Source organism: Geomonas agri, from assembly GCF_020179605.1.
Lineage (GTDB): Bacteria > Desulfobacterota > Desulfuromonadia > Geobacterales > Geobacteraceae > Geomonas > Geomonas agri.
Genome location: NZ_JAINZO010000005.1, coordinates 1 through 45,812 on the forward strand (window position 1 = coordinate 1; position 45,812 = coordinate 45,812).

Sequence of the window (45,812 nt, forward strand, 5' to 3'; positions counted from 1 at the left end):
TTAGAGAGGGGGGTGGACCTCCACCCCCCGATCATACACTGCCAAAAAATCCTACAGACACGAAATGCGATTGTGAGAAACATATTGCGCGGGCGACAGCCCAAGCTACGAGTTTCTCTGTGGCTATGCCGAGAGGGTCACACCCGTTCCCATCCCGAACACGGAAGTTAAGCCTCTCAGGGCCGATGGTACTGCACTGGTAACGGTGTGGGAGAGTAGGTCGCCGCAGGGAATTTAATTTAAAAAGCCCCGTCTGATTCCAGACGGGGCTTTTTCGCGTCCTAGACCTGATTCTGTCATCCCATTACACGGTTGCATCTCTCTCCACCACATCTTCTTCTGCCAGCCTTCGTTTCACCTCTACCATCACGTTGCAAATGCCAGTATGCTGGCTAAAATTGGCATGTGCTAATTTTATATTAAGGAGGTTCCTCTTGAAACTCTTCTTACTTACCGCTTCTGCTGTCGCCTTCACGTTGTCCGTGTCCGGTTGTGTCACCAAGGGTTACGTCAGCAAGCAAGTTGACCCGATCTCCTGCAGAGTTGATGTCCTGGAAACCAAGAACGCCTCCCTCAATCAACGGATCAACGCTTTTGAGAGTAGGGTTGCGACCCTGGAGAGTCAAGTCTCTCAGGCACAGCTTGCCAACAAGGCTATGCTCGATGATGCTACTGCCAGGGCCGCTGATAGCGCCCAAAGAGCCGAGGCTGCCGCGGCAGCTGCAACACAGGCCGCGGCGCGAACGGAAAAGCTGTTCGAACTTGGACAGAAAAAGTAACGACGGCCGTCGCCATGCCCAAGCACCGCCTAGTCCTTTTTTCTGTTGCGATAGGGCTTTTCTTGCCGTCCCTTTTTGCACGAAAAACTCAGTCGGCGGACTCTATACCACCGAACTTTGTTGGCGGTTATGTTGGTGAACTGCGTCAATACACGGTGCACCAGGGGGAATCCCTCATTGAAATCGCGAGGAGATTCCATTTGGGGTACAACGAGATCCGAGACGCTAATCGTGGTGTCGACCCGATCCTGCCGAAAGCTGGAATCGTTGTTACCATACCTTCCGCGTGGATACCACCGCCAGCTACGGAGCGCCCTTGCATTGTCGTGAACCTGGCTGAGTTACGCTTGTACTTTTTCCCGGAGAGTGACATCACCCCAATTACTTCCTTTCCAATAGGCATTGGAGATGAAGGTGTGGATACTCCGCTTGGACGCTTCTTTATTGTAGATAAGATAATGGATCCTTACTGGCATGTTCCGAAGTCCATTCGTCGGCAGCGCCCGCAGCTTCCTGCTGCAGTTGCTCCTGGTGCGCGCAACCCTTTGGGGCGTCATGCGCTGCGCCTGTCACGCCAGGACATCCTTATTCATGGTACTAACCGTCCCTATGGCATTGGCCGACGATCGAGCCATGGTTGCCTGCGCCTTTATCCAGGCGACATGGCGTCCTTGTTCGTGAAAGCTCAGGAAGGGATGCGGGTAACGGTCATCGACCTGCCTGTGAAAGTGGGAGTCAAAGAGGATAGGGTATTCATCGAGTTCCATCGGCAAGATAAACACACTGTCGATGTTGGGGCGGTCCTGCATCTGATGGCCGACCGCAACTTACTGCATCGAATCGACATGGGGAAACTAGTTCGTGCTTACTACGAGAACAGAGGATATCCCGTCGAAATATCATGAATCAACCGAAAGTGAGGGGGGCAAGCCCCCCGATCGGTGTTTCATCTATTTCTTGGGCTTTAACGGACTCTCTTTGTAGAAAATGCCTAGCACCGACTGCTCATTCGCAGTCAGTTTTACACCTTTGAGTTCCATGCGGTGCTGGATCCTCTGCATGTCCTTCCCTGCTGCGATCGCGTTTTCAATTCGTTCGGCGGTGTGGCAGGACACGCACTTCTTGTCGATTACCAGGTGCGCTTCCTTGAACACGCCTCCGGTGACGCTGCCAAGATTCTTGCCTGATGTGGGGGCGGATTTGGGTCCTTCCTGGGCAGCATAGAGTGAGGTGATGGAAAGAGCTGTCAACATAAGTGCCACGAGGATTCTATGCTTCATTGCTTCTCCTTTTAGCCGCTGAGGTTTGATCAAAACTTTACAACAAGATATAGCAGAAAAATGTGGTCTCGCTTATCACCACTGTTATTTATAGGTTCAGCACAGGAGAACTGCCTGAATAGTTGGGAAATGTAGGCTGATTATAATTAACTAAAGGTTGTTGTGGGTTGTTGTGGCCAGGAATTTTGTGCAACGGTGGGCAGAGCCATCTGCATTGAAGGCCATTGGTGTATCGCTATAAAGACGTGGTAAAATCTGTGTGTCCGACGCAACTCTTGATTGTCTTGTTTGGGGACTAAAGGAGATACAGGGATGTTAAAGTTAAAGCGCATATTGTTGGTTGAAGACAACGCCAACGACGCTGAACTCACCCTGGAGGCGCTGGCAGAGCATAATCTCGCCAACGGGGTGGATCTGGTCAGAGACGGGGCCGAAGCCCTGGATTATCTGTATCGGCGAGGGAAATACGAAGGAGAACCTCCGTTGAACCTGGCGGTCATACTGCTGGACCTGAAACTGCCGAAGGTGGACGGGCTGGAGGTCCTCAGCACACTGAAAGGTGATGCCCAACTGAAGTTTATCCCGGTGGTGGTGCTGACCTCATCGCGAGAGGAAAGGGACGTTGTGGAGAGCTACCGGCTCGGCGTCAACGCATATGTGGTAAAACCGGTCAATTTTTCCGAATTCATTACAGCAGTCAAGGAACTCGGCGCCTTTTGGGCCATAATCAATGAGCCGCCTCCGTCATCGCAAAGGGGCAGTAACCAATGAAACAGGAGCGTCTGCGCATACTGCATCTTGAGGATGATCCGATGGATGCGGAACTGGTTCTGCTGACTCTGACCTCGGAAGGGCTGGACTGCGAAGTCGAGGTGGTGTCGAGACGGGACGAGTTCAGTGTCGCCTTGGAGCGCGGCGGCATGGATCTCATTCTCGCCGATTTTGCGCTTCCCGCTTTCGACGGCATGACGGCTTTGGCAATGGTGCGCCAGAAACTGCCCGATCTTCCCTTTGTGTTTGTTTCTGGAAAACTGGGCGAGGAAGCGGCCATTGAGTCGCTCAAAAGCGGTGCAACGGATTATGTCCTGAAGAGTCGTTTGTCGAGGTTGGTCCCGGCGGTACAGCGTGCGCTGACCGAGGCGCAGGAGCGGGCTAAGCAGCGACAAACGGAGCGGGATCTTGAGGTGGCTCACGCGGAGATCGAGAAACGAGCCGAAGATTACCGTAACCTCTTTAACAGTATCCGCGACGTTATTGTCGTCGCCGACCACAACCGCACCATACTGCATGTGAACCAGCCTGCGCTACAGGACATCTTCGGCTATGACTCCCCCGAGGTGATCGGCCAGAGTAGTGGAATTCTCTATGCCGACGAGGAGGATTACGAGCGTACCGGCAAGGAGGTTTTTGACGTCAAAGCCCCGGTGAAGGGAAAGCTGGTGGAACTGCACTTTCGTAGAAAAAGCGGCGAGGTCTTCATCGGCGAGCTTTACGCGATGAAGCGTCTGAATCGCTTCGGCAACGTGACCGGCAACATTTCCATCTTCAGGGATATCAGCGAACGCAAAAAAGCGGAGGCAGATCTAAGGGAGAGCGAGTTGCGCCGCATGCAACTGCAACTGGAACTGGTCTACGCCGCCGAGATCCAGGCCAAACTGCTGCCGCGGGTTTATCCGCAGATCGGCGGCTTCGAAATTGCAGCCCGCTGCCTCCCCGCCAAACAGGTCGGCGGGGACTTCTACGACTGGCAGCAGGTGTCGCCAACACTCATCAACCTGACACTTGGCGACGTGATGGGGAAGGGGATGGCCGCCGCCATGCTGATGGCCACCGTCAGGGCCGCCCTCCATGCCGTCACCCTCTACAATCGCCCGGCCCAGGCGGTGCACCTGGCTGAGAAAGCGCTTAACGAGGATCTGGAGAACTCCGAAAGCTTCGTGACGCTCTTCCATGCTCAATTGGATTCAACAACGCGGACAATCTCTTTCGTTGACTGTGGCCATGGCTACGTCTTTGTCAGGCGCCATGGCGGTTCCGTGGAGACCCTCAACCCACGAGGATTGCCGTTGGGCGTGCAGGGAGACGAGGTGTACCAAGAGGGGGCGGTGCGGCTGGCCAAGGGCGATGTGATGGTTCTGTACAGTGATGGGCTGGTCGACGCGAAGCCGGAACTAGAACTCACCCACGAGGCGCTGGCCAGGCAGCTTTCTGGGAAGAAGAGCGCCCAGGAAATGGCGGACGCCTTAATCGCTCTTACCGATAAGCCAGATCCCCAGCCTGACGACATTACCGTCCTGGTGCTGCGGGGACTGTGAGGCAGAAAATTACTATTCGCCGATGATCTTCACCAAGACCCGCTTCCTGCGCAGGCCGTCGAACTCGCCGTAGAAAACCTGTTCCCAAGGCCCCAGGTCCAACTTCCCGCCGGTAATCGCAACGACCACCTCGCGCCCCATGATGGTCCTTTTCAGATGCGCATCCCCGTTGTCCTCTCCATGGTTGTGGCGGTACCGGCTGTGCGGTTTCTCCGGGGCCAGCCCTTCCAGCCACTCTTCGAAGTCCTGGTGCAGCCCTGATTCGTCATCATTTATGAAAACGCTGGCAGTAATGTGCATGGCGTTACATAGCAGGAGCCCTTCCCGTATGCCGCTTTCCTTGACGGTTGCCTCAAGTTCAGGGGTGATGTTGACAAAGCCACGCCTACTCTTGATCTGGAACCACAGTTCCTTCCGGTGATGCTTCATCTTCTCTCCTTGCTGGCGTGGTCGGTTCAGCAGGTCTCCGCGGGGTGCGACGCGGGGACGAGGCCGCAAAGGCAGCGTCGAGCAGTTCCGGTGCGGCCCCCCACCTGTTCCTGGAGTGCATGATCACCAGGAGGACCCTGGTGTCTTCGCGCTGTGCCAGGGCGACCAGGCATTGGCCTGCGTTGGGCGTGGTTCCCGTTTTTACACCAATAGCCCCTGGATACCGTCCTATCAGCCTGTTTATGTTTCTCAAATAATAACTGCGCCTGCCATCGAGCGTGGTGATGCGCATGTCGTGCCTGGCCACGATCTTCGCAAACTGCGGCAGTTGCATCGCCTTCTCCGCGATGCGCGCCAGGTCGTGTGCGTTCGAATAGAGGCCCCTGCTGTCGTGGCCGCATGCGTTGGCGAAGTGGGTGTTTTCCAGGCCCAGCGCCCGAGCCCGGGCGTTCATCTGTACCACGAAATCGGTTTGATTGCCACAGGCGTGATCGGCGAGGGCACGGCAGGCGTCGTTGGCGGATGCAATCAGCGTGGCCGCCAGCAGGTCGCGCACCCGGAATTTCTCGCCGCGTCGCAGTCCGATTCTGCTGCCGGTCTCGCGCGCTGCCCCGCGGCTGACCACTACTACGTCATTCAGGTTGCAGCGCTCCATGACAATTAGGGCCGTCATCATCTTGGTGAGGCTGGCCGGAGCCCGGCGGATACCAGCATTTTGCTGGCGGAATACCTGGCCGTTGACCTTTACCAGGTAGCTCGTGGCGGGGTGGTAGGAGCGCGCAGCGGTTTGCTGCGGAAGGGCGAGGCCGATGATAACTGCTGCAAGAAGACAAGTTGTGATGGATGAGAAAATTTTCATGCAGGATGTTATAGCATCGTTTCCCGCTCCCGCAATTGAGCGCAGCGCGAAGGATGCGGCGTAGCATGTCACAGCGAATCTTGGATTTACAAACTGTCGCCCCTTAAGGTATCTTGCTGACTTCGATTACCGCAGCGTGAGGGCTACAGTGGCAACTAAAATACGAATACTTCCTGAGAACCTGACCAACAAGATCGCCGCCGGGGAGGTGGTGGAACGCCCCGCCTCCGTGGCAAAGGAACTGGTGGAGAATGCGCTGGACGCGGGCTCAAAAGAGGTCGTGGTCGAGATCGAGTCTGGGGGCAGGCGGCTCATCAGGGTGACCGATTCCGGTAGTGGCATGTCGCGTGAGGACGCACTTTTGGCGCTCGAGCGCCATGCCACCAGCAAGATCGCTAGTGACGAGGACCTCTTCGCCCTGTCCACCCTCGGTTTCCGTGGAGAGGCGCTGCCATCGGTGGCCTCGGTGTCCCGTCTTACCATTTCCACCCGTACCAGCGACAGCCTGGAGGGGACGGAGATCTACGTGGAGGGGGGGCGCATCAAGGAGGTCAAGGAGTGCGGCATGGCTCCGGGGACGGTCATCGCCGTGCGCAACCTCTTCTTCAACACGCCGGCGCGGCTCAAGTTCATGAAAAGCGCGGATACCGAAGGGGGGCACGTAGGGGAGTTGCTGACGCGGCTGGCCATCTCCCGCCCCGATGTCCGCTTCACCTACAAGAATGAGGGTAAGACAGTGTTCCGGGCCCTCGACGCTGACCTGAAGGAACGGGTGGCGACGCTGCTCGGCCGCTCCATAGCCTCTTTTCTCTATCCGGTCTCTTATGAGGAGCCGGGGGGCGTACGGGTAACTGGCCTGGTGGCCGCGCCGGAGTGCAGCCGTAGCGCCGCCAGCCATCTCTACACCTATATCAACGGCCGCTTCATCCGTGACAAGGTGGTGCAGCACGCCATCCTCCAGGCCTACCGGAACTTCTTGGAGCGCGGCCGTTATCCGGTTGTCGCCGTCTTCATCGACATCGCCGCCGGTGAAGTCGATGTCAACGTCCATCCGACCAAACACGAGGTGAGATTCCGCGAACAGGGGAAGGTGCACGACGCCATCCAGTATGCGGTGGAAAGCGTGCTGAAGCAGACCCCGTGGCTGAAGCGGGCAGCCGTGCCGGTTTCGGCTGCTTCGACAGCCCCGGGTGCACAGCTGACGGAAAGCGTCACCGGTGTTGCCACTGCTTCCCGCAGCACGTCCGCGCACTCTGGTCTCGCCCTGACATGCGCGCCCAAGGATACACCGCCTCATGTTGGCGTGTCTTCTGCTGCCCCGGCAGCGAAAGCTACACAGGAACCAGAGTTGCCTGTAGAGGCGCTGGCGTCCTCGGTGAGCGAGGCCAAGGTGGCCGAGATCCGCGAACTGCTGGTGGGGTATCAGCCTAAACCCCAGCCGGCGCTGCGCCCCCATTACCACTTTGAGGCACCGGCGCGGAAGACCGAGGAGCCGCCCGCCCCCCCGAGCAGCGCTGAGCCTGCCATTCAATCCACCACGGAAGAGCCAGAGCCGGTTTTCCGGCGGGAAAGCGAGGCGCCGGGTTACTTCTCGTCGCTTGCCGTCATCGGACAGTTCAACGCGTCCTACATTCTCTGCCAGCGGGGCACGGACCTGGTACTGATCGACCAGCACGCAGCACACGAGCGGGTTGCCTTCGAAAAGCTGAAAGCGGAATTCGCCGGCAAGGAGGTGGACAGTCAAGGACTACTTTTCCCGGAAACGCTGGAACTCTCTTTCCGCGAGTCGGCGGTGCTCAGGGAGAATCTTGAGGAACTGCGGCGCCTGGGCTTCTCCTTCGAGGAGTTCGGAGGCAACACCTGGCTTCTGAACGGTGTGCCGCAGCTTCTATCCGGCACTGACTACCTGCGCACCATCCGGGATATCTTGGAGGAGCTCTCCAGCTTGAGCCGCAGCCGGACCTTCACCGACATCCAGGAGGATCTCCTGGCGCGCATCGCCTGCCACAGCGTGGTGCGTGGCCGGCGCACGCTGACAGCCCAGGAGATCTCGGCGCTGTTCAGGCAGATGGACGAGACTGACTTCTCCAGCAACTGCCCGCACGGCAGACCGGTGATGCAGACCCTCACCCTGATCGAAGTGGAGAAGATGTTCAAGCGGTTGTAGAACCCGGGACGGCAGCCGATGGTGCTGCCGCAGTAGACGAGAGAGCATGACGCAAAAGAAGATACAGCTGCTGATAATTGGGGGACCTACGGGGTCCGGCAAGAGTGACCTCGCCTTGAGGTTGGCAGAAGAGATCGATGGAGAAATCGTCAACGCGGACTCCATGCAGATTTACCGCGGCCTCGATATCGGCACGGCCAAACCCTCGCCGGTAGAGTTGGCCCGGGTGCCGCACCACTTGATTGACATCGTGGCACCGGATCAGGACTTTACCGCTTCCGACTTCAGGCGGGAGGCCGCGGCCGCCATCGAGGACATCGACGGCCGCGGCAAAAAAGCCATCGTGGTCGGAGGAACCGGGTTGTACCTGCGCGCCCTGTTGGATGGGTTGGTCGACTCCCCGACCGGGGACCCGGAACTACGCCGCCAGTTTGACGATGTTCCCGGAGAGGAACTGCTGAGACGTCTGGCAGAGGTCGATCCTGAGACCGCGGCCAGGCTGCACCCTAACGACCGTGTGCGCCTGGTGCGGGCGCTGGAAGTCTACACCCAGACCGGTCGCCCCATCTCCGCCTTTCGGGCCGAGCATGGCTTTTCGGGCGACCACTATCGTGCTTTGAAACTTGCCATCACCGTGGAACGGGCGGAGTTGTACCGTCGCATTGACACCCGCGTAGAAAAGATGCTGGAGAAAGGGTTAGTGGAGGAGGTGCGAAACCTCCTCGGGCAAGGCTACAGTCGCGAATTGAAGTCAATGCGCTCCATCGGGTACAAGGAGATGACTGCATATCTGGCTGGTGAAATGACGCTGGATGAGGCAGTTACGCTGATCAAGCGTGACAGCCGCCGTTATGCCAAGCGACAGATGACATGGTTCGGCAAGGAAAATGATATTTATTGGCTTGAATATCCCGCAGCATTTGCTAGTATCCTTGGTCATGTGATTGAATTTTTTGGGTAAAGGAGCGGAATCATGCCTAAAACGCCTTTTAACATCCAGGACCAGTACCTCAACCAGTCTCGCAAGGAGCGTGTAAAGGTCTTGGTGCAGCTCATGTCCGGTGAAAAACTGGAAGGGCATATCAAGTCGTTCGATAACTTCTCCGTTCTTATGGAAGTGCACGGTGATATCCTCATCTATAAGCACGCGATCTGCAGCATCACTTCCGTAGATGGCGTTTTCCGACTGCACCAGTAGCATCACCACCAATGCAGTAAGCGGGCGTCCGGAATAGTTGTCCTACTCCGGGCTGCCTCGCCACGACAGTAACTCCTCCCAGCCGGCTCCAAAGGGCCGGCTTGTTTTTTATCTGTTGCCAAATTCCTCCTTCTCCACCTATCATTAAACTCTGCGCGCCGCCGCTCTCACGCCAGTTGCCTCGCGGGCCATCTCGCGACTGCTGTTTCCGCAGCCGGAAAAATCTCTATCTCCGCTGCGGGGCGCGCACCAGGAGGGATTTCATGTCAGGACTGACTATCGATAAAATAATGCCCGGCAGCATCGCCGAAGAACTGGAACTCCAGCCGGGGGACCGGCTGCTGTCGGTGAACGGGCATGCCTTGCGGGACGTCATCGATTACAACTATTTTGCGGCCGACGACGAGCTGGAACTGGAAGTAGAAAAGGCCGACGGCGAGCTCTGGGAACTCGAGGTCGAACGGGAAGAGGGGGAGCCCCTGGGCATCTCCTTTCAGGCACCGGCGCCGGCGCGCTGCGGCAACAACTGCGTCTTTTGCTTCGTGCACCAGTTGCCCCGCGGGCTGCGTGGCCCCCTCTACGTGAAGGACGAAGATTATCGCCTCTCCTTTCTCTACGGCAACTACGTGACCATGGCCAACATCGGCCGGGCCGAGCTGGACCGCATCAAGGAACAGCGGCTCTCCCCGCTCTACATCTCCGTACATGCCACCGATGCGGCGCTGCGCGAGAAGCTTTTGGGCAAAAACGGCATCCTCCCGATCCTGGACGTGATGCGGGAGCTGGCGGAGGCGCGCATCACCATGCACACCCAGGTCGTGCTCTGCCCCGGCTGGAACGACGGGGAGGCCTTCGCCCGCACCGTGGTGGATCTGGCCGCCCTGTACCCGTGGGTGGCATCGCTGGCGGTGGTGCCGGTGGGGTTGACCGAGCACAGGCAGAACCTGCCGGCCCTGGCCCCGGTCACCAAGGAGTTCGCTGCCGACTTCATAGCCAAGTGGTACCCTGAGTCCCGGCGGCTGGAAGAGCGCTTGGGTGCTCCCTTCCTGTTCCTCGCCGACGAGTTCTACATCAAGGGCGATGTGCCGTTTCCGGAGCTGGAGAATTACGGCGACCTGCCGCAGTTGGAGAACGGCGTCGGCATGATCCCGCTGTTTCTCTCTGAGGCGGAGCAGGTGCTCCAGGAGGCCGAGGCTCTGAAGCCGGGGAAACTGACGGTTGTCACCGGCGAATCCCCCTACCGCTATCTCTCAGACTTCCTCAAACAGCTCTCTGGGGCGACCGGGGTTACTATGCAGCCGGTGGCGGTGCGCAACAGGCTCTTCGGACCTACGGTCACGGTCACCGGGCTTGTGTGCGGGGCCGACGTCGTGGCCGCCCTGCAGGGGCTGGAACTGGGAGACTTGGTGCTCGTGCCTGACGTGATGCTGAAGGAGGGGGAAGGGGTGTTCCTGGACGACCTGACCCTGGAGGCAGTAGAACAGCAGCTGGGAACGGAGGTCCTGGTCGTGGAGTCCACTCCCTACGGGATTTACGACGCCCTGATGCAAAGGCTGGGGTAAGCCCGAGGAGACCTGAAACGAAAAGAGCCGGAGGGGATTTGGCATCCCTCCGGCTCTTTGTATTTTATCCGTTCCTGTTTAGCGGCTCATGGCGTCGATGACGTCGAAGTCGAAGACGCTCTCGGCGGTGGACTTGATCAGGTCGATCTTCTCTTTGTCGTCCGCCGTTATCTTCGACACATGCTCGGTGAGAGTGATGAAGGCGTCGGCGGTGTTCTGCGAAGTGCGCAGATAGGGGATATTGCTGTCATCCAGAATCCGCTGGGTGATCGCCGACACCGGCGCCGACCCGGGGATCACGATGCCCGCTAGCTTGCGCCGGTAGGCCGGGATGTTGTACAGGGCCGACGCCGTAACGATCAACTCGTCACGGGAGCTCGTGGTGATCAGCAGCGTGGAGTCCTGCAGTGTGTCGATGACGCGCTGTGAAGATGCGGCCCCCAACTGGATGTGGTTGATGATTCGGTTCTTGCCCTCCTGGTCCCCCTGCAGCGGCAGCTTCAGCAGCTTGGAGAGGTCGAGCAGGGTGGGGTTTGCGAGCGTGGGGGAGTAGTCGAAGGCGCCGGCTACGTTCTGTTGGCGGCTTTCGAAGAAAGTTTTCAGGTAGCCCAGTGTCTCCTCGCGCTTGTTGGCTAAAAGCTTGTTGACCAGGACCAGCTTGACCTCAGCACCCTGCTGCTGGAACAGGGACAGGTTCAACTGCACCGAATCGATGACGCAGCCGATGCCGCCGCTAGCCACCATGATCACCGGCGCATCGAGGGTGCGGGCGATCTGCGCGTTGTTGATGCCGACCACGGAACCGACGCCGCCGTGACCGGACCCTTCGATGATCAGGAAATCGTTCTTCGCTTCCAGTTCGCTACAGGCTTTCTTGACGGCCTCAAGCGGTGCCTCCGGTGCAATCTCGCCGGAGAGATACTTCTTGGTGTACCCTTTCCCGACCACGACCGGCGACATGAGCTGTCGATCCGCTTCCATGCCGTAGATGGACGCAATCAGCGCCGCGTCCATGTCCATTTCCACACCGTCCAGCATGAAAACCTTGGGGCCGATCGGCTTGATGAAGCCCACCCGCGCGTATTTCTTTTTGGCCAGATGGAGCAGTGACAGACTGATGGTCGTCTTGCCACAATGCTGGCCGGTAGCAGCAATGAAAATCTTCTTACACATATGTCTAAGCCTCGTGGCCTTTCTTACGTGTTGATACCTAACACCCGGATTATACGTTTTTGGAAAAATAGGGGCAACATGGTATACGGTACCGGGCCGGGGAGTTGACAAAAGGGGGTGTTGTTTTGCCTGCTGAACCACGTTGTGACCTTCTGTTGAGCATCGGCCAAGTCCCGTTATCTTCTTGACGCTTCCGCGATATTCTGCAATAATCCGCCGGTCCAAACGCCTGTTTGTTTACATCAAATATTTCTAAGCTTCACCATCACCGACCACAGCATAGAAAAGGAGCGTAAACGTGAAAAAGATCTGGGTTGTCCTGTCGTCTCTGCTTGTCCTTGCCTGTGCCGTCTCTGCCTTTGCCGGCGACGGTTCCTTCAAGAGGGTCAAAAGCCAGGGTGCTCTGACCATCGGTCTCGATGATGCCTTTCCCCCGATGGGCTACCGCAACGACAAGGGGCAGTTGGTCGGCTTCGACATCGATGCAGCTGAAGAAGTGGGCAAGCGTCTCGGCATCAAGATCAACTGGCAGCCGACCGCATGGGACGGCGTCATCCACGCTCTCAACTCCAAAAAGTTCGACTGCATCTGGAACGGTATGACCATCACCGACGAGCGCAAGAAGGAAGTCGCCTTCACCAAGCCGTACAAGATGGACGGCCAGGTCGCCGTGGTCCGTTTCGCTGACAAGAAGCTCAAGAAGCTTACCGACCTGAAAGGCGCCAAGGTAGGCGTTCAGAAGGGTTCCTCCGCCGTCGAGGCCGTCAAGAAGCTTCCGGCTGCTCCCTCCGAAGTGCGTGAGTACGAGGACAACCCGAAGGCGCTGCTGGATCTTGAATCCGACCGTCTCGACACCGTCATCATCGACGACGCTACCGGCCGCGACTTCATCGCCAAGCGCCCGGGCAAGTTCCGCATCCTGCCGGGCAACATCACCAAGGAGCCCTTCGGCGTCGCGTTCCGGAAGGAAGATGTGGAGCTGCGTGAGGCGGTCCAGAAGACCCTCGACAAGATGGTCAAGGACGGCACCATGGCCAAGATCTCCAAGAAGTGGTTCGGCGAGGACATCACCAACCCGAAGAAGTGGAAATAGTTAACGCTTTCCCCTCCCCGTACGCGGGGAGGGGGACTGCCACAGTTAATCAGGTGTGCCGATGAAATTTTTTACCGGCAGGGTCGTCAAAAGAGCGATCCTGCTTTTTTCATGCTTGCTGTTACTCCTAGCCTCGGTCAGCTTCGCCAAGGATTACGATCAGCTCTTCACCGACGCCAACGACGCAATGGCACAGGGGGATCTTCCCGCCGCCATCGCCCTGCTCAAGAAGGTTGAGTTCGAAAAGGGTGACGAAAGCGGCGCCTTCGTCAGGAGCAGGATGCAGATCGCGAGGCTGCAATTCGCCCTAAAGGACATGGAGCAGGCAAGCTCCGCAGCGAAGGAAGTCCTGGCGGTCTACCCTGACAACAGTGAGGCGCTCAACTTCCTCGCCTCGGTCAAGCAGGAGCAAACGCCGCGCTACAAGGTTTTCGTCCAAGACTGCCTCCGCTTCCTGCCGCAGTTGCTGAAAGGGGCGGTGATGACCATCACTCTGGTGGTCTGCATCATCCTGATTTCGCCCCTTGGTGGCCTGCTCATCGCGCTCGGGCGCATCAGTACTTTCAAGCCGGTGTCGGCGATCTGTTGGTTCTTCATCTGGCTCTTCCGCGGCACTCCGCTACTGCTGCAGCTCTTCTTCATCTACTACGGACTCCCGTCCCTGGGAATCACCTTCAAACCCTTCACCGCCGCCATCCTTGGCCTTGGCCTGAACTACTCGGCCTACCTGGGCGAGATCATCCGCGGCGGCATTCAGAGCATCGAGCACGGTCAGATGGAGGCAGCCAAGGCCATCGGCATGAGCTATTGGCAGGCGATGCGCCGGGTCATCATCCCGCAGACCTACAAGCGGCTCATGCCCCCTATCGGCAACGAGTTCATCGCCCTCATCAAGGACACCGCGCTCGTTTCCACCATCGCCATGGTAGAGCTCATGCGCTCCGCCGACCAGATGTTCAACGCCTATTTCAACGTGACCGCGCTGATCCTGGCGGCGCTCATCTACCTGCTGTTCACCACCATCTTCACCTTCGTCTTCGAAAAGATCGAGGTTCGGGCCGGCATCTATGAAAACCGCTAACCAACCGTTGTTAAGCCTCAAGGGGATCACCAAGCACTTCGGATCGCTCACCGCCGTGAACGGCGTCGACCTCGACGTCTGCCCCGGCGAAATCGTGGTCATCATCGGGCCGTCCGGTTCCGGCAAGTCGACCCTGCTGCGCTCGATCAACTTCCTCGAGGAGATCGAGGAGGGGACCATCATCTTCGAAGGGAACGAGATCGGCTACGTGACCAATAAGCACGGGCGCCGGCACCTGGATGTCCCGCACAAGATCTGCGCGCTGCGCTCCGAGATCGGCATGGTGTTCCAACACTTCAACCTGTTCCCGCACATGACGGTGCTGGGCAACGTGATGGAAGGGCCGCTTACCGTGCAAAAGAAGAGCCCGGAGGAGGCACGCGAGATCGCCCTGGACATGCTGGCGAAGGTCGGCCTCTCCGACAAGCGTGACGTCTATCCCGCCACCCTTTCCGGCGGCCAAAAACAGCGCGTCGCCATCGCGCGGGCGCTCGCCATGCGCCCCAAGCTGATGCTCTTCGACGAGCCCACCTCCGCGCTGGACCCGGAACTGATCGGCGAGGTGTTCGACACCATTCGCGATCTCGGGAAGGAGGGGATGACCATGATTATCGTCACCCACCAGATGGGTTTCGCCAAGGAGATGGCGGACCGGGTCATCTTCATGGAGAAGGGCTCCTTCGTGGCCCAAGGGACCCCGGAAGACTTCTTCGCCAACCAGATGGAGCATGACCGCATCAAGTCATTCCTGAACCGCATTCTCTAGCACCAGCGGCGGCAGCTACCCTGCCGCCGTTTTCGTTACCCCACTCTTTCCTCGCACAACTCCACTCTTTCTTCCCGCTGAGGGCTTGCCGCCTGTTCGACAACATCCCTCCCCATGCTACAATGTATCCGTTGTTTTCTTGACGTTTATTAATGCCAAGCTCCGGCCGTTCACATGGGAATCGATCCGGTCCCCGAATAACGAGCTGGGAAGGGGAGAGGCATGATCAGAGCGGAAGAGGTCATCGGAACCATTCGGGCCACACTCGAGCGGGAACCGCGGGTGAACCTGCACGGCCATCCCATTGAACTGCAATTTGCCGATGGTGTGGTCACCGTCCAAGGTGAGGTCGGATGGATTGGCGCCAAGAAACTTGCCCTTGAGATCGCCGCCAAGCCGCAGCCGGTCACCGGCATCGTGGACAGGTTGCGTGTCGAGCCATCCGAGCAGATGGAGGATGGCGCCATCCGCGACCATGTTTGCAACGGACTCGCCAGCGAACCGGCCTTCATGCAGTACGCCGTTCAGGCCATCGTCAAGCAGGACCTGGAAGAGGTGCGGGGCACGGCGCAACGTGGGCTGGATCGGGTCATCGAGGTCGAGGTGAACGAAGGCATTGTAATCTTGAACGGCAGGGCGGAGAGCATCTCGCATAAGCGGTTGGCCGGAGTGTTGGCCTGGTGGGTGCCGGGGAGCCGGGATGTGGTCAACGGGATCGAGGTGTGGTCCAACGCCGAGGAGAATGATGACGAACTGGTGGACCTGATCAGGATTGTTTTGGAGAAGGACCCGCTGGTGAACGCGGCGCAGGTTTCGATCCACAGCAAGGACGGCGTGGTGATCCTGGATGGGGCGGTGCCGATGCTGAACAACAAACACGCCGCCGAGTCCGACGCTTGGTACGTGCTGGGGGTAAATGAGGTGGTCAACAACCTCGTGGTGACCGGGTGAAGGGAGGTGGCGGGCGCTACACGTCCAGTACCACCGTCGCCCGCCACCCCTGCGCCACCCGTTCGACCTTGTAGCGCAGCATGGTCACCGCCTTCACGTCGGTCCTCATCTCGTGTCGGGTCGGGGCAATCTCTTCTCCTAAGAGCGTCGCCCGCACGGTCAGTCCGCCGTCACTAGGCGAGATCTCAATTTCGCCGGGGAGCAGGATCAGCCTCCGTGCATCTTTGTAGAAGAGCAGTTCGTTGAGAAAGTCGAAGAGAAGCATCTCCTCGTTTTCCTGTTCCAGCTTCACCTCCAGCGTTTGGGCCGGGCGCACCTCCGCCAGGTTCTCCACCATCACCTCCATGGTGGCGCGTGCCGCTTCCCCGAACAGTTCTTCCAAGGTTGGGGCCCAAGCGTCGAAGGCGACGTCGGCATGGGCGATATCGCTGCGGTACTCAAACGGCATGATGCCTCCTCACCCCTTGATGTTGCCGATCGGCACCAGGCGTGCCACCCGCTTGCTCAGCCCGGCCAGTTCGGTCGCCTCCACCACCTCGTCGATGTTCTTGTAGGCCGCCCCTGCCTCCTCGGCGAGTCCTCCGAAGGAGTCGGTGCGCACGTAGATGCCGCGCTGTTCCATGTCGCGTTGCAGCTTGTCTCCGCGGAAATTCTTCTTCGCCTCGTGGCGGCTCATGGTCCTGCCGCTGCCGTGCGCGGTAGTGAACCAGGCGTCGCCTCCCGTGGACATGCCGGCCAACAGGTAAGAACCGGTCTCCATGCTCCCCCCGATGATCACTGGCTGCCCGGTCTTCTGGTAACACTCGGGCAGCCCCGGCATCCCGGGCCCGAAGGCGCGTGTGGAACCCTTGCGGTGCACCAGCAACTCTTTGCGGCTGCTGTTGACCAGGTGCCTTTCCAGCTTTGCGGTATTGTGGGCGACGTCGTAGACCATGCGCATGCCGAGTTCGTCGGGCGAGGCGTGGAACAGGTCGGAGAAGACCTCCCGGATCCGGTGCAGGATGACCTGGCGGTTGGCGAAGGCCATGTTGACGGCGCATTTCATGGCACTGAAATAGGCCTGCCCCTCGGGAGAGTGGAAGGGGGCACAGGCGAGTTCCCGGTCCACGATCTTGATGCCGTACTTGCGCTCCATGACCGAGAGGAAGAGTTTGAGGTAGTCAGTGGCAACCTGGTGCCCGAAGCCACGGCTGCCACAGTGGAACATGATCACCACCTGGTTCGGCACGGTGGTTAATCCGAAGGCGTCGGCGAGGTCCTGATCTATGATGTTCTGGGGCTGCACCACCTGGACCTCGCAATAGTGGTTGCCGCTTCCCAGCGTCCCCAACTGGTTGTAGCCGCGCTCCACCGCTTTCTGGCTGATGTCCGAGGCGTTGGCCCCTGGGAAGCAGCCTCCCTCCTCGGTCATGTCCAGGTCGTTCTGGGTGGCGAAGCCGTTTTTAAGGCACCAGCGTGAGCCCTGTTGCACCACGGAACGGAAATCGTCACTTTTCATCTTGATAAAGCCTTGGCAGCCGACGCCGGTCGGGATGCGGGCGAAGAGCCGGTCGATCAGCTGGTGCAGCTTGGGCTGGACCTGCTCGGCTGTGAGGTTGGTGAGCACGAGCCGCATGCCGCAATTGATGTCGAAGCCGATGCCGCCGGGGGAGATCACCCCCGAGCCGGGATCCATGGCGGCAACTCCCCCGATCGGAAAGCCGTAGCCCCAGTGCCCGTCTGGCATGCAGTAGGCGTAGCGCTGGATGCCGGGGAGTGTGGCAACGTTACTCACCTGCTCGAACACCCCGGCGTCCATCTCGTGGATCAACTTCTCGCTGGCAACGATCCTTGCCGGAACCAACATCCCTTCCTTGTGGCTCACTGGCAGTTCCCATATCGTTTCGCTGATCCGCTTCAGCTCAGCTGGCACGTTCATAGGACCTCCGTTTGCGTCAGATGGCAATGCCCCCGGAGATGTTACCATAACTGAAGTTGCTTAGGGGGAGGGGCCGGGGCTTCAGGAAGGTGTGAGATGGGGGGGCGGAGCGAGTGCTTTACGGTTTCGCGTAGCGTCCTCCTGTTTCACCCAGTGCTCGGACCGGTCAAAGCCGAGGATGCACCCGGTCGACAGCAGGTGGTCCAGGAAGTAGTCGTTGATCACGTCATAGGTAAAGTCGTCATAGCAGACCAGCACGCCCATCGTTGTCTCCTCCGTATGCAGCCGTGAGCTTTACAGATGCAATACCTATCGGTATCTTATGGCGTACCTTAAGAAAGTTTTGGCCACTGCGTCTTACAAACTCAATTGTTGGCGGCTCAAGTAGTTGACAAGGGTACGGGGTCCCCTGTATGCTCCATGGGTGCTAAGGTGCGCAACAACTACGCTGAAGAGGTACTTAAATGGATAACGATCACAAAGAAGAGATGGAAACTGAAGAGGAGAGCTTTGCCGATCTGTTCGAGCGGAGCCAGAAGGACGCCGGCCGGCTTGAGCCGGGTGCCAAGGTCGAGGCGACCGTGCTGCAGATCGCCAAGGACTGGGTCTTTCTGGATACCGGCCGCAAGGGCGAAGGGGTCCTCGACATCAAGGAACTCCTTGACGCCGATGGCAACGTAAGCGTCAAGGTAGGTGACAAGGTCACCGCCTGGTTCGTCTCTTCGCGCAACAACGAGATGCGTTTCACCACCAAGCTCGGCGCCGGGAGCAGCCACTCCGCCGGCAACGCGCAACTCGAAGAAGCTTACGCCGCGGGCATTCCGGTCCAGGGCGTGGTCGAAAAGGAAGTGAAGGGTGGTTTCGAGGTGAAGGTCGCCGGTTCCCGCGCCTTCTGCCCGTTCTCCCAGATCGCCCTGAGAAGGGTGGAGGACACCGCTGCCCTGGTAGGCAAGCAGATGTCCTTCAAGGTCACCGAGTATTCCGAGAAAGGTCGCAATATCGTTCTTTCCCACCGGGCCCTGCTCGAGGAGGAGTTGCAGCAGCAGAAGGATGCGCTTAAGGAGACCCTGAAAGTCGGTGACCGCGTGAAAGGTACCGTAACCTCTCTGCGCGACTTCGGCGCTTTCGTCTCCATCGGCGCCGTCGAAGGGCTCCTGCCGGTATCCGAGGTCGCCTGGGCTCGCGTGAACCATGTCAGTGAAGTCCTCTCCGTCGGCCAGGAAGTAGAGGTAGTAGTGAAGGGGATCGACTGGGAGAAGAACCGCATCTCCTTCTCCTTGAAAGACACCCTCGCCGATCCCTGGGAAGAGGCGGCGAGCGCTTTCCCCGAAGGCTCCTACCAGAACGGCAAGGTGGCAAGGCTTACACCGTTTGGCGCGTTTGTGACCCTGGCCAGCGGCGTCGACGGCCTGATCCATATCTCCAAGCTGGGCGCTGGCAAGCGGATCCAGCACCCGAAAGAGGTTCTCTCCGAAGGGCAGGAGGTCGAGGTGAAGGTCGAGGCGGTGGATCGCGAGGCGAAGAAAATCTCGCTCGCACTCGCTTCGGTCAGCCGCGCCGCGGAGGAGCAGGCCCAGAGCATGGACGCCTACAAGAAGACCGTGGATGAGGCTCCCAAAGGTATGGGTACCCTGGGCGACCTGCTCAAGGCCAAACTGAAGGGGTAGCCGTTGGAGGATCTTTTCCCCGATCCAGCCCAACTGCTGAAGCTGGCCCGCACCCGGATGCCCTACGGCAAGTATTCCGGGTCACTGCTGGTGGACCTGCCCGAACCGTACCTGGTCTGGATGCGGCAGAAGGGGGTTCCCGATGGGGAACTGGGAGCCATGCTGGAGTCCATGTACGAAATAAAGGCCAACGGCCTGGAGTACCTGTTCGATCCGCTACTGCACCGCTGATCGGCAGCCTCCTCCAAAACAAAAAGCCCCTCTTGCCGTAAGGTAAGGGGGGCTTTGCTTTTCACGCTGGGCCGGATCAGCGGCTCCACTCCACCCGGACCATGCGCTGATCATGGCTCCACTTGTAGTGCAACTCGCCTCGCTGCGACTTATAGATCTCTCGCCCGATTTTTTGGGCCAGCTTGTCCTCGGTGGTCGTGACGATGATGCCGCCATTATCCTCCTTGATCTCCATGATCCGCCCCAGCGGGTTTTTCTCCCTGTGCTTCACCTCCTGTTGTCTCACTGTGTTCAGGATCTCTTCCCTATGTTGGGAAAGATATGGCCCAGAGAGCGTCACAACGCCGGCAGGATCTTCACCTACTATGCGCTGGCAGGCCGGGCAGAGAACGTCGCCGCTAGACGAGGCAGACGAGCCGCTCTCGATCTGCCAACGCTTGTTGCGGTAGACGATGCCGCACCCCTTGCAGACTGTTCCCTCTGGCAGCCCGTGTTTAGGCAGGTAAGGTTCGAGGCTGCGGATGGTCCTTTGTCCTTTCTCTTCCATTGTTATTCTGGATCCGCGTGGCATGGCTACCTCCATTGTTTTGGGCTAGCAAAATTAGCACCGGCTAAGTATAACACTCGCGTTCAGCAGGGGAAGCAGTCCGGGGAGGAAAGACTTGCTGAGCGGACCTAAGATCGCAGAGGGGATGGGCGTCGTCATTGCGGGGACCGGCATAAGGGAGGGACGCTGGAAGGTTAGGGCAGAACAAGAGCAGGTGTGGAAAAGGTCTCAAGCGAGGGAGGGCGTTGTAACGAGAGGAAGGCACCACAAAGGGGCCTGCCCTCGGCGGCACGGTAGAGCATCAACCGGCGCACTCCCCCCAGCGAGCCAAAACGGAAAAGGCCCGGTGCTTTCGCATCGGGCCTTCCTAAAATGTAACTGGCGCTTAAATCTTGAGATCCTTTACCCCTATCCGCCGGTGGAAGCTTTTTCCTCGCGGCGTAGTGGCATGCTCCGGCGGGACCATGTCACCCGTGTCTCGCGGTTTCTTCCCCTTTTTGAAGCGGTTTGCACGCGCATGACGGATGAGATTATTATAGGCCAATCGGCTTGATCTCCTTAAGCGCCAGCTACGAGCTCCAGAGTGCCGTAAAGGTTTATGTGAGACCACGCTCTTTTGTAAAGCATCTCCCCGGAAAACGCTTCAGGCTATTCCTCATACTTTGGGGAATTGCACACCACGTCTGAAACCTGGGAAGTTTTAAGTGTGGAATAATCAGGGTACCTCACGCCACCTTTACCTGTACCCCAGAGCTGTTTTCAAAGAACAACTCTTTGCTACGATTTAAGTGTACGCCTGCCCCTTTTAAGAGTCAACAGGTTGATTGATCGACACTTTAGACTGTTTTGTTAGTGAGGATGAATGTTTTGTGCAGGCCACTGCTACTCTGCCGACAGATTGAAACTAGGGCATCTGGTCCGCCGGAGCGCTTGTCGCAGTTTAAGGGCATGGTAGCATTGAGATTTTCGGAGGAGCCATGACCAGCGATGCGAAAATGGAACTTGCAGCGAGGAAGGAGCGCATGCTGAGCCAGCACCTTATGGCGCGCGGTATTGTGGACCCGGCGGTGCTGAGAGCTATGGCAGAGGTGCCGCGCGAAGCCTTCCTCCCGCCCGGCATGGAGTACCTCGCCTACGAGGACGGACCGCTCCCGATCCAGGACGGGCAGACCATCTCGCAGCCCTACATCGTGGCGTACATGATAGAGGCGCTGAAACTGCAGGGGGGTGAGAAGGTCCTGGAGATCGGCACCGGTTCTGGCTACGCGGCTGCAGTGTTGAGCCTTTGTGCGGGGGAGGTCTTCACCGTGGAGCGTATCCCGTCCCTGGCGCACCTGGCCGGGCAGCGCCTGCGCGAACTCGGCTACGGCAACGTGACGGTTCATCTCGGCGACGGCACGCTGGGGTGGCGGGAGCATGCCCCTTACGACGCCATCGTGGTTACCGCCGGTGCCCCCGACGTGCCGAAAGAGCTCGAAGAGCAGCTGGCGCCGGGCGGGCGGCTGGTGATCCCGGTGGGACCGACGCAGCATCTGCAGGACCTGGTGCGGGTGCACCGAGACCGCAGCGGTGGGCTGCACCAAGAAACCCTCTGCGCGGTCCGTTTCGTGCCGCTGATCGGCGCGCAGGGGTGGGATGACTAGGAGAGCGCCAAAGTCTCGGCGGCCGGGACGTCGTTCAGTGTCTGAAGGAACGACTCCTCGCTCACCGCGCCGCAGCGGGTGGCGAGCCGCAGCAGTTGCTCCGGCAACGGCGCCGGGATATCGACCTCTTCGCCGGTAGCCGGGTGCACTAGCGTGGTCCGGAAGGAGTGCAGCGCGTGGCCGGTGAAGCCGGAAAGCTTCCTGCCGCCGTAGCGCTTGTCGCCCAGGATAGGGTGCCCGATCAACTTGAAGTGCTGCCTGATCTGGTGCATGCGCCCGGTGAGCGGGTACACCGCCAAGAGTGACACGCCGCCCCCCTGGAAGAGCCTCAGGTAACTGGTCTGGGACTCCTTGCCTTCCAGCGCCGCGTCAATGGTTCCCTGCTTCTGCAGTTTCCCCTCCACCATGGCGAGGTACAGCTTGCCGAGCCCTTCCTCCTGCACCATCTTGCCGAACATCCCCGCGGCGACCGAGCTTTTGGCCAGGATGATGGCCCCCGAGGTTCCCTTGTCGAGCCGATTCACCGGACGCAGCCTGCCGACGCCGTCGCGCTTTTTCAAAAGCGTCTCCGCCAGGTCGACCAGCGTGATCTCTTCGGGATCTTCGGTGCGGTGTACAGCAAGGCCGGCCGGCTTGTTGAAGCAGATGATCCAGCTGTCCTCGAACAGGATGTCAAGGTCCGGGGTGAGCCGGGCCAGGAATGCCGCCGTCTTGCTGCTTTCCTTGAGGGTGACCTGGTCGGCGTAGTGCAGAATGTCCGCGGGTTCGGCCGGAGCGCCGTTCACCTTGAGGTGCCCTGAGTTGATCAGCTTTTTGATGTAGGAGAACTGCGCGCTGGGAAGGAGGTTGCGCATGAAACTATCCACGCGCCGCAGGTGGTCTTGGGCCGTTATCTCGTAGGTTAACATGGGTCGGAGTATACCTTCATGAGGAGGAAGGCGCAAGGGAATCCGGCCCAAGCTGCCAATCCCCTCACCCCTGCCCCTCTCCCGGCGGGCGAGGGGATGGATAAAGAAAAGGGCGCACCCTGGTGGGGGTGCGCCCTTTGTTGCAGCTAGCGGACGGGGTCCGTTATTTTTTCACGTTGTAGAAAACTTCGGCGCCCCTGAACAGGGCGACTTCGTCCAGCTCGTCCTCGATCCTGAGCAGCTGGTTGTACTTGGCGACGCGGTCGGTGCGGCAGAGCGAACCGGTTTTGATCTGGCCCGCGTTGACGGCGACGGCGAGGTCGGCCAAGGTGACGTCCTCGGTCTCACCGGAACGGTGCGAGATAACGCAGGTGTAGCCGGCGCGCTTGGCCATCTCGATGGCGTCGAGGGTCTCGGTCAGGGTACCGATCTGGTTCAGCTTGATCAGGATGGAGTTGGCGATCCCTTTCTTGATCCCTTCCTTGAGGATGGAGGGGTTGGTCACGAAGAGGTCGTCGCCCACGATCTGGATGCGCTTGCCGAGGCGGTCGGTGAGTTTCTTCCAGCCGTCCCAGTCGTTCTCGGCCATGCCGTCCTCGATGGAGATGATCGGGTACTTGTTGACCAGGTTCTCGTAGAAGTCGACCATCTGGTCGGCGGTCTTCTTGGACTCGGCCTCGTTCTCCAGGGTGTAAACCCCGTTCTCGAAGAGTTCGGAAGAAGCGACGTCGAGCGCCAGGAGCACTTCCTCGCCCGGCTTGTAGCCCGCCTTCACGATGGCCTCCATGATTACCTCGAGGGCCTCCTCGTTGGACTTGAGGTTCGGTGCGAAGCCACCCTCGTCGCCGACGGCGGTGTTGTATCCCTTGGCCTTGAGGACGGACTTCAGCGCGTGGAAGATCTCGGCGCCCATCCTGAGGGCCTCCTTGAAGCTCTTGGCGCCGGCCGGCATGATCATGAATTCCTGGATGTCGACGTTGTTGTCGGCGTGGGCGCCGCCGTTGATGATGTTCATCATGGGCAGCGGCAGTTCCTTGGCGTTGGAGCCGCCGATGTACTGGTACAGCGGCAGGCCTACCTCGTCGGCAGCGGCCTTGGCCACGGCGAGGGAGACGCCGAGGATGGCGTTGGCGCCCAGGCGGCTCTTGAACTCGGTGCCGTCAAGCTCCAGCATCTTCTTGTCGATGCCGACCTGGTCGGTTGCGTCCATGCCGGTGATCTCGTCCGCGATGATGTCGTTGACGTTGGCGACGGCTTTTTCTACGCCCTTGCCGAGGTAGCGTCCCTTGTCGCCGTCACGCAGTTCCAGCGCTTCGCGCTCGCCGGTGGAGGCGCCGGAGGGAACCGCGGCTCTACCCATAGCACCGGAATCCAGGAACACTTCGACCTCAAGTGTCGGATTCCCCCTGGAATCAAGGATTTCCCTGGCGTAAACGTCGGTTATCTGGCTCATCTCTACCCCCCTGGAATGAAATTTAATTGTGAACGGGCGGCCCCGCCCGTCTTAATGGAGCCTTCGTTATATAACATATCTGCCCTCAAAGGGAAGCAGGTTTTGTAAATTTTTGCTAACATGGCGAAGCGACAGCGGTTCCCAAGACATTTGGTTTAGATTGACAGTGCTGGAATAAACGGGATATATTGTCCCCTTGCTGCTATTCTTGCAGTCTCTGTCCTTACGACACGGGAACCATTGAAGATAATGCCCACCGAAAGCGGCGACAAACAGACAATTCAGAAGAGTTCGCTGATCCGGCTCTACGACAGCTGGATGGGAGCGGTTGCCCAAGGTCTCACCTGTGACAGGAATGAGAAGCGCAGTCGCTTCATCATGCTGTTCCTCACCGCCTTATTCCTCACCCTGCTCATCATTCCGAGTCCGCAGTTCCTGTCGGTGCAGTACCGCGAAGGCGATATCGCCACCTCCGATATTCGTGCCACCCAGGACTATCTCATCGAGGACCTGCTACTGACCGAGAAGAAAAGGGCGGAGGCAGAGGGTGCCGCGCCGTTCGTCTATACTCTCGCCGCCAACGGCAATATTGAACTCGTGCGTCGCTTCGATGACGCGCTGGATGTCGTGGACGACCCCTCCATGCACGGGGAGGCCAGGCGCAAGGCAGTAGTCGCCGTGCTCGGCGTCGATATCTCGACCCAGGAACTCGCGGCACTCTCCCACGTCAAGCAGCAGCGGGCTTTCCTCTCCGACCTGGGGCGGCAGTTGGCCCCCCTGTACCGGCAGCGCATCGTTGCCGACCGCGGCCACTTCGCCGCCGACCTGCGCCACGGCATCGTGGTGGTGGATGACGCTACCCGGCAGGACGTCGCCGGAGGAGACTACAGTGCGAGCATCGATCTCCCTGCGGCGCGCCGCATCTTCTCCCAGGCAACCCTGACCCAGGGGGCAGCGTCCCACGACCTGGAGCTGCTCAAGGGCGTGGCGCTGCGCATGATGGCTCCCAACCTCTCCTTCGACCGTAACGGCACCGATGCCAAGAAGAGTGAAGCGCGCACCGCAGTGCGCCCGGTGCTTTTCAAGATGAAGCGCGGTGAAATGATCGTCCGGGTCGGGGAGCGGGTTACCTCCGAGCAGGCGATGAAGCTGGAGAAGATTTTCAAGGCCAGGACCAGCACCCCCGTTCTTACCGGTCTGGGGATCTTCGGCCTCATCCTGGTGCTCTGCTACGCGCCGTACCGCTTTGGCCGCAAGAACATCAGGAAGTTCAACCCGACCAACAAGGACATCCTGCTGCTGTCGCTGCTGACGGTGGCCAACTTCGCCGTGCTGAAGCTGGTCTCGGCGGTCTCCACCGCCTTGGGGGGACTTTTCCCCTCCATCGACACGGCGAGTTACTTCTACCTGTTCCCGTTTGCGGCCTCCGCCATCATCGTCAGGATCATCCTGAACTCCGAGGTGGCCCTGGTCTACTGCGCCATCACCGCCCCGCTTACCGGGATCATGCTGAATAACTCGCTCCAGGTGGTGGTCTACGCCCTGCTGGGCGGCATCGTGGGCGCCCACGGCGTGCGCCAGTGCAAGGAGCGCGGCACCATCTACAGCGCCGGGTTCAAGGTGAGCGCGGTAAACATGGCGCTGGCGGTCTGCTTCCACGTCTATAACGACAGTCCGCTCTCGCTGCAGCCGCTGTACTGCATCATCTTCGCCTTCCTGGGTGGCCTGATCAACGCGGTCTACGTCTCGGGCACCATCCCGCTCATCGAGGCGCTGTTCCAGTACACCACCGACGTCAAGCTCCTGGAACTCGCCAACCTCAACTCGCCGCTATTGCGCGAGCTGATGATCCGCGCCCCCGGCACCTACCACCACAGTGTGCTGGTGGGCAACATGGTGGAGGCGGGCGCCGAGGCGATCAACGCCAACCCGCTTCTGGCCCGCGTCGCAGCCTACTACCACGACGTCGGCAAGCTGAAGAAGCCGCAGTACTTTATCGAGAACATCCGTGACGGCGAGAACCGCCACGACAAGCTCTCTCCCAGCATGAGCGCCCTCATCCTCATCTCGCACATGAAGGACGGGGTCGAGCTTGCCAAGGAACACCGCATCGGGCAGCCGATCATCGAGATTATCCGGCAGTCCCACGGCACCTCGCTGATCAACTACTTCTACCTGAAGGCGAAGGGGCTGGAGACGCCGGGCTCACCACCGGTGGACGAGCGCGACTTCCGCTACCCGGGACCCAAGCCGCAGACCAGGGAGGCCGGGCTCGTGCTCCTGGCCGACTGCGTGGAGGCCGCCTCGCGCACCCTCGCCGACCCGACCCCGGCCAGGATCCAGGGGCTGGTGCAGAAGATCATCAACAACATCTTCATCGACGGTCAGCTGGACGAGTGCGAGCTGACCCTGAAGAACTTGCACGAGATAGCCAAGAGCTTCAACCAGATACTCGCGGGGATCTATCACCAGCGCATCGATTACCCCGAACCTGCCTACAAGGAGAAGACGATTGCCAAGAAGCCAGAGGATATCGATAGCGAACCGCCAAAGGCGGATGCCGGTCGCGAAGACGCAGCTGCGAAAGGTGGCGCAGAGGATCTTAGACGCCTTGGGATGTCCTGAGGCGGAACTCTCCGTCAGCATCGTGGGGGACCGGTCCATCCGGGTCCTGAACCGGGAGTACCTGGGGCGGGACAAGGCCACCAACGTGATCTCCTTCGCCATGCAGGAAGGGGAGTTCGGCGCCATCAATCCCGACGTTCTGGGCGACGTGGTCATCTCCGTCGACACCGCGGCGCGCGAGGCCGAGGAAGCCGGGCAGACCTTCCTGGAGCGCCTCTACTTCCTGCTTTTGCACGGCATCCTGCACATCACCGGCTACGACCATGAAAGAAGCGGCGAGGCCGAGGCCGCCCGCATGGAGGCCAAGGAGCGTGAGATCTTCTCCCTGCTGGTCGAGGAAGGGCTTGTCTAGCCGGGGCAGGGGCCTGCCGGCCGAAGCCTCAGCGAAGGCCGGAGGCTCGATATGAAGCCGACCCGCTTCATCGACTCCGTGAACTGCGCCATCGAGGGGATCCTCCACACCACGCGCACGCAGAAGCACATGCGCTACCACTTCCTGGCGGCTCTGGTCGTGCTGTTCGCCGCGCTCTTGTTGCGGGTCTCTTCGATCGAGTTCATGCTGCTGGCCCTAGCCATCAGCTTCGTGCTGTTCGCCGAGTTGCTCAATACCGCCATCGAGGTGGTGGTGGACATGATCTCGCCGGAGTACCACCCCATGGCCAAGATCGCCAAGGACGTGGCGGCGGGCGCAGTGCTGGTAGCCGCTATCGGCACCGCCATCATGGGGTACCTGGTGCTCTCCAAGTACGTGCTCCCCTGGCAGCGGCTGGGGCTGCAGATGGTGGGTACCGAGTCGGAATTGGGCATGGTGGTGTCGGCGGTCCTGGTGCTGATCGTGGTGGTGATCCTCAAGGCATGCTCAGGGACCGGGACGCCGCTGGAAGGAGGCGGCGCCAGCGGCCACTCGGCGGTCGCCTTCTCCATCGCCACCTCGGTAACGCTGCATACCCAGGACCCGCTCATCGCCCTTTTCTGTTTCATCCTGGCGGTGATGGTGAGCCATTCGCGCCTCTTGCTCAGGATCCACCGTCCGCGGGAGGTGGTCGTGGGTGCGGTCGTGGGGGTGGGGATTACCTTCGCGGTGCACCTGCTGTTCCGCGCTTTTTGGCAGGGCGGGCTGTGACAGACACTGCTTCAACATTAAGGAGACACATCCTTGGAAGAGGGTAACGGACGCAAGGGCCAGGGAATCATGGAATCCTTGACCCGGCTCTTGTACGGCAAAAAGAAGGTCACCGAGGCGGAGATCCAGGAGATCATGGACGCCGGCGAGGAGGAAGGGCTCATCAACCAGGAGGAGAACGCGATGATCCGTTCCATCCTGACCCTTGGCGACTCCATGGTGCGCGAGATCATGTTGCCGCGCATGGAGATGGCGTGCGTCTCCATCGAACTCGAGGTGCGCGAGGTGCTCAAGTCGATCATCGCGTCGGGGCACTCCCGGCTCCCGGTGTACGAGGGGACCATCGACAACATCATCGGGCTTATCTACGCCAAGGACCTGCTCAGGTACTGGGGCGAACCCGACGACGCCATCGAACTGAGGAAGCTGATCCGTCCCCCTTTCTTCATCCCGGAGACCAAGAACCTGGAGGAGTTGCTGCACGACTTCAAGAAGCGGCGGGTGCACATGGCGGTGGTCATCGACGAGTACGGCGGCACTGCCGGCCTGGTGACCATCGAAGACCTGCTCGAGGAGATCGTGGGGGACATCCAGGACGAGTACGACCTGGAAACGGAGCGTCTCTCGGTGCAGGGGGACGGCTCCATCGTGGCCGACGGCAGGCTCCCCATCGAGGAAGTGGAAGAGCAGTTCGACGTCGAGATCGAGAAGGACAATTTCGAGACGGTGGGGGGACTCCTGTTCCACCTGACTGGGCGCATTCCCGCCGCGGGCGACGTCATCGAAAGCGACTCGCTGGTGCTTACCGTGCTGGAGGCGGACGAGAGGCGCATTGCCCAGGTGCACATCGCGAAAAAACAGGAACCGGTCGGGGAGTCTGAGGAATCGTGACCGCGCGGACGGCCATGGCAGGTGAGGCGGCCGCGGGGCGCTACCTGCTGGCGCTGCTCTCGGGCGTTTTGCTGGCACTCTCCTTCCCGCTGCCGGGAGTCTCGGCCCTGGCGTGGATCGCCTTCGTGCCGCTGTTTTTGGCGGCCGACCGGGTCTCCCCCCGGATGGGTTTCCGGCTCGGCTTCACCGCCGGTTGCGTCGCCTACGCCGGCATTCTGTACTGGCTCAATGTCGTCATGATGAACTACGGGAAGCTGCACTGGACCGTGAGCGTGACGCTCTACCTCACCCTGGTCGGCTACCTGGCGCTCTATCCCGCGACGGTGCTCTGGCTGGTGCGCCGCTGCGAGGGGAGCCGGATTCCGCTACTCTGCTCCTTCCCGCTGTTGTGGGTGACCGGCGAAGCGATCCGCTCCTACGTGATGACCGGATTTCCCTGGGCGAGCCTTGGCTATTCGCAGTACCGTACTCTGCCGCTTATTCAGATCAGCGACCTCACCGGTGTCTATGGGGTGAGCTTTCTGATTGCCCTAGCCAACGTGGTCTTCTACCGGATCTGGGTCTCGATGCGCTACCGCAAGCCCTACCCGGTGCGCGCCCTGTTGCTCCTGGTGCTGCTCATGGCGGCGACCATGGTCTACGGCGTCTCCGCCCTGACCCGCAGCGACCGGGGGGAGCCGCGCAGGGTGCTGCTGGTGCAAGGGAACATTCCCCAGGACCAAAAGTGGGATCCCGCTTTCCAGGATGCGACGCTGAAGACTTACGAGCGTCTGACCCGGGAAGGGTGCAAGGAACCGGGGACCCTGGTGGTCTGGCCGGAGAGCGCGTTGCCGTTTTTCCTGCAGCGCGAGCCGGCCTACGCGGCCCGGGTCAGTGCACTGGCCGTCGAGTTGAAGAGCCCCCTCGTGGTGGGTAGTCCCGCCTACGAACAGCAGGAGGGGAGGGTGCGCTACCTGAACAGCGCGTTCCTCTTCTCGGAGCAGGGGACGATCGTTGGGAGAAGCGACAAGCTGCACTTGGTCCCCTTTGGCGAGTACGTGCCGCTGGCGCCGCTGCTTCCGTTCGTGAACAAGCTGGTGACGGGCATCGGCGATTTCTCCCCCGGTAAAGAGGCCGTGGTGCTGCCCGCTTCCACCGGAAAACTCGGCGTGCTGGTCTGCTTCGAGGGGATCTTCCCGGAAGTGGCCAACGCCTATGTGGCACGGGGAGCCCAGGTGCTGGTGAACATCACCAACGACGCTTGGTTCGGGCGCAGCTCCGCCCCCTACCAGCACCTCTCCATGACCGTGTTCCGGGCCGTGGAGAACCGGGTCCCCTTGGTGCGGGCGGCCAACACCGGGATCTCCGCGGTGATCGACAGCAAGGGACACATCCGGGGCATGACCCCGCTGTTCCAGGAGGCGACCTTGAGCGGCGAGGTGAGGCCTGGCACCGGGCGCACCTTCTACAACCGCTTCGGCGACCTCTTCGCCTTGATCTGCATCTCCGGCAGCATTGGCATGGGCATCGCCTGCTACCGCGGGCGCCGTATCTGATTTTTTACTACCAACGATGATCGCCGTTACAGGCGATGCGACCATAAAGGAGTTTTCAAGATGTTCAGAGAAGAAATTGCCAAGATCGAGGACCTTGCCGAGCGAATCCACAAACTCCGGGGGTCTCTTTGACGTAGATGACAAGAAGGAGCGGATGCAGGAGCTCGAGGAGTTGACCTCCCGCGCCGATTTCTGGAACGACGCCGACAAGGCCCAGAAGGTGCTCAAGGACAGGATGGCGATGGAGAAGGACGTCTCCACCTGGGAGAACCTCGACCGCCAGGCCCGTGACATTCAGGAACTGATCGAGCTGGGCAGCGAAGAGCAGGACGAGGCGACGCTCGCCGAGGTCCACGCCATGAACGAGCAGCTGGAGACCGGGGTAAGCCAGGCGGAGTTCCGCAGAATGCTCTCCGGCCCCCACGACGCCTCGGGCGCCTTCCTCTCCATCAACTCCGGCGCCGGCGGCACCGAGTCCCAGGATTGGGCCGAGATGCTCTTGCGCATGTACCTGCGCTATTGCGAGAAGAAGGGATGGAAGACCGAGATCACCGACTACCAGGAGGGTGATGGCGCCGGCATCAAGGGAGTGACCTTCGCGGCCACCGGCGAGTTTGCCTACGGCTACTTGAAGGCCGAGGCCGGCATCCACCGGTTGGTGCGCATCTCCCCCTTTGACAGCAGCGCCCGGCGTCACACCTCGTTTGCCTCCGTGTTCGTCTTCCCGGTCATCGAGGAGGACGACATCGAGATCAAGATCCCGGAGAGCGACCTGAGGATCGACACCTACCGCTCCTCGGGGGCGGGCGGCCAGCACGTCAACACCACTGACTCGGCCATCAGGATCACCCACATTCCCACCGGGACGGTGGTGGCCTGCCAGAGCGAGCGCAGCCAGCACATGAACAAGGCCACCGCCATGAAGGTGCTCCGCTCCAAACTTTACGAGATGGAGCTTAGGGAGCGCGAGGCCAAGGCGGCGGACATCGCAGGCGAGAAGAAGGAGATCGGCTGGGGGAGCCAGATTCGCTCCTACGTGCTGCATCCTTACAAGATGGTCAAGGACCTGCGCACCGGCGTGGAAAGCGGCAACCCGGACAACGTTCTGGACGGCGCCCTCGATGATTTCGTCGTCCCCTTCCTGATGGGGGTGCGCCGGGAGACCAAGGATATCTAGGGAGGCAGGCGAAAGTCTCTTTCCCCCTCCCCAACCCTCTCCCTCCGGGGGCGGGTGCAACACAAGGAACCATAATGCTTAAGACGGTAAGACTGTTGATTATATATCTTCTCCTCCTCGCGCCGGCCGCCACAGGCTGCGCGACGCAGCGGGCCGGGCTCACCAGCGTCGGCTTCGCCATCCAGGTGGGCGCCTTTTCGGATGTCAAAAACGCCGAGCGCCTCACCCGGAAGCTGCAGGAACAGGGGATTGAAGCTTTCTACTTCAAACGGGAAAACGGTATCTACGCGGTCCGTTTCGGCGATTTCCAGCGCCGCGAGGAAGCCCGCAAGGTGGCCCAGAAGCTGGTGAAGGAGAAGACCATTGGCTCCTACTTCATCGCGCCGCCGCAGCCCGACCGCACCGTGCTGGTGCGTGAGACCGTGATCGAGAAGGCGCCGGCGCCCTCGATAACCAAACCGACCAAGCCCGTGCCTCCGGCCAAGAAGAAAGAGGAGCCGGTCAAGCGCGACCGCGGCGACATGGGCAACATCGCCGCGCGCACTGCAGAGCGCTTTGTCGGCATTCCGTACCGTTGGGGCGGGGACACCGTGGTCGACGGCATGGACTGCAGCGGTTTCGTCCGCGCGGTCTACAACCTGTGCGGCATCAACATCCCGCGCACCTCGCGCGAGCAGTACCGGGTGGGGGATGCTGTTGGGCGTGAAGAGCTGAAAGACGGAGACCTCGTTTTCTTCGGCGCCTCCTCTGACGAGATCAACCATGTCGGCATCTTTGTCGGCAACGGCCGCTTCGTCCATGCACCGCGCCGCGGCGACGACATCAAGGTCAGCTCGATGGACGAGTCCTACTTTCAGAAGCGGTTCGTTGGCGCTAAACGCTATTTTTAACGTTGGCGCCCTAGGTGCCGATAAGGTCTAGGCCTCGGGCGAAGAACGCCGAGCACGTGTGACAAACAAGAACGCAGAACATAGAACGTAGAACCTGAATTACACTGAGACAGGAGCAGTTATGGCATTTATTAAGCCGTTCAAGGCGGTACGCCCCAAAAAGGAGCTGGCCGAAAAGGTCGCCGCTCTTCCCTATGACGTGATGAACACCGACGAGGCCATCCAGATGGCGTCCGGCAACCCAGTGAGTTTCCTGCACATCTCCCGTCCCGAGATCGACCTTTCCCGTGACATCGATGTGCATTCGGACCCGGTGTACGTCAAAGGGCGCGACAACCTGGAGAAATTCCTGGCGGAGGGCGTCCTGGTGCAGGACGAGACCGAGCGCTACTACGTGTACCGCCAGAAGATGGGCAACATCACCCAGACCGGCCTCGTGGTCTGCGCCGGCGTGGACGACTACCAGAGCGGCACCATCAAGAAGCACGAGCTGACCAGGGCGGATAAGGAAGAAGACCGCGTCAAGCACATCGACGCGCTCAACGCCAACGATGAGCCGGTCTTTTACACCTACCGCAACGACCCGGCCCTCACCGCGACCATCGACCAGGTCACCAAGGCGGCGCCGCTGTACGACTTCACCACTGATGACGGCGTCTCCCACGCCCTGTGGGATATCGCCGATTCCAAGTTGATCGACTCCCTCACCAAGAGCTTCGCCGCCATCCCGACCCTCTACGTTGCCGACGGCCACCACCGCAGCGCCGCCGCCAGCCGGGTGCGCGACCTGAGGAAGGACGCCAACCCCAAGCACACCGGCAGCGAGGAGTACAACTACTTCCTCACCGTGATCTTCCCGGACAACGAGATGACCATCATGCCCTACAACAGGGTGGTCAAGGACCTCAACGGCCGCGGCGTTGCCGAGTTCATGGCGCGCGTCGGCGAGCGTTTCGAAGTGACCCCGGTTGCCGGAGCGGTCAATCCCGGTGAGCGGCACCAGTTCGGCATGTTCCTGGGGGGCAAGTGGTACGAACTCACCCCGCGCGAGGATTCTTTCCCCGAGGACGACCCGGTCGCCTCCATGGACGTCTCCATCCTGCAGGACAACCTGCTCAGCCCGGTGCTCGGCGTGCGCAACCCACGCACTGACCAGCGTATTCACTTCGTCGGCGGCATCCGCGGCGTCGAGGAGCTGGAGCGGGTGGTCAATTCCGGCGAGTACATGGTCGCCTTCTCGCTGTTCCCGACTTCGATCGAGGAGCTGATGGCGCTGGCCGACGAGGACAAGATCATGCCGCCCAAGTCGACCTGGTTCGAGCCGAAACTCAGAAGTGGCCTCTTTATCCACATGTTGGATTAACAACTTATACAAACCTGACGGAGGAAATTGATGCGTAACGTTGAGAAGTTCCTCGTGCTGTTGCTGCTCATGGCGGCGATAGCCATACCCGCCTGCTCCCAGAAGGACGCTGCCAAGCAGCCGGCAACCGAGAAAGCCGCAGCCAAGGCCGCTGTCGGGGCGGTGACCACTCCCTCCGGCCTTTCCTATACCGACCTCGTGGTTGGTACCGGCCCGTCCCCGACCTCGGGCAAGGGCGTCAAGGTGCACTACACCGGCACTCTGGAAAACGGCACCAAGTTTGACAGCTCGCTCGATCGCGGCCAGCCGTTCGTCTTCAGGATCGGCGCCGGCGAAGTGATCCCGGGGTGGGATGAGGGCGTCATGTCCATGAAAGTGGGCGGCAAGAGGAAGCTGGTCGTCCCGCCGCAGCTTGGCTACGGGGCCAACGGCGCCGGCGGGGTCATTCCGCCCAACGCGACGCTGATCTTCGAAGTGGAGCTTCTCGACGTAGAGAAGTAATCATACCGGTGGCTTGCAAAGGTACCGTGGCGCTGTAAAGTTTTCCTTTGTGTTTTTCAGCCCCCGGTCCCCCGTTGCGAGGTGCCCCATGCGCCTGTTGTCGCTGGCCTTTGTGCTGCTCCCGATCCTGGTCTGTAAACAGGCCCAGGCCGGACAGAAGAGTGTCACTCTCTTTATGGATGGCGCGCGGGTGGAGCAGGAAGTTGCCGCAGCCGGCGGGTACCTGGAACTCCCCCTGCCGGACAGCTTTGCGCCGGGGTCGCTGCGGGTTAAGGCACCGGGGGGGACCGTGCAGCGGGTTGAACTGGTTGCGGCCGAGCAGGATCGCCGTCGGGCTGGTGAGATAGCCCGACTCAGGGAGCGCCGGGGCGAATTGCAGGACCGCATGGACGCCTTGAACCGGCGTGAGGAGATCTTCTCCGCCGCCGCCAAGTCGCAAAGCGGCAAGGCGCCGAGGAAGACCAAGGCCAATCCTGATCCGGTGGTAACGCTGCAGCAGGGGACCGAATTCGCCTTGAACCAGATGGAGGCGGTCTACCGAAGCAAGCGCAAGTGTCGGCTGGCACTCGATGCCGTGGAGCGGGAACTCGCGTCGGCGGCCAAGGGGGTCGCCTCGGCGCGCATCTGGGTCACTGGCAGCAAGGCCCAGGTGTCCTACCAGGTTGGCAGCGAGCGCTGGACCCCGACCTACGACCTCCGGTTCTCGGGGGAGGGGGGCGGCGAGTTGCTGCTGCACGCGAAGCTGCCGCAGCGCGAGAAGGGGGTGCAGTACCAGGTGGTGCGAGGGACCACGGCGAAGCCGGGTGCGGTCGAGCAGGTGCGCGGGGACTTCCCGGTCCTGGCACGCTATCCGCTCAACGCCACCTCTGCCGTCGGTGCCCAGCCTCCGGAGCGCTTCTCTTTTGCACCGATCGAGGCGAGTCTCCCTCCCGGGGAAGCCGCTTTGTACTGGAAGGGAGAGTATATCGGCAGCGCCCCGTTTGCCGGGGGAGGGAGCACCGGGTTTGCCTTGGGGCGCTAGCGAACATCCTTGCCTTTGTATGATTAAGATGTTATAAGGAATCGGTTTTTTTCATGTGATTTGATATTCCCACCAAAAGGAGGAGATATGACTGCAACATCTTCAGATTTCGTCAAAGCGCTGGAAGTAGGGCGTCCCCCCAACGTAGCGAAACTCTTCCCCAATTCAAAAGCACTCCTGGTCAGCGGCAAGGTCATCGACCGTGCCATGAACGCCAAGGGACATGCCCTGGCCCTGGCAGCCAACGGCCGAAACCACTTCGTCATCCGCGGGGTGCTCGCCGCCGCCCAGAAGGCCAACGCAGCCGTCATCATCGAGATCGCCAAGAGCGAGGGTGGCCAGAAGGCATATTGCCCGGTCAACTACTGGAACATGGCCCGCCAGGTGGACGCCGTTGCCAACGAGCTCGGCATCACCATCCCGGTCGCCATCCACGCCGACCACTACGGCATTAAGGGCGAAGCGGACGTCAAGTCGGCAAAGGTCGAGATCCCGAGCATGTTCGATGCCGGTATCACCTCCATCGCCATCGATGCCTCGCACCTCCCCGACGAGGAGAACCTCCTCGCCAACATCGAGCTCAACAGCATCATCCCGGGCTGGGCCGGTCTCGAGACCGAGGTGGGCGAGATCAAGGGGAAAGAGGGGCTCTCCACCGTTCCCGAGGCGCTCTTCCTGATCCGCGGCCTCAACGCCCACGGCATCTTCCCTGACTGGATCGCCCTCAATAACGGCACCACCCATGGCATCGAGGCTTCCGACGCTGGTATCCAGGTGGAGCTGACCGCACAGATTCACGAGGCGATCAAACAGTACGGCGTCAACGGCGCCCAGCACGGCACCTCCGGCAACAGCTACGAGAGGCTGCGCGAGATCGCCCAGAAGACCCGCACCACTAAGGCCAACGTGGCGACCGCCCTGCAGTTCGTCTCCTGGGGCCTCGAGGTCAACGACTATGGCAACGCCAAGCTCGACGAGAACGGCAACTTCATCAAGGTGAAGGGTGAGGGGATGACCGAGGAGCTCTGGGCCGAGATGGTGGCCTTCGCCGATTCCAAGGGATGGAAGAAGGGCGATTACAAGAACCTCAACCTCCCGTTCGAGAACAAGCTTTTGGCCCAGACCAAGGACGTGCGCGATCGCATGTGCAAGAGGGTGGAGGATTTCGCCTACAACCTCATCGCTAACGTCTTCAACGCTGCCGACACCGCGCCGCTTGCCATCGATGCCATCCTCAAGGCCGGCTCCTACGACTTGGGCCCCAAAGGGAAGCGGATCGAGAACCCGGCGGAATGGACCAAGGACCTGCTCCCCAAGCAGGCCCAGGGCCTTTCCAAGGACAAGGGGCCCGAAGGCAACTTTGAGGACTAGCATCACCATCAAGCTGAGAAACACCCGGAGGGGGCCTCGCGCCCCCTTTTGTAGCTGGCTCTGTGGAGGGGGAAGACGATGACGACAGATAGGCGTAACTTTTCACGCGTCGATTTCAGGGTCTCCGCGCTGTTGCAGGCGGAGGGAATGGCAGTCAAGGGGGACGTGACGGACGTGAGTCTGCATGGTCTCTACATGGAGACCCAGGAGCGGATCCCGGTCGGCACACCGGTCGAGGTGACCATCTACCTTTCCGCGGCGCCCGACCCGGTCGTCATCAACGTGAAGGGGACGGTAGCGCGCCTGGTCGAAGGCGGCATCGGCTGTGCCTTCGACAAGATGGACGTCGAATCCTTCGCCCATCTGCGCAGCATTATCTCCTACCAGGGGGGCGACGAGTCCAAGGTTATGGCTGAGTTTTCGGAGTACGTGGTCAAGAAGATGCACGATGAGTAATGTCGTACCTCTGCCGGACCTGGCGCCGCTGCGCGACTGGTTCAGCTCCTACTGCGACTCCTTCCGCACCTCCGATCTGGAGTTGCAGCGCAACTTCGACCTGAAGCAAGAGCATACCCGCAATGTCTGCCGCGACGCCCTGCTCATCGCACAGGGGATGGGGCCGCGTTTCGAGATGCTGGCCGAGGTGGCCGCACTCTGCCACGACCTCGGCCGCTTCCCCCAATTCCGGGATTACCACACCTTCAAGGACAGCGAATCGCTGAACCACGCTCACCTCTCTGCGCAAGTCATGAAACAGCACCATGTGCTCGACTTCCTTCCCGCTGAGGAGCGCGGCTGCATCGAGGTCGCCGTCCGCATGCACAACGCTTTCCTGGTGCCGGAAGCGATCCCCGCAGTGACGGCGAACCTGCTTAGACTGCTGCGCGATGCCGACAAACTGGACATCTGGCGCGTCTTCATCGAGTACTTCAACACTCCGGAGGCTGAGCGCGCGTCCGGCGCTGGCCTTGGCTTCCCCGATCTTCCCGGCTGCTCCGCCGAACCGCTGGCTGCCGTGTCCGCCGGCAGGATGGTTCAGCTCTCCGCCCTCAAGAGCCTCAACGACTTCAAACTGCTGCAGGTCTCCTGGATCTACGACATCAACTACCCCGCGACCCTGCGGCTGATCCGGGAGCGTTCGGTGCTGGAGCACTTTCGCGCCATACTTCCGCAGGACCGGGAGGTCCTCGATGTGCTGGCGCAGGTGGGCGGCTACCTCGAGGAGAAGCTGCGCGAGTCTGCGCACTGACCCCGCGCCCCAGAGGAAACACCCGTGGAACTGCATTACGCGAAGCTGTGGTTCAGCTTCACCCTCAGGCATGATGTAAGCGATCCCTACGCCTTTTATGCCACCCGTGCCGATTTCGAGTCGGCCTTCCGTGCCGCCGTTTCCTGTAAACGCGGGGATTGTGCCGGCTGCCGGCGGGGCGACTGCGCCTTTGCTGCGACCTTCTCCCAAGAGATCGCACAGGATCCGGAAGCGGTACGGCGTCACCAGAAGCCATCCCTCCCGTTCATCTTCGATTTCCCGGTGCTCCCGTCTCCTCCCAACCGCGGGCGCGCCTGCGAGCTCGCCCTCACGCTGGTCGGTAGCTCGATCCAGCACCTACCTGCCTTCCTCGTGGCTGTCACGCTCCTCATCGAAAACAAGGGGGGCGCCGTCGTCGATGTGGCCGCCGAGTCTCCCGGGGGAGCACGCTCCGATTACGCCGGTGACGGCTCCTTGCCCTTGCCGCTACTCGGTTCCCTTGATCCAACCCTCACCGGACCGCTGCCAACGGAGACGGTGGCGCTGCGCTTGGTGACGCCACTGAAGCTGGTGCGCGATGGCCGCCTGCTCAAGGGTTTCACCTTTGCCGACTTCGCCCGCACCCTCATGCGTCGCGTCTCCTCGCTCGCATACCACTACGAAGGTGCCGAGCCTGCCATGGATTACCGTTGGCTGTCCGGGCAGAGCGAATCCGTACGCACCGTCGAGTCCGACTGTCGCTTCGTATTCTGGAACGGCCGGCCGGCCGGCATCCTCGGCACTGCCCGCTTTGCCGGGGATCTGGAACCCTTCCACCTGCTCCTGCACGTCGGAACCGCTACCCATCTTGGTAAAGGAGCCTCATTTGGCTTTGGTTGCTACTGTGTCGAACGGTAGCTCGTCGCGCCTCTCTCTTTGATAATTAGAATCTTGTAATAACCTCCTTCTTGGTTAGAATTCCGAAGTGTCTTTTTCAGCCGAGTGGGAGGAGCAGGGTCATGGCGCGCACCTTCTGGAGACCATTGCTGATCACCGCCTTGTTTGTTTTGCTGCTCGACCTCTTTTACGGGACGATGGTGAAGCAGACGGCGGAACGTGGAGCGGAAATAACCTACAGCCGTTTTCGCGCTGAACTTGCTGCCAATAACATAGTCAAGCTGACATTGAGGGGCAAAAGCGCCAAAGGGCAGTTCCGCACCGCCATCAAGGTGCCGGCGGTGAGCGTCGAACAAAAAGGGAAGGACGTCGACGTCACCAACTTCAGCACCACCCTGCCATCCATCGAAGATCCTACCCTCCTGCCGGAATTGAGTGCCCGGCGCGTCGACGTCAACGTTGTCTCTACCGATGGCTCCACCCTGGGGTCGATTTTCCTGTATCTGCTGCCCTGGTTTATCATCATCGGGGTCTGGGTTTTCGTTATGCGCGGAATGCGCAAGCAGGGGCCGAGCGGAATGATGGGCGGTTTCGCCCGCTCCGGGGCCAAGGCCTATACCTCCGAGCGCATCGACGTCACCTTCGCTGACGTGGCGGGCATGGAGGAGGCGAAGCAGGAACTGCGCGAGGTGGTCGAGTACCTGAAGGACCCCAGGAAGTTCCAGCAGATCGGCGGGAAGGTGCCCAAGGGCGTGCTGCTGGTAGGACCTCCGGGAACCGGCAAGACGCTTCTGGCTCGGGCTGTGGCGGGCGAGTCGGGCGTCCCCTTTTTCTCCATTTCGGCTTCCGCCTTCATCGAGATGTTTGTCGGCGTCGGCGCCAGTCGGGTTCGCGATCTCTTCGCCAGTGCGCGTAAGATGCTCCCCAGCATCATCTTTATCGATGAGTTGGATGCGGTGGGGCGAAGCCGCGGCGCCGGTTTCGGCGGCGGCCATGACGAGCGTGAACAGACCTTGAACCAGCTACTGTCTGAGATGGATGGCTTCGATCCGCATACCGAGGTGGTCGTGATCGCCGCGACGAACCGGCCCGACGTGCTCGACCCCGCCTTGCTGCGCCCCGGCCGCTTCGACCGCAACGTGGTGATCGAGCGTCCGGACTGGCGGGATCGCGAGAAGATCCTCAAGGTTCACACCCGGCGCATCCCCCTGGCGCCACAAGTCGATCTTTCGGTCATTGCAAAGGGGACCCCCGGCATGACGGGTGCAGACCTGGAGGGGCTGGTCAACGAGGCCGCCATTCTCGCGGCGCGCGACAACAAGGTCATCGTGGGGTTGGATGACTTGGAACGGGCGAAGGACAAGATCCTCATGGGTGGTGAGCGCCACATGGTGATCTCGGACGACGAGAAGCGGATTACCGCCTACCACGAGGCCGGGCACGCGCTGGTGGCACGGCTATTACCGAGCACCGATCCGGTGCATAAGGTCACCATCCTCCCCAGGGGGCGCGCCTTGGGGGTGACCCAGCAGTTGCCCGAGGACGATCGCTACCACTACCCGCGTGCCTACCTGGTGAACCGCCTCTGCGTGGCGTTGGGTGGTCGGGTTGCCGAGCGCATCGTTTTCAACGACGTTTCTTCGGGCGCTCAAAGCGACCTGAAGCACGTGACAGGACTGGCAGAGAAGATGGTCTGCCAATGGGGGATGAGCGAGAAGATAGGTGCCATGACATTTCCGCGCGGAGAGGAACACCCGTTTTTGGGGATGAAGCTTGCTGAAGAGAAGACGTTTTCTGAAGAGATGGCGTGGTTGATCGATCAGGAGATAGCGAGCCTAATCCATTCCGCGGAGGGGAAGGCGATGGAATTGCTCAGTGGCAATCGCAGCAAGCTCAATGCCTTGGCCAATGCCCTATTGGAAGAAGAGACTCTTAACGGTGAGCGCGTAGACGAGATCCTGGCCACCGCCTGACTCGCAGGCGGCCAGTCAGACCAGCCGAGAAGACCCAGAAGACCCAGAAACCAGCCACGCCCACTCAGTTCCTAATAGATGATGATGTACCCCTTCTTGCTGGCGATTCCCGTTATCTCAAGGGTGTCCTTGATCCGGAACGTCTCGCCGTCCAGCGTGAAGACGTAGCCATCCCCATCAGGTACCGCCAACTCAATCAGGGACTCAAACGATGCTGTTTTAATAGTTTCCATGGGGCGCACTATACCATTTGCCGCCCCAGCCGTAAAGTCTTTGCATCATTGCATTACAACTGATTTATGTCATAGTAATGTCTGCTCATTTCCGGCACTATCTTATGCTGCCCATTTCATGTTATCGAGGTTTACATGGTGAGAAAGAGAAAGAGTGGGGTCCTGCTGCACCCCACGTCTTTGCCAGGCCCGGGAGGGATCGGTTCTTTCGGTGAGGAAGCAAAGAGATTCGTAGATTTTCTGCACAAGTCAGGGCAGTCCCTGTGGCAGATCCTCCCGCTTGGCCCCACAGCCTATGGCAATTCGCCATACTCCTGTTACTCCGCATTCGCCGGCAACCCATTGTTGATCAACCTGGAGATGCTGCAGGCCGAGGGTGACCTCATGCCGGAAGAGGCGACGGCGGAGCTCGATTCCGAGCGCGTGGATTTTGGCGCCGTCGAGATCTATAAGATGGCCCGCCTCAAGGAGGCTGCTGCCCGCTTCTTCGTGGAGGCCCCCCAAAAGCGCAAGGAAGAATTCTGGCATTTTTGCGACACCACCTTTTGGCTGCATGACTACGCGCTTTTCATGGCGTTGAAAGAGCAGTTCAAGGAAGTGAGTTGGAAAGACTGGCCGGACTCCCTCGCCAAGCGGGAACCGGAGGCCCTCTCGTCCTGGAGCGAGAAATTGGGTACGGCCATAGGCGAACAGAAGTACATGCAATGGCAGTTCTCCCGACAGTGGAAGCAGCTGAAGACCTACGCCAACGTGCTCGGCATCTCCATCGTCGGCGACCTTCCCATCTTCGTCGCCTACGACTCAGCCGATGTCTGGGCCAATCCGCACTTGTTTCACCTAGACGAGAAAGGCGTTCCCATCGTCGTTGCCGGCGTACCTCCCGACTACTTCAGTAAGACGGGACAGTTGTGGGGCAACCCGCTTTACAACTGGGATAAGATGGCGGAGCAGGGTTTCGGCTGGTGGATAGCGCGGCTGCGCAACGATCTCTCCCTCTACGACATGGTGCGTATCGACCACTTCCGCGGCTTCGAGGCCTTTTGGGAGGTGCCGATGTGGGAAAAGACCGCCATAAACGGCCGCTGGGTCAAGGGGCCGGGCGAGGCACTTTTCCACGCGCTGCGTAACGCTCTCGGCAGCCTGCCGATAATCGCCGAGGACCTCGGTATCATCACCCCGGAGGTGGAATCGCTGAGGGATCAGTTCGGCCTTCCGGGCATGAAGATCCTCCAGTTCGCCTTCGGCTCCGGTCCCGACAACCCGTACCTGCCGCACAACCATGTGAGGTCGTGCGTGGTCTACACCGGAACCCACGACAATGACACCACCGCCGGGTGGTTCCACTCCCTCAAGGCGAAAGAGCAGAAAAACGTGCTGTCGTATTTCGACCGCGACGGCAACGACATTGTGTGGCAGATGGTGAAATGCACGCTCGCCTCGGTGGCGGATTATGCCATTATCCCCATGCAGGATCTTTTAGAACTCCCCAGCAGCGGCAGGATGAACGTGCCGGGCGTGGCGGGAGGGAACTGGAGCTGGCGCTGCTCCGCCGATGCCTTCTCAGGCAGGCTGGCGGCGAAACTCGCACGGACTACCGAGCTTTATGGAAGACTGCCAGACTAAATCGGTAGTGTTTTTAATTGCAAATTTCTTGACAGCGTGGCAGAGGTTTTTGTATAGAGGATATAGTGTGTATTCTTTATAAAAAAGCTTCAGAAAAGGCGGGAAAGAACTATGTCAGAAAAAACGTTAGGTTTTGACACCCTTGCACTTCATGCCGGCCAGACTGTAGATCCGACCACCCTGTCCCGTGCCGTGCCGATCTACCAAACCTCCTCCTATGTCTTCAAGAGTTCGGAGCACGCCGCCAACCTCTTTGGCTTGAAAGAGTTCGGCAACATTTACACCCGCTTGATGAATCCGACCACCGACGTGCTGGAGAAGAGGGTAGCCGAACTGGATGGCGGTGTCGCCGCCCTTGCCGTGGCATCCGGCCAGGCTGCAACTACCTATGCAATTCTCAATATCGCAAGTGCCGGCCAGAACATTATCTCCACGAGCTACCTGTACGGCGGTACCTATAACCTGTTCCATTACACCCTGCCGAAGCTCGGCATCACGGTGAAGTTTGTCGATTCCTCCGACCCTGAGAACATCCGCAAGGCTATCGACGAGAACACCCGCCTCGTGTATAGCGAGGCCATCGGCAATCCAAAGAACAATGTCGACGATTTCGAGGCGATCGCCAAAGTTGCCCATGACGCCGGCATTCCCTATATCGTCGATAACACTGCGGCCACCCCGTTCGTGTTCCAGCCGCTGAAGCACGGCGCTGACATCGTGGTCTACTCCCTCACCAAGTTCCTTGGCGGGCATGGCACGAGCATTGGCGGTTGCGTCGTCGACGGCGGCACCTTCCCCTGGAACAACGGCAAGTTCCCCGAGTTCACCGAGCCCGACCCGTCCTATCACGGTCTCAAATTTTGGGATGCGTTGGGCAATATCTCTTACATCATCAAGATGAGGGTGGAACTGCTGCGTGACATGGGTGCCTGCCTCTCTCCGTTTAACGCCTTCCAGATTCTGCAGGGGATCGAGACCCTGCATGTCAGGATGCAGCGCCACGTGGAGAATGCGCAGAAGGTTGCCGAGTGGTTGGAGGAGAACCCGTTGGTGACCTGGGTGAACTATCCCGGTCTGCCGAGCCACAAGGATCATGGCAATGCCAAGAAGTATCTCAATGGTGCCGGCGCCATCATCGGGTTTGGCATCAAGGGCGGACTCGAGGCGGGCAGGAAGTTCATCGACAATGTGAAGTTGCTGTCGCACCTGGCCAACATTGGCGACGCCAAGAGCCTGGTTATCCATCCGGCATCCACCACCCACCAGCAGCTGAGCTCTGCGGAGCAGTTGGAGACCGGTGTCAGTCCAGACTTCATCAGGTTGTCCGTTGGCATAGAAGACGTGAAAGACATCATCGCCGACATAGAGCAAGCTCTTAACGCAGCCCAAGCCTAGCTCAGGCAGCCTAAAAAAGCAGAAGGGCGATGCGCAAGCGTCGCCCTTTTCTTATGTGGCCATCTGTCAAGATTTTTCAAAGATCGAGGTGATAAACCTTCTCGTTGGGCATCTTTTTACAGAGGATGCCTTTTCTTGTTCGCGCCAGATTCACGCCGAGTACCGATCCGGTACCTAGAGAAGGTTCGCCATTTTTCGTCCGCCACCTTTGTGGCAAAAGGGTCGTCGCGACTCCTCAGGTTAAGCCCTGGATGTGCGATACATCCTTTGCTCGATACATAGACGCCATAGGATTATTGCCAGCCGCCGCGCCACAGCAGTTATTGCCTTCTGAGCAATCCCAGTCTTGCCAAGCAGGCGATGGTAGAGAGTTTCGGCGTAATGGTCCCTGCTTTTCCACATCCAAGCAGCTTCGATCAGCAGACTGCGCAATCTTGTTTGACCGACGGGCACGAGCCTGCCTGAAGGTGATTTGTTGCCACTTTGCCGAACAACCGGTGCAAGGCCAAGATAGCTAGCCACCTCCTCAGGTCTTGCAAATCGGTCAGGTCGGAACAGCTCCATAGCAAACGTGGTTGCTACTGTTGGCCCCACGCCAGGCACGGACTGCAGGCAAGCCATGCGTTTTGCCAACTCTTCTGATTTTACAAGGCTCTTAAGTTGCGACTCTAACCTGCGCAGCTCTTCCTTGTGAAACGCCAGCTCGCGCAGGTAGCTTTCAAGCGTCATGAGGGCTGCCGGATCCATCGGCATCCCCAACAGCACTTCCGCCACATCACTATGCCAGTTGGTCAGCTCCTTTGGCTCATCAATGCCGAGGAAGAGTAGATGACCTTTGATGCGTTGTTTGCAACGCCTCGCTGAGTCCACCACAGCGTGACGTCTCCGCAACAGGGTGCGACGCGCCTCTTCCTCTGCAGTCGGGATCGCAATGGGCTTGAGCATGCCTTTAGCTGCATAGTGCGCCAGCTTAAGACAATCGAGTCGGTCACACTTAGCACCTGGTGTTACAGCGCGGGGTATCTTGCTAGGAGCAGCAACGATGACTGGAATAGCTGCATTCTGAAGCGCCCGGGCCAGGGAGAAACCCGTTGGCCCGGACTCGTAAGCTACAGCTCCAATACGCACAGACAGGCATTGGAGGAATTGAACGACTGATTCTGATGAAGCAGGAGTGACCAGAGTGATAGCGCGACCATCGGTACGTCGCACCGCGACGTGATAGCTGCGCTTATGAACATCAACCCCGACATAGAAGATGTGAGATTCATACCCTGCGACAAAGTGCTCAGTTCCTGTTAGACTCGTTTTTGCCATGTTGGCCTCCCTCGTTACGGTAACCTGAAGCGGAACACTTCAATGTTACCAGGATGGCCAGCATGGTATTTTTCGTTTAGTATTCCCCGGTCCACTCAGTCCACGACATGTCTACCGAGTCAACCAGGGGGCACAGTAAACCAGTCCTTCAGCCATTACAGCCGCTTCGCTCTGGTTAACAAAAACAAACAACAAACCCGTTGACGCAGTCAAAGTCATTTGCTATAACCACCCTCCGCTGACGAACAAGGCATTTCTCTTCGGCAGCGGCCAACAAAAAAGCATTGACAGCCGAAACTGCCTTTGCTATAAAGTTGAGCTTCGCAGTAACGACGTTCTTTGCAACCGAATAGCTGAACCGGCAGGAAGAAGGGCCACAGGAGCACCTCGCGGTGTTCTGACAGTCTTTCGGGCACGATCTCTGGATCAGGCCACTGCAACATGCCTCGAAAAATTTTTGAAAGAAAATGTTGACAGGCGGCAACGGTTCAGGTAGGGTGCTGAGTCTGTCGCAACACGGCGGCTTGGTCTTTGAAAACTAAATAGTAGACGAAACAGCATTTGCGAGTTTCAAAATGTAACAAGTCAGTTGTTTCAAACTAGAATCGGATTTTCCGGTTTCATTTTAA

The 45,812-nt window shown here is 59.8% G+C and carries 44 protein-coding genes and 1 rRNA gene; 33 read left to right on the top strand and 12 right to left on the bottom strand.

Translation table 11 applies throughout. From position 1 onward, the window contains the following. Window positions 1–115 precede the first annotated feature (115 nt). The 3 genes from rrf to K7R21_RS20210 all read left to right on the top strand — a co-directional run bounded on the left by rrf (window position 116) and on the right by K7R21_RS20210 (window position 1,684). Window positions 116–232: ribosomal RNA gene (gene rrf, locus K7R21_RS20200) — 5S ribosomal RNA — on the top strand. Window positions 233–434: 202 nt separating this feature from the next. After that, entirely contained in the window at window positions 435–779 is a 345-nt protein-coding gene (locus K7R21_RS20205) for a hypothetical protein (RefSeq protein ID WP_224985101.1), read from the top strand. 200 nt (window positions 780–979) lie between these two features. After that, window positions 980–1,684, top strand: a complete 705-nt coding sequence (locus K7R21_RS20210; protein WP_449727789.1) for a L,D-transpeptidase family protein — start codon at window positions 980–982, stop codon at window positions 1,682–1,684. A gap of 45 nt (window positions 1,685–1,729) precedes the next feature. On the opposite strand, the gene K7R21_RS20215 is transcribed toward K7R21_RS20210, so the two are convergent. Further along, window positions 1,730–2,059 (bottom strand): cytochrome C, encoded by a 330-nt coding sequence (locus tag K7R21_RS20215; protein WP_224985103.1) that lies wholly within the window; start codon window positions 2,057–2,059, stop codon window positions 1,730–1,732. A 312-nt stretch (window positions 2,060–2,371) separates the two neighbouring features. Between K7R21_RS20215 and K7R21_RS20220 the strand changes: the two genes are divergently transcribed. Together K7R21_RS20220 and K7R21_RS20225 are read left to right on the top strand one after the other, a co-directional pair. Beyond that, the gene (locus K7R21_RS20220) at window positions 2,372–2,830 is read left to right on the top strand and encodes a response regulator (protein ID WP_224985104.1); all 459 of its coding nucleotides are present in this window, start codon (window positions 2,372–2,374) and stop codon (window positions 2,828–2,830) included. Beyond that, window positions 2,827–4,374, top strand: coding sequence for a SpoIIE family protein phosphatase (locus tag K7R21_RS20225; RefSeq protein ID WP_224985105.1), 1,548 nt, complete (start codon window positions 2,827–2,829; stop codon window positions 4,372–4,374). The genes K7R21_RS20220 and K7R21_RS20225 overlap by 4 nt, the downstream gene beginning before the upstream one ends. A 12-nt stretch (window positions 4,375–4,386) precedes the next feature. Here the strand turns inward: K7R21_RS20225 and K7R21_RS20230 are convergent, their stop codons facing one another. Next, entirely contained in the window at window positions 4,387–4,803 is a 417-nt protein-coding gene (locus K7R21_RS20230; protein ID WP_224985106.1) for a secondary thiamine-phosphate synthase enzyme YjbQ, read from the bottom strand. Next, complete coding sequence (locus K7R21_RS20235) at window positions 4,760–5,662, bottom strand: D-alanyl-D-alanine carboxypeptidase family protein (RefSeq protein WP_224985107.1); 903 nt, start codon at window positions 5,660–5,662, stop codon at window positions 4,760–4,762. The genes K7R21_RS20230 and K7R21_RS20235 overlap by 44 nt, the downstream gene beginning before the upstream one ends. A gap of 148 nt (window positions 5,663–5,810) precedes the next feature. Here K7R21_RS20235 and mutL point away from each other — a divergent pair, with 148 nt between their 5' ends. The 4 genes from mutL to K7R21_RS20255 all read left to right on the top strand — a co-directional run bounded on the left by mutL (window position 5,811) and on the right by K7R21_RS20255 (window position 10,589). Next, window positions 5,811–7,829: a DNA mismatch repair endonuclease MutL gene (mutL, locus tag K7R21_RS20240; protein ID WP_224985108.1), complete on the top strand. Its 2,019-nt coding sequence runs from the start codon at window positions 5,811–5,813 to the stop codon at window positions 7,827–7,829. 46 nt (window positions 7,830–7,875) lie between these two features. After that, window positions 7,876–8,790, top strand: a complete 915-nt coding sequence (gene miaA / locus K7R21_RS20245) for a tRNA (adenosine(37)-N6)-dimethylallyltransferase MiaA (RefSeq protein WP_224985109.1) — start codon at window positions 7,876–7,878, stop codon at window positions 8,788–8,790. Between the two features lie 12 nt (window positions 8,791–8,802). Then, a complete protein-coding gene (gene hfq / locus K7R21_RS20250) occupies window positions 8,803–9,027 on the top strand; it encodes an RNA chaperone Hfq (RefSeq protein ID WP_012529414.1) in 225 nt (74 codons plus the stop codon). A gap of 263 nt (window positions 9,028–9,290) precedes the next feature. Next, window positions 9,291–10,589: a DUF512 domain-containing protein gene (locus K7R21_RS20255; RefSeq protein WP_224985110.1), complete on the top strand. Its 1,299-nt coding sequence runs from the start codon at window positions 9,291–9,293 to the stop codon at window positions 10,587–10,589. 78 nt (window positions 10,590–10,667) lie between these two features. Here K7R21_RS20255 and K7R21_RS20260 read toward each other — a convergent pair whose 3' ends face one another. Next, the gene (locus tag K7R21_RS20260; RefSeq protein ID WP_224985111.1) at window positions 10,668–11,762 is read right to left on the bottom strand and encodes an AAA family ATPase; all 1,095 of its coding nucleotides are present in this window, start codon (window positions 11,760–11,762) and stop codon (window positions 10,668–10,670) included. 298 nt (window positions 11,763–12,060) lie between these two features. Here K7R21_RS20260 and K7R21_RS20265 point away from each other — a divergent pair, with 298 nt between their 5' ends. The 4 genes from K7R21_RS20265 to K7R21_RS20280 all read left to right on the top strand — a co-directional run bounded on the left by K7R21_RS20265 (window position 12,061) and on the right by K7R21_RS20280 (window position 15,653). Continuing rightward, window positions 12,061–12,855 (top strand): amino acid ABC transporter substrate-binding protein, encoded by a 795-nt coding sequence (locus K7R21_RS20265; protein ID WP_224985112.1) that lies wholly within the window; start codon window positions 12,061–12,063, stop codon window positions 12,853–12,855. Window positions 12,856–12,916: 61 nt separating this feature from the next. After that, the gene (locus tag K7R21_RS20270) at window positions 12,917–13,936 is read left to right on the top strand and encodes an ABC transporter permease subunit (protein ID WP_224985113.1); all 1,020 of its coding nucleotides are present in this window, start codon (window positions 12,917–12,919) and stop codon (window positions 13,934–13,936) included. Continuing rightward, window positions 13,923–14,702: an amino acid ABC transporter ATP-binding protein gene (locus K7R21_RS20275; protein WP_318248357.1), complete on the top strand. Its 780-nt coding sequence runs from the start codon at window positions 13,923–13,925 to the stop codon at window positions 14,700–14,702. Before K7R21_RS20270 ends, K7R21_RS20275 begins: the two co-directional genes overlap by 14 nt. A gap of 222 nt (window positions 14,703–14,924) precedes the next feature. After that, complete coding sequence (locus tag K7R21_RS20280; RefSeq protein WP_224985114.1) at window positions 14,925–15,653, top strand: BON domain-containing protein; 729 nt, start codon at window positions 14,925–14,927, stop codon at window positions 15,651–15,653. Between the two features lie 16 nt (window positions 15,654–15,669). On the opposite strand, the gene K7R21_RS20285 is transcribed toward K7R21_RS20280, so the two are convergent. The 3 genes from K7R21_RS20285 to K7R21_RS20295 form a co-directional block, all read right to left on the bottom strand. Continuing rightward, window positions 15,670–16,101 (bottom strand): archease, encoded by a 432-nt coding sequence (locus K7R21_RS20285; RefSeq protein WP_224985115.1) that lies wholly within the window; start codon window positions 16,099–16,101, stop codon window positions 15,670–15,672. Between the two features lie 9 nt (window positions 16,102–16,110). After that, entirely contained in the window at window positions 16,111–17,571 is a 1,461-nt protein-coding gene (locus tag K7R21_RS20290) for an RtcB family protein (protein ID WP_224985116.1), read from the bottom strand. A gap of 81 nt (window positions 17,572–17,652) precedes the next feature. Further along, complete coding sequence (locus tag K7R21_RS20295; RefSeq protein ID WP_224985117.1) at window positions 17,653–17,835, bottom strand: GSU3473 family protein; 183 nt, start codon at window positions 17,833–17,835, stop codon at window positions 17,653–17,655. Between the two features lie 200 nt (window positions 17,836–18,035). On the opposite strand from K7R21_RS20295, the gene rpsA reads away from it, so the two are divergent. Together rpsA and K7R21_RS20305 are read left to right on the top strand one after the other, a co-directional pair. Further along, entirely contained in the window at window positions 18,036–19,238 is a 1,203-nt protein-coding gene (gene rpsA / locus K7R21_RS20300; protein ID WP_224985118.1) for a 30S ribosomal protein S1, read from the top strand. A 3-nt stretch (window positions 19,239–19,241) separates the two neighbouring features. Beyond that, window positions 19,242–19,469: a DUF3820 family protein gene (locus K7R21_RS20305; RefSeq protein ID WP_224985119.1), complete on the top strand. Its 228-nt coding sequence runs from the start codon at window positions 19,242–19,244 to the stop codon at window positions 19,467–19,469. A gap of 76 nt (window positions 19,470–19,545) precedes the next feature. Here the strand turns inward: K7R21_RS20305 and K7R21_RS20310 are convergent, their stop codons facing one another. Continuing rightward, window positions 19,546–20,040: a BCAM0308 family protein gene (locus K7R21_RS20310; protein WP_224985120.1), complete on the bottom strand. Its 495-nt coding sequence runs from the start codon at window positions 20,038–20,040 to the stop codon at window positions 19,546–19,548. Between the two features lie 971 nt (window positions 20,041–21,011). Here K7R21_RS20310 and K7R21_RS20315 point away from each other — a divergent pair. Next, window positions 21,012–21,659, top strand: a complete 648-nt coding sequence (locus K7R21_RS20315; RefSeq protein ID WP_449727790.1) for a protein-L-isoaspartate(D-aspartate) O-methyltransferase — start codon at window positions 21,012–21,014, stop codon at window positions 21,657–21,659. Here the strand turns inward: K7R21_RS20315 and K7R21_RS20320 are convergent. Together K7R21_RS20320 and eno are read right to left on the bottom strand one after the other, a co-directional pair. Further along, window positions 21,656–22,567, bottom strand: a complete 912-nt coding sequence (locus K7R21_RS20320; RefSeq protein WP_224985122.1) for an RluA family pseudouridine synthase — start codon at window positions 22,565–22,567, stop codon at window positions 21,656–21,658. The two genes, K7R21_RS20315 and K7R21_RS20320, sit on opposite strands and share 4 nt — an antisense overlap. Before the next feature lie 163 nt (window positions 22,568–22,730). Continuing rightward, window positions 22,731–24,020, bottom strand: coding sequence for a phosphopyruvate hydratase (eno, locus tag K7R21_RS20325; protein ID WP_224985123.1), 1,290 nt, complete (start codon window positions 24,018–24,020; stop codon window positions 22,731–22,733). Window positions 24,021–24,269: 249 nt separating this feature from the next. On the opposite strand from eno, the gene K7R21_RS20330 reads away from it, so the two are divergent. The 15 genes from K7R21_RS20330 (at window position 24,270) to ftsH (ending at window position 40,615) form a co-directional block, all read left to right on the top strand. Beyond that, entirely contained in the window at window positions 24,270–26,645 is a 2,376-nt protein-coding gene (locus K7R21_RS20330; protein ID WP_224985142.1) for an HD family phosphohydrolase, read from the top strand. Beyond that, window positions 26,578–26,997, top strand: coding sequence for an rRNA maturation RNase YbeY (ybeY, locus tag K7R21_RS20335; protein ID WP_224985124.1), 420 nt, complete (start codon window positions 26,578–26,580; stop codon window positions 26,995–26,997). The genes K7R21_RS20330 and ybeY overlap by 68 nt, the downstream gene beginning before the upstream one ends. A gap of 51 nt (window positions 26,998–27,048) precedes the next feature. Further along, on the top strand, window positions 27,049–27,768 hold the full coding sequence (locus K7R21_RS20340) for a diacylglycerol kinase (protein ID WP_224985125.1): 720 nt from the start codon (window positions 27,049–27,051) through the stop codon (window positions 27,766–27,768). A 33-nt stretch (window positions 27,769–27,801) separates the two neighbouring features. Beyond that, window positions 27,802–28,659: a hemolysin family protein gene (locus K7R21_RS20345; RefSeq protein ID WP_224985126.1), complete on the top strand. Its 858-nt coding sequence runs from the start codon at window positions 27,802–27,804 to the stop codon at window positions 28,657–28,659. 14 nt (window positions 28,660–28,673) lie between these two features. Continuing rightward, a complete protein-coding gene (lnt, locus tag K7R21_RS20350) occupies window positions 28,674–30,194 on the top strand; it encodes an apolipoprotein N-acyltransferase (RefSeq protein ID WP_224985143.1) in 1,521 nt (506 codons plus the stop codon). Window positions 30,195–30,254: 60 nt separating this feature from the next. Next, window positions 30,255–31,371, top strand: a protein-coding gene (prfB, locus tag K7R21_RS20355) for a peptide chain release factor 2 (protein ID WP_224985127.1) whose coding sequence is annotated in 2 segments (ribosomal slippage) — window positions 30,255–30,323 and window positions 30,325–31,371 — 1,116 coding nt in all. Because the reading frame shifts where the segments join, the coding sequence is not laid out codon by codon here. Window positions 31,372–31,445: 74 nt separating this feature from the next. Then, window positions 31,446–32,261: a C40 family peptidase gene (locus K7R21_RS20360; RefSeq protein WP_224985128.1), complete on the top strand. Its 816-nt coding sequence runs from the start codon at window positions 31,446–31,448 to the stop codon at window positions 32,259–32,261. Window positions 32,262–32,382: 121 nt separating this feature from the next. Further along, window positions 32,383–33,624 (top strand): DUF1015 domain-containing protein, encoded by a 1,242-nt coding sequence (locus K7R21_RS20365; RefSeq protein ID WP_224985129.1) that lies wholly within the window; start codon window positions 32,383–32,385, stop codon window positions 33,622–33,624. Window positions 33,625–33,654: 30 nt separating this feature from the next. Continuing rightward, window positions 33,655–34,125 carry an FKBP-type peptidyl-prolyl cis-trans isomerase gene (locus K7R21_RS20370; protein WP_224985130.1) on the top strand — a complete coding sequence of 157 codons (471 nt, stop codon included), beginning with the start codon at window positions 33,655–33,657 and terminating at the stop codon, window positions 34,123–34,125. An 88-nt stretch (window positions 34,126–34,213) separates the two neighbouring features. Then, window positions 34,214–35,146 carry a DUF4140 domain-containing protein gene (locus K7R21_RS20375; protein WP_224985131.1) on the top strand — a complete coding sequence of 311 codons (933 nt, stop codon included), beginning with the start codon at window positions 34,214–34,216 and terminating at the stop codon, window positions 35,144–35,146. Window positions 35,147–35,233: 87 nt separating this feature from the next. Next, window positions 35,234–36,517: a class II fructose-bisphosphate aldolase gene (locus K7R21_RS20380; RefSeq protein ID WP_224985132.1), complete on the top strand. Its 1,284-nt coding sequence runs from the start codon at window positions 35,234–35,236 to the stop codon at window positions 36,515–36,517. 78 nt (window positions 36,518–36,595) lie between these two features. Continuing rightward, window positions 36,596–36,973: a PilZ domain-containing protein gene (locus K7R21_RS20385; protein ID WP_224985133.1), complete on the top strand. Its 378-nt coding sequence runs from the start codon at window positions 36,596–36,598 to the stop codon at window positions 36,971–36,973. Next, the gene (locus K7R21_RS20390) at window positions 36,966–37,766 is read left to right on the top strand and encodes an HD domain-containing protein (RefSeq protein WP_224985134.1); all 801 of its coding nucleotides are present in this window, start codon (window positions 36,966–36,968) and stop codon (window positions 37,764–37,766) included. Before K7R21_RS20385 ends, K7R21_RS20390 begins: the two co-directional genes overlap by 8 nt. A 24-nt stretch (window positions 37,767–37,790) precedes the next feature. Further along, the gene (cas6, locus tag K7R21_RS20395; RefSeq protein WP_224985135.1) at window positions 37,791–38,663 is read left to right on the top strand and encodes a CRISPR system precrRNA processing endoribonuclease RAMP protein Cas6; all 873 of its coding nucleotides are present in this window, start codon (window positions 37,791–37,793) and stop codon (window positions 38,661–38,663) included. Window positions 38,664–38,764: 101 nt separating this feature from the next. Next, window positions 38,765–40,615: an ATP-dependent zinc metalloprotease FtsH gene (ftsH, locus tag K7R21_RS20400; protein WP_224985136.1), complete on the top strand. Its 1,851-nt coding sequence runs from the start codon at window positions 38,765–38,767 to the stop codon at window positions 40,613–40,615. Window positions 40,616–40,686: 71 nt separating this feature from the next. Here the strand turns inward: ftsH and K7R21_RS20405 are convergent, their stop codons facing one another. After that, window positions 40,687–40,848, bottom strand: a complete 162-nt coding sequence (locus tag K7R21_RS20405; RefSeq protein ID WP_224985137.1) for a hypothetical protein — start codon at window positions 40,846–40,848, stop codon at window positions 40,687–40,689. Window positions 40,849–40,983: 135 nt separating this feature from the next. On the opposite strand from K7R21_RS20405, the gene malQ reads away from it, so the two are divergent. Together malQ and K7R21_RS20415 are read left to right on the top strand one after the other, a co-directional pair. Further along, the gene (gene malQ, locus K7R21_RS20410; protein ID WP_224985138.1) at window positions 40,984–42,471 is read left to right on the top strand and encodes a 4-alpha-glucanotransferase; all 1,488 of its coding nucleotides are present in this window, start codon (window positions 40,984–40,986) and stop codon (window positions 42,469–42,471) included. A 111-nt stretch (window positions 42,472–42,582) separates the two neighbouring features. Further along, window positions 42,583–43,866: an O-acetylhomoserine aminocarboxypropyltransferase/cysteine synthase family protein gene (locus K7R21_RS20415; RefSeq protein WP_224985139.1), complete on the top strand. Its 1,284-nt coding sequence runs from the start codon at window positions 42,583–42,585 to the stop codon at window positions 43,864–43,866. A 240-nt stretch (window positions 43,867–44,106) separates the two neighbouring features. Here the strand turns inward: K7R21_RS20415 and K7R21_RS20420 are convergent, their stop codons facing one another. Further along, window positions 44,107–45,183: an IS110 family RNA-guided transposase gene (locus K7R21_RS20420; RefSeq protein WP_224985140.1), complete on the bottom strand. Its 1,077-nt coding sequence runs from the start codon at window positions 45,181–45,183 to the stop codon at window positions 44,107–44,109. Between the last annotated feature and the right edge of the window lie 629 nt (window positions 45,184–45,812).

Coding starts and splice junctions, on each gene's coding strand:
- K7R21_RS20225 (WP_224985105.1), top strand. CDS start 2,827: ATGAAACAGGAGCGTCTGCGCATACTGCATCTTGAGGATGATCCGATG.
- miaA (WP_224985109.1), top strand. CDS start 7,876: ATGACGCAAAAGAAGATACAGCTGCTGATAATTGGGGGACCTACGGGG.
- rpsA (WP_224985118.1), top strand. CDS start 18,036: ATGGATAACGATCACAAAGAAGAGATGGAAACTGAAGAGGAGAGCTTT.
- K7R21_RS20420 (WP_224985140.1), bottom strand. CDS start 45,183: ATGGCAAAAACGAGTCTAACAGGAACTGAGCACTTTGTCGCAGGGTAT.
- K7R21_RS20330 (WP_224985142.1), top strand. CDS start 24,270: ATGCCCACCGAAAGCGGCGACAAACAGACAATTCAGAAGAGTTCGCTG.
- K7R21_RS20275 (WP_318248357.1), top strand. CDS start 13,923: ATGAAAACCGCTAACCAACCGTTGTTAAGCCTCAAGGGGATCACCAAG.
- K7R21_RS20360 (WP_224985128.1), top strand. CDS start 31,446: ATGCTTAAGACGGTAAGACTGTTGATTATATATCTTCTCCTCCTCGCG.
- K7R21_RS20365 (WP_224985129.1), top strand. CDS start 32,383: ATGGCATTTATTAAGCCGTTCAAGGCGGTACGCCCCAAAAAGGAGCTG.
- K7R21_RS20405 (WP_224985137.1), bottom strand. CDS start 40,848: ATGGAAACTATTAAAACAGCATCGTTTGAGTCCCTGATTGAGTTGGCG.
- K7R21_RS20235 (WP_224985107.1), bottom strand. CDS start 5,662: ATGAAAATTTTCTCATCCATCACAACTTGTCTTCTTGCAGCAGTTATC.
- K7R21_RS20380 (WP_224985132.1), top strand. CDS start 35,234: ATGACTGCAACATCTTCAGATTTCGTCAAAGCGCTGGAAGTAGGGCGT.
- K7R21_RS20415 (WP_224985139.1), top strand. CDS start 42,583: ATGTCAGAAAAAACGTTAGGTTTTGACACCCTTGCACTTCATGCCGGC.
- K7R21_RS20310 (WP_224985120.1), bottom strand. CDS start 20,040: ATGCCACGCGGATCCAGAATAACAATGGAAGAGAAAGGACAAAGGACC.
- K7R21_RS20270 (WP_224985113.1), top strand. CDS start 12,917: ATGAAATTTTTTACCGGCAGGGTCGTCAAAAGAGCGATCCTGCTTTTT.
- K7R21_RS20320 (WP_224985122.1), bottom strand. CDS start 22,567: ATGTTAACCTACGAGATAACGGCCCAAGACCACCTGCGGCGCGTGGAT.
- ybeY (WP_224985124.1), top strand. CDS start 26,578: ATGCCGGTCGCGAAGACGCAGCTGCGAAAGGTGGCGCAGAGGATCTTA.
- lnt (WP_224985143.1), top strand. CDS start 28,674: ATGGCAGGTGAGGCGGCCGCGGGGCGCTACCTGCTGGCGCTGCTCTCG.
- eno (WP_224985123.1), bottom strand. CDS start 24,020: ATGAGCCAGATAACCGACGTTTACGCCAGGGAAATCCTTGATTCCAGG.
- K7R21_RS20255 (WP_224985110.1), top strand. CDS start 9,291: ATGTCAGGACTGACTATCGATAAAATAATGCCCGGCAGCATCGCCGAA.
- K7R21_RS20260 (WP_224985111.1), bottom strand. CDS start 11,762: ATGTGTAAGAAGATTTTCATTGCTGCTACCGGCCAGCATTGTGGCAAG.
- K7R21_RS20230 (WP_224985106.1), bottom strand. CDS start 4,803: ATGAAGCATCACCGGAAGGAACTGTGGTTCCAGATCAAGAGTAGGCGT.
- K7R21_RS20385 (WP_224985133.1), top strand. CDS start 36,596: ATGACGACAGATAGGCGTAACTTTTCACGCGTCGATTTCAGGGTCTCC.
- K7R21_RS20285 (WP_224985115.1), bottom strand. CDS start 16,101: ATGCCGTTTGAGTACCGCAGCGATATCGCCCATGCCGACGTCGCCTTC.
- K7R21_RS20295 (WP_224985117.1), bottom strand. CDS start 17,835: ATGGGCGTGCTGGTCTGCTATGACGACTTTACCTATGACGTGATCAAC.
- K7R21_RS20340 (WP_224985125.1), top strand. CDS start 27,049: ATGAAGCCGACCCGCTTCATCGACTCCGTGAACTGCGCCATCGAGGGG.
- hfq (WP_012529414.1), top strand. CDS start 8,803: ATGCCTAAAACGCCTTTTAACATCCAGGACCAGTACCTCAACCAGTCT.
- K7R21_RS20290 (WP_224985116.1), bottom strand. CDS start 17,571: ATGAACGTGCCAGCTGAGCTGAAGCGGATCAGCGAAACGATATGGGAA.
- K7R21_RS20315 (WP_449727790.1), top strand. CDS start 21,012: ATGGAACTTGCAGCGAGGAAGGAGCGCATGCTGAGCCAGCACCTTATG.
- K7R21_RS20370 (WP_224985130.1), top strand. CDS start 33,655: ATGCGTAACGTTGAGAAGTTCCTCGTGCTGTTGCTGCTCATGGCGGCG.
- K7R21_RS20215 (WP_224985103.1), bottom strand. CDS start 2,059: ATGAAGCATAGAATCCTCGTGGCACTTATGTTGACAGCTCTTTCCATC.
- K7R21_RS20220 (WP_224985104.1), top strand. CDS start 2,372: ATGTTAAAGTTAAAGCGCATATTGTTGGTTGAAGACAACGCCAACGAC.
- K7R21_RS20375 (WP_224985131.1), top strand. CDS start 34,214: ATGCGCCTGTTGTCGCTGGCCTTTGTGCTGCTCCCGATCCTGGTCTGT.
- malQ (WP_224985138.1), top strand. CDS start 40,984: ATGGTGAGAAAGAGAAAGAGTGGGGTCCTGCTGCACCCCACGTCTTTG.
- K7R21_RS20390 (WP_224985134.1), top strand. CDS start 36,966: ATGAGTAATGTCGTACCTCTGCCGGACCTGGCGCCGCTGCGCGACTGG.
- ftsH (WP_224985136.1), top strand. CDS start 38,765: ATGGCGCGCACCTTCTGGAGACCATTGCTGATCACCGCCTTGTTTGTT.
- K7R21_RS20280 (WP_224985114.1), top strand. CDS start 14,925: ATGATCAGAGCGGAAGAGGTCATCGGAACCATTCGGGCCACACTCGAG.